The organism is Hydrogenophaga intermedia (assembly GCF_023715105.1).
Lineage (GTDB): Bacteria > Pseudomonadota > Gammaproteobacteria > Burkholderiales > Burkholderiaceae_C > Hydrogenophaga > Hydrogenophaga intermedia_A.
On sequence record NZ_JAMBNO010000013.1, the window covers coordinates 1 to 55,869 of the forward strand.

Here is a 55,869-nt window from a genome sequence, read left to right on the forward strand (position 1 = left end):
GCGGACGCCATGGCAGCTACGCTGACTTCCGCCTGGCACGATGAACGCGTTCCGAAAGATCTGGTCCCCAAGATTGAAGAAGCGTGGGAGCATGGCTTCGCCTTGGCTCGGGAGGTCGCCTCTCTGACCAAGCCGGCCGCGTGAATACGATCTCGCCACTGCCCGGGCTGGGGGCCTGCGCTCAGGAAGTTTCGCAGCGGGTTGTTCAAGGCTTCATGCATGCGCCATCTCACCTTCGACCTCAGCGACAGCACCGACGGCACGATCACCTTGGAAGCCATGGCTTCCACACGGGAGAGCGCCGGCCATGCGGCGGTGATGGCCGAAGTGGATGTTGTGCTGGCCTGGGCGAACACAGAGTTCGGTGAACGAAAGGGGCCGGTGGAAGACGGCCACGTCTGGGACCACGAACTGCTGATTCAGCACGAGGCGGACGGATGGATCACGGTGACGCTGACCTTCAGCGCCACGCCCGAATTCGCTGACGCCTTCTTGGCCGTCTTTGCGAGCTAGTAGAGCCCTGCCAATGCGGTGGGCGCGCCGGCTATGCCTGGTCGCGCTTCGAGGCGCGCATTGCTGCGGTTGGCGCAGGCAGTTGTTCGCGTTGGGCATGGATGCCTTCTTTCGGCATGGCGGAATGGGGTCTTGCCAATTTTTGCCAAAAAGCCTACGCTTTCGCCATGAGCACGATGAATATCTCTCTCCCCGACACTCTCAAGGCGTTCGTGGACGAGCAGGTGCACCAGCGCGGCTACGGCACGAGCAGCGAGTACGTGCGCGAGTTGATCCGTAAGGATCAAGACCGCCTGCAACTGCGCGGCTTGTTGCTGGCAGGTGCGGAGTCGGCCCCATCCTCACCAGCCGATGCCAGCTACTTCGAAGGCCTGCGGAGTCGGGTGCGCAAGGGCGTCAAGGCTGGCGCGCGGGGGTGAAATCCAAACCAGTCATCCCGCGTGAACAGGCCAACCGGGATGTGGACGATGCACTTGCTTACTACCTGACCGAAGCGGGGGACGCCGTGGCGCTCGGCTTCATCGATGCGCTGGAGAAGGCCTACAGCCACATCGGTCGCCAACCAGCCACAGGCTCACCGCGCTATGCCCATGAACTCAACCTGCCGGGCCTGCGTGCCTGGCCACTGACCCGCTATCCGTACCTCGTGCTTTACGTCGAGCACCTGTACCACATCGATGTCTGGCGCGTTCTACATGGTCAGCGGGACATTCCTGCGTGGATGCAGGAACCTGACGGCGTGTAACCTCAGAGGTTGCCTCGCTGACCATCCAAGCTCGAGTGGTCAGCGCTCGGGGCGGGGCGCGCATAGGGCCGCGAGGCGGGCTCGCGGCAGTGGACGTAGAGGGCGCCTGAAAGCGTCGATGGTGATGGGCTATGCTCACACCGGCCGAGGTGGCGGACCCGTGCTCTGTCGCGCTTTTGGGAGCGGACTTGTGACAACGAGAGTGTTGTGGTCGCAGTCAGGCGCTGTTGGATGTCACAAGTCAAATGCGCTAAGTCGTTGATCCGTATGAACGACGCTGACGAATGCTGATTGGCACATCGCAGAACCGATGTGTCTACACATCGCTTTTTGGCCCTCCGAAGCATCCCCGCCAGCCGCGCCAGCCCGCCCCTTCTCGACCATGGGTTTCGAAGGTTGGTTCAGAGGCGACGGCCAGCCATCATCTTTTCGATCGCCTGGCAAAGGGCCTCCACCGTGTCCGGCTTGTAGATGATCTCGTCGACACCTGCGGCGGGTGCCTCGCGGCGCAATTCCTCGCTGATATAGCCTGAAGCGATCGCCACCGGCAGGTCGGGCCGGATCGCCTTGAGGGCCCTGGCAAGACCGATGCCCGACATCTCGGGCATGTTGAAATCGCTGATGCACAGGCTGACATCGAGCCCGGATCCTTCGAGCGCTCGCAGCGCCGCCTGCGGGTCGGTGAAGGTGCTGACACGGTAGCCGTGACGCTGCAGCCAGCGCTTGACCAGCAGTGCAATGGACTCGTCGTCGTCCACGTAAAGCACATGGCCGCGAGAGCCGATCGATTCGGGCGCCACCGCCTGAACGTCAGGCTCGGGCGCAACGGCTGTGCCCGCAAAGTCGCCCGCCAGACCCGGCAGCAGGATGGACAGACGGGTTCCCCGCCCTGGCGCGCTGCGCACCCGCAGCACCGCGCCGTGGTCTTTGAGAATCCCGTGCACTACCGCGAGGCCGAGGCCTGTGCCGGTGCCAGGCGCCTTGGTGGTGAAGAACGGCTCGAAGATGCGGGGCAGCGTGGCCGCATCGATGCCGACGCCGTTGTCTTCCACGTCCAGTCGAACACTGCTCGTGGGCCAGTTGGCGTCGGGTGGCAACACCTCGGTTTCGTCGATCATGCTCGCTGGCAGCGACCCGTCGACGCGCGCCAGCGTTACCTTGACCAAGCCATTGGGTCGTCCGGTCACCGCCTGGATCGCGTTTCCGCACAGGTTGAGGATGACCTGCTCGAGTTGGGTGGCATTCGCGAGCACCCAGGGCACGGGCGCCTCGCTGTTCACCGACAACTTCACGTCCACGGGGAGGGTGGCCCTCAGCAGCGCATGGGCATCGGTCAGCACGGCCTGCGGGTTCGTGGGCTTGCGCTGGCTGTCCTCGCGACGACTGAAGGTCAGGATCTGCTGCACCAGCTCGCGCGCCCGCACGCCAGCCTTGCGGATCTCCTGCAGGCTGACCATCAGCTCGGGCTCACGTGCCCCGTCACCCAGCGCAAGGGTCACATTGCCCAGGATGGCGGCCACGATGTTGTTGAAATCGTGAGCGACACCGCCCGCCAGGGTTCCAAGCGCTTCCATCTTTTGCGACTCGCGCAGTTGCGCCTCGAGCCGCTGGCGGGTCTGCTCGGCGTGCACACGCTCGCGCAGGTCAAAGTCGATGCAGAAGAACTCGCCGCGCCTTCCCTCGCGCTGGAGCATGACGTGGCCTGAGAAGACCGCCACTGGCGAGCCATCGCGATGCTGCAGGATCAACTCGGAAGAGGGAATGGCTTCGCCGGTTGCGAGCATCTGGTCGGTGGCTTCGATCACCGCGGCGCGCATTTGCGCCGGGATGATGAGGTCCAGCAGGCTGCGCCCGATCGCCTGCTGCGATGTCCAGCCGTAGAGCTGTTCGGAGGCGCTGTTCCAGAAGCGGCAGATCAGCTGGTCGTCGTACCCCTGCACGGCAACGGAGGGGATCGTATCGATCAGGCGGCGAAAGCGCTCTTCGCTCTCGCGCAGGTTCTCCTGCGCTTGCAGGTTGTTGGTCTGGTCGAGGACATAGCAATGCCAGATCAACGTCCCGTCGGGCTCCCGCAGCGGCCGTCCCACGCCATGCAGCCACTTCACGCGGCCCGAGGGTGTCTGGATGCGCCACTGCCAATCCCAGTCGCGCATGTCACGTGCGCAGCGCTCGATCGATTCCTGCATGGCGGGCAGGTCGCGTGCATCGACCATGCCCCAGAGCGAACCCATGTCCTGCTCGACGGCTGTCGGGTCCAGTTCCCAGATGTCAAAGCAGCCCCGTGTCATGTGTTCGAGCCGGCGTGTGCCATCGGGCATGACACGGACCCGAAACATCGCACCCGGCAGGTACTCCGCCAGTTGTTCGATCGGGCTGCCGGTGCCGTCTGGGTGGCTCAAGCGAGGGTTGCTGAAGGGGTTGAGCAGCGGCAAGGCCCGTCGGCCCTGGTCGCTGCCTGATGTTTCCATGGTACGGGAGAGTGGACCGCTTGCACAGGGTGGGATTGCACCCGGCCCGGTGTGGTGGGCAACGTCACCCGCAGGGTGCGGGCGGTTCTCCCGTCTCGCGCGCTCAGGCGTTCACGACCAGATCGCCCTCGCGCCGCAAGGCGCCGCTGCGTTGCAGGTCGGACAGCAGGTCGTCAAGCACCTGGCGCATGGGCGCTGCGCTGTCTGTCTTCGCGATGCGGCAGAAGTAGTCGGACGCGAGGAACCACTCGCTCAGGGCGTCCTGGTGGCAACGTTGCCACTCCAGCAGCTTGAACTTCACCAGCACCTTGAGTGCGTGGCGTCGGTGCCGCGCGGGGTCTGCCTCGAACTGCGCCAGGCGCGAGCGGGCCAGCCGCAGGGCGGTTTGCACGGCCTGCCCACCGAACACCGCGCCGTGGCCCGGAATCACGATGTCGGCGTCCAGACCCGCGATGAGGTCCAGCGTCGCGCGCACCTCGTCGAAACCCGACTCGCCCTCGAGCTCGGGAAAAACCACGCCGAAACCGTTGGCCCACAGCGCATCGGCCGAGATGAGGATGCGGTGCTCTGGCTGATACAGGATCACGGCATGCGGGTCGTGTCCCTGCGCTGCCAGCACCTCCCAGGTCAATCCGCCCAGCTCGATCGGCGAGCCCGGCGTGAGCAGTTCGTCGGCGGCGAAGCGCGGGCACTGCTGGCCGGTGGGCGCATGGCTCAGTTCGATGGCGTCCCATTTGCGCACCGCGTGTGCGAGCCCCGGCGGAATGGCGATGCGACTTTGCGGCCAGGCCGCCTTCAACGCGGCGTTGCCTCCGCAATGGTCGCTGTGCAAGTGGGTGTTCAGGATGCGGGCCAATGGTCGGGCGCCCAGCGCCTGGCGCACCAGCTCGACCGTCAGGTCCGCGTGGGTGGCGTAGCCGGTGTCCACCAGGGCCGCCTCGGGCCCACCGGTCAACAGGATGTTGTTGGAGGACAGCCAACCACGCTCGAAGACGGTGATGCCCAGCGTGCGCAGGCGTTCGACGGGGAACGTATCGGGGCTTTCGTCGGCAACGCTCATGTCGGCATTGTGGGGTTGCCGGGGTCGGGGCTCCGGGCCGATTGCCACTCCTTGTCCAGCGCGCGACAGGCCTCTTCGAGCGGCGCGTCGAAGAGCAGGTCGATCCACTGCCGTTCGCGTTGCGCGATCGACGCCAGAAAGGCCTGCGCGTCGCCCAGCGCCGCAAAAGCATCGAAGCCCGATTCAAGAAAGTGCTGAAGCGCGTCCAGTCCGGCCGCTTGCGCGGGTTTTCGCATCATGCGCAGGCCCATCCGCAGCGATCGCATGCGCGTCAGCCGCTGGAGTTCGCGCCCCATGTGCTGCACCACGGTGAGCTGCCGATCACGGTCGCTGCGATCGCCCGCAGCCCGCCAGGCGCGAACGTAACGCTCGGACGGGCGCATGTCCGCGGCCATGCCCAGCCACGCCCGCGCCAGCGCGTGGTCCAGCACCTCGGTCAATGCATGGGTTTCGGTCAGGTCCACTGCCAGTTGCGCGACGGCGGCCGGAAACAAGCGCTCCAGCGCCCCGGCGATGCGGCCAAACTGCTCGTCCCGGCGCGAGAAGTCGTGCTCGCCGTACAGCTCTTCGAGAAAGAAGCGGACCGCGGGCCGCGACGCCGGCACCGCAGCGAAGTCGGCGTAGGTGGCCTCGAAGCGCCGGGCCTGAAGGTGCTTGATGGTCGTCACAGCCTCATGCTCGCCCGCGAGGGCGGCCTGGGCGCGCAGCGTGGCCACGCGCTCGAGGTTGGCGCGGATGGCGCTGGCGGGCGAGAGGGCAGGCACGGGATGCAGTCTAGCCGCGCTCGCGCGGCAAGACCTGGCCGGGGATGCGATAGTGGCGGCATGTCCTCCACCTCCTCCCGCGATCCCACGCCCACCCGCTCGATGCTGGCCCGACTGCAGCAAGGGGGCGTGGTGTTGGTGCTGGGCCTGCTGGCGCTTGCGGTCTACTGGGCTGTGCAGGGGCACCTCGCCGCGGCTGGCTGGTTGGCGTTTGTGGCGCTGACGGGGCATGCGTGGATCCTGGGGTTGGAGATCGTCGCTGCGGCCTGGCACAACCGGGGCGACCCGGTCGAGCCTGCCTCCTTGCGCGCTGCCCTTCACGCCTGGTGGCAGGAGTCCCGCATCGCTCCCCAGGTGTTTGCCTGGCGCCAGCCCTTTCGCTGGCGGGAGTTTCCCGACAGCACCGGGCCCGGTGCGCCCGGCGCCGCCCCGGCCGTGCTGATCCATGGCTTTGTCTGCAACCGCGGCTTCTGGTTGCCCTGGATGGAGCGCATGCGCGAGCTCGGCCTGCCCTACGTCTCGGTCAACCTCGAGCCGGTGTTCGGATCGATCGACGATTACGTCCCGCACGTCGAATGCGCGGTGCAAGCGGCGGAGGCACTCGGCGGTGGCCGGCCGGTGCTGGTGTGCCACAGCATGGGCGGCCTGGCTGCGCGCGCATGGCTGGCGGCGCAGCCAGGCAATCGCGCCCGCGTGGGCACCATCGTCACCATCGGTTCACCACACCACGGCACCGCGCTCGCAAGCTGGAGCCCTTTCGACAACGGACAGCAGATGCAGCAGGGCAGCGCCTGGCTTGCCGAACTGGCGCTGGCCGAGCACCAACAGGCCGGCGAGCACGCCTACCAAAACTTTGTTTGCTGGTACGCCAACACCGACAACATCGTGTTTCCGGCCAGCACGGCGACGCTGCCCGGGGCCGACAACCGCCACGTGGGCGGCGCCGCCCACGTGGATCTTGCGTTTCACCCCAGGGTGATGACCGAGTCGCTGGCGATGCTGGCGTCGGCTGGCAATTCCCCAAGCGAACGCACGGATTCGTAGATCGGCGTGAAGTCGGGCGCCGTCATGTCGAACAACTGCTGGAAGCTGTCGATGACGAAGTAGGTGGCCTGGTAGTCGTCGATCTTGTAGCGCGTGCGCATGCAGCGCACCAGATCCAGGCCGATGCGGCGCGCGCGCGGGCTGGTGACGCTGTGGCGCAGCTCGCCCGACGAACTCAGGATGCCGGCACCATAGGCACGCAGGCCTTGCGGCTCACGGATCAGGCCGAACTCGATCGTGTACCAGTACAGGCGCGACAGCAGTTCACCGGCGCCCAGGTGGTGCGCCTTGATGCCGCCCGCGCCGTAGCGCTGCACGTAGTCGGCAAACACCGGGTTGAACAGCAGCGGCACGTGGCCGAACAGGTCGTGGAACACGTCGGGCTCGACGATGTAGTCGAACTCGTCCGGTGTGCGGATCCAGTCGGTCACCGGGAAGCGCCGATCCGCGAGCAACTGGAAGAACGGCAGCTCGGGGATGAGCCCGGGCACGGCCACGATCTCCCAGCCGGTGGCGGGCTTGAGGCGTTCGTTGATTTCCTCGAAGCGCGGTATGCGGTCGCGAATGCCGAGGGCGGGCAGGGCGTCGATGAAGGCCTGCGATGCCAGCCCCGGCAGCAAGGCGCTCTGGCGCTCGTAGAGCCGGCGGTAGGTGTCGTGGTCCGCTGCGGTGTAGGACGACCAGTTCTGTGGGCAGGTGTAGTCGTCGCGGGCGCGCGAATAGTCGCCTCGCGGCGGGCGCTCGCTGGCGCCATAGACGACGGGCTCGACTGCCATGTCAGGCCTTCAACACGCCGCGGCGCACCTGATCGAGCTCCATGGTCTCGAACAGCGCCTTGAAGTTGCCTTCGCCGAAACCCTGGTTGCCCTTGCGCTGGATGAACTCGAAGAAGATCGGGCCGAGCTGGTTCTCGCTGAAGATCTGCAGCAGCAACTCGCCGGGCTGGCCGTCGACCAGGATGTTGCGCTGCTTCAGGCCCTCGACGTCCTCACCGTGGTTCGGGATGCGCTTGGGCAGCAACTCGTAGTAGGTCTCGCTGGTGGTCAGCAGCTTCACGCCGGCCAGCTGCAACGCGTCCACCGTGTCGTACAGGTTGGTCGAGCCCATGGCGATGTGCTGGATGCCTTCGCCGCGGTAGCGGTCCAGGTACTCCTGAATCTGGCCCGCCTTCTCATTGCCTTCTTCGTTGATCGGGATCCGGATCTTGCCGCAGGGGCTGGTCATGGCCTTGCTCTTCACGCCCGTGGCCTGGCCCTCGATATCGAAGTAGCGCACCTCGCGGAAATTGAAGAGGCGCTCATAGAAATCCGCCCACTCGGCCATGCGGCCGCGGTGCACGTTGTGCGTGAGGTGATCGATGTAGGTGAGGCCGTGGCCCACCGGATTGAGTTCGGCACCGGGCAGGGGTTCGAAGTCGACGTCGAAGAAGCCGATGTTGCCGATGTCACCGTCTTTGGCGCCGTTCTTGCCGCGCCAGCGGTCGATGAAATAGATGATCGAGTCGCCGATGCCCTTGATGGCCGGGATGTTGAGCTCGCCCGGGCCGGCCTGGCCCGCATAGCCCCAGGCACCGAGCGAAATCGCGCGTTCGTAGGCGGCCTTGGCGTCCTTCACGCGAAAGGCGATGGCGCACACGCTGGGGCCGTGCAGGCGCGCAAATCGCTGGGCAAAGCTGTCGGGCTCGGCGTTGATGATGAAGTTGATCTCGCCCTGGCGGAACAGCGTCACGGCCTTGTGGCGGTGCTTCGCGATCGCCTTGAAGCCCATGCGCTCGAACAGTGCGCCCATGGCCACCGGGTCCGGCGCCGCGTATTCGATGAACTCGAATCCATCGGTGCCCATGGGGTTGTCCCAACCGGGGATGGTGGCGGTGCTGGAAGCGGGCAAGGCGGCGTTCATGGCGGTCTCCTTCGTGCGAATGCGGGTGATCCGGGGAAAAGGCCACTGTATCGGTGCAGCGTGGCACGATTCCGGCGTTTGTGGGCGCGCCACTCGTCCATCACGCAACATTCCTGCACAATCGCCCGCATGGAAGCCTTGGACAAGCTCGATCGCGCCATCCTGCGCAGCCTGCAGGCCGATGGCCGGGCCACCTTCGACCAGCTCGCCGACGCCGTGGGCCTGTCGGCCAGCGCCGTGCTGCGGCGCGTGCGCCGGCTCGAAGAGTCGGGCGTGATCGCGCGCTACGTGGCGCTGCTGCGCCCCGAGGCACTGGGCCTGGGCCTCACCGCGCACGTGAGCGTGCGCCTGGAGAAGCACGCCGATGGCAACAAACGCAGCCCGATGGACGAGTTTCGCGCCAGCGTGATGGCCTGGCCCGAGGTGGTCGAGTGCGTAGCACTCACCGGCGAGATGGACTACCAGTTGCGGCTGGTGGTGGCCGACATGGCCGCCTACTCGCGCTTCATGATGGAAACCTTGCTCAAGCACCCGAGCGTGCAGGACTGCAAGACCAGCTTCGTGATGGACCGCGTCAAGAGCACCACGGCATTGCCCCTCTGAACCGGCTCCATACGCACCCGTGCGACGCATGCGGCTTGCGTGCAAGATGATCGCGCGCGATGCTTGCGCATCCCACCATTCGAAGAACCGAGCCCATGAGCGACCACGACCGACCCCAGGCACCCCGCGAGGAGCGCGCCGAACAGGGCACGGTCCCCATCCGTTCGCTCGACAGCGGCCACCGCGACCAGATCCTCGCGCACCTGCAGGCGCTGGAGCCGGCCGACCGCTACCTGCGTTTCGGCTACGCGGCCAACGACGAGCAGATCCGCCGCTATGTCGACCAGATTGCCTTCGAACGGGATGTGCTCTTCGGCATCTTCAACCGCCGCCTGCACCTCATCGCCATGGCGCATCTGGCGTTCTCGGTCGATCCGCAGTTGCGCACCTGCGCCGAGTTCGGCGTCTCGGTGGCCAAGGCCTCGCGCGGCAAGGGCTACGGCAGCCGTCTGTTCGAGCGCGCCGTGGTCCATGCGCGCAACGAAGGCGTCACGCAACTGTTCATCCACGCCCTCTCCGAAAACACCGCCATGCTCAAGATCGCGCGCAACGCCGGCGCGGTGCTGGAGCGCGCCGGCTCGGAGACCGAGGCGCACCTGCGGCTGCCACCGGCCGACTTCGACTCGCGCGTGAGCGAACTGCTCAGCGAGCAGGTGGCGCTCACCGACTACCACCTCAAGGCGCAGGCCAAGCAGTTCTGGGGCCTCATCGGCATGCTGCAGGAAATCCGCCAGGGCGTGCGCGAGGCGCGCGAGCGCCTGCGGGGCTGAGGCCCGCCGTGGCCGCCCGGCGCCCGCGGGACTTGCCGCGACTTGCCCTTGGGGTATCCTTCCCCGCTGTCCCAACTCCGTCTTCCCCCAGTGGCTGACCACCCCCCCAGTAGCGGGCCGCAGCGTGGCCTGCGGCTTGCCGACAAACGCGGTTTCCTGCAAAAGCTCGTCGAGTTCATCAACCCCGGCCCGGACTCGAAGGATGAGCTGATCGAGACCCTCGCCGAGGCCGAGGACAACGACATCATCAACGCCGAGTCGCGGGTGATGCTCGAAGGCGTGATCCGCATCGCCGACATGACGGCCGGCGACGTGATGGTGGCCGCTCCGCGCATGGACATGATCGCCATTGACGCGCCCTACGACGAACTGCTGCACCTGGTCATCGACACCGCGCACTCGCGCTTCCCGGTGTACGAGGGCGAGCGCGAGAACATCATCGGCATCCTGCTCGCGAAGGACCTGCTCAAGCTGCAGCGCGCACCCGAACTCAACATCCGCGCGCTGTTGCGCCCGGCCACCTTCGTGCCCGAAAGCAAGGGCCTCAACGACCTGCTGCGGGAGTTCCGCGGCAACCGCAACCACCTGGCCATCGTCATCGACGAGTTCGGCCGCGTGGCCGGGCTCATCACCATCGAGGACGTGCTCGAGGAGATCGTGGGCGAGATCGAGGACGAGTTCGACGTCGACGAGGACGAGGGCGACATCTTTGCGCTGGCCGACAGCACCTGGCGCGTCAGTGGCGACACGCCCATCGAGCGCATCAACGAGGCCTTCGGTCTGCGGCTCTCCGACGAGGATTTCGACACCATCGGCGGCCTGATCGCGCACACCATGGGACACGTGCCCAAGCGCGGCGAAGTGCACGAGTTCGAGGGCCTGCGCTTCACCGTGCTGCACACCAAGGGCGGTGCGGTGAAGTGGTTCAAGGTCACTGCGCTGCCGTCCGAGCCCTGATCTCCACCCCATCCGGCCCATGCGCAGCCTTTTCGGATCGCTCCACACCCCATCGAGCTTTCACCCGATGACCCGCCGCCCGCCAGGGCGCGGTTCGCGCCTGGCGGGTTTCCTGTTTTTCTGGGTCTGTCTGGCAGGCGGGTTGCTGCAGGCCGCCTCGCTGGCCTGGCCGCTGCGGGGCTGGGTGCCTGCGGGCTTCACGCTCGGGCAGCCCAGCGGTTGGCTGCAGATCGCCTCGCTCGCACTGCTGGTGTTCGCGCTGCAGTTCGCCACCCGGGTGGGTCAGGCCATGTGGCGCGGCTGGGTGTTCACCACCGCCTGGCTGGCCGGTACCTTCTGGTGGCTCTTCGTCTCCATGCACACCTACGGCGGCCTGCCCCCCTGGCTGGCGGCCCTCGCGGTGCTGGCACTGGCGGGCGCGCTGGCCCTGTACTACGCCATCGCGGTCGGTTTTCTCTGTGCCTGGGCACCCCTGGCGCGCAGCGCCCAGGCCCTCCTGTTCGCCGGTGCATGGACGCTGGCGGAGCTGGCGCGCGGCCAGCTCTTTACCGGTTTCCCCTGGGGCGCGGGTGGCTATGCCCAGGTGGACCTGATGGCCCCCTGGGCGCCGCTGGTGGGGGTGTACGGCATGGGCTTCCTCGCGGCGGTGCTGGCCTACGTGCTGGCTTCGCTGGTCACGGCCGCGGTGCACCGCGCGCTGGCCTGGCTGCGCCAGCCGGTGCGACCGGTGGCCACCCGCCCCACCGGGGGCGTCTACGTGGCCGCGCCCAAGACCGGGCTGCAATTGCGCGCCATCTCCTGGTGGGGTGTGGCGCGTGGCGCGCTGGGCTGGGGCGTCGTGGTCGCGTTGCTGGTCAGCCTGCTCGGTGGCGGGGAACGCTGGCGCAACCTGGGCCTGGCCGACACGGGCTCGACCGGCACGCTGCGCGTGTGGTTGCTGCAGGGCAATATCCCGCAGGACCAGAAATTCGTGCCCGGCACCGGCGTGGCACAGGCGCTGGCCTGGTACCCGCAGCAGATGCGCGAAGGCCTGGCTGCGGCGGCTTCGGCCAACGGGCCCCAGTTGGTGGTGGCGCCCGAGACCGCGCTGCCGCTGTTGCCCGAGCAACTCGGCCCCGATTTCTGGCGTGGCCTGTTCGGCCCGCTGGCCGAACAGAACGCCAGCCAGCCCGCAGCGCTGCTGACCGGCCTGCCGCTGGGCAACCTCGAGGCCGGCTACACCAACTCGGCCTGGGGCGTGTCGCCCGAGGCGGCGCGTAGCGCACTGGCCAGTGGTCAGCCCACCCAGGTGCACCGCTACGACAAACACCACCTGGTGCCCTTTGGTGAGTTCGTGCCGCCGTTCTTCCGCTGGTTCACGCAGATGATGAACATCCCCCTGGGTGACTTTGCGCGCGGCGCGCTGCCGCAGCCGTCCTGGGCCTGGGCCGGTCAGCGCATTGCGCCCAACATCTGCTACGAAGACCTGTTCGGTGAAGAGATCGCCGCGTCGTTCCGGGATGTCGACGCGGCACCCACGGTGCTCGTCAACCTCAGCAACATCGCGTGGTTCGGCGACACCGTGGCGATCGACCAGCACTTGCAGATCTCGCGCCTGCGCGCGCTCGAGTTCGGCCGCCCCATGCTGCGCGCCACCAATACCGGCGCCACCGCGGTCATCGACCACCGCGGCGTCGTCACGCACGCGCTGCCGCGGCTGGAGCGCGGGCGGCTGGAGGCCAGCGTCGAGGGCCGAAGCGGGCTCACGCCCTATGCCGACTGGACGGCGCGCTGGGGCTTGAAGCCCCTGTGGCTGTTCTGCGGTGTGCTGGTGCTGGTGATCGCTTCGCTGCGCAACCTGGGCCGCCGCGGCGGGCGTACCCGCCGGCGCTGATTGCGCGGCGTCTGGGCCGCTGGCGCAAGGCTTGCCCGGCGCCGCGGGCCACCCCCGTAAAATCGGGTCAACCGCCGTGGCGCGCGCCACGGCACTCGAACCCCCGATCCACCGAACCCGACGGCCCGCCCTCGCGCGGGCCTTTCGTGCATGTTGACCTTCCAGCAAATCATCCTGAAGCTGCAGTCCTACTGGGCCGAGCAGGGCTGCGCGCTGCTGCAGCCCTACGACATGGAAGTGGGGGCCGGCACCAGCCACACCGCCACCTTCCTGCGCGCCATCGGCCCCGAGCCGTGGAAGGCCGCGTACGTGCAGCCCAGCCGCCGCCCGAAAGACGGCCGCTACGGCGAGAACCCGAACCGCCTGCAGCACTACTACCAGTACCAGGTGGTGCTCAAGCCCGCGCCGGCCAACATCCTCGAGCTCTACCTCGGTTCGCTCGAAGCCCTGGGCTTCGACCTGAAGAAGAACGACATCCGCTTCGTCGAGGACGACTGGGAGAACCCCACGCTGGGCGCCTGGGGCCTGGGCTGGGAGGTCTGGTTGAACGGCATGGAGGTGACGCAGTTCACCTACTTCCAGCAGGTCGGCGGCATCGACTGCCGCCCCGCCACCGGCGAGATCACCTATGGCCTGGAGCGCCTGGCCATGTACCTGCAGGGCGTGGACAACGTCTACAACCTGGTGTGGACCGACGGCCTGACCTACGGCGACGTCTACAAGCAGAACGAGGTCGAGCAATCGACCTACAACTTCGAGCACAGCGATGCCGACTTCCTGTTCACCGCCTTCGCCGCGCACGAGAAGCAGGCGAAGCATCTGATGGAGCAGCAACTCGCGCTGCCGGCCTACGAGCAGGTGCTCAAGTGCGCGCACAGCTTCAACCTGCTGGATGCGCGCGGCGCCATCAGCGTGACCGAGCGCGCCGCCTACATCGGCCGCATCCGAAACCTTGCGCGCAGCGTGGCCCAGAGCTACCACGAGAGCCGCGAGCGGCTGGGCTTCCCCCTGGCCCCGCGTGAGTGGGTGGCGCAGATCGAGAAGAAAGCTGCTTGAGCAGAGAAGAACAATGACCGCACAGAACCTGCTTGTCGAACTCTTCGTTGAGGAACTGCCGCCCAAGGCGCTCAAGAAACTTGGCGAGGCTTTCGCCACCGTCCTGGCCAATAGCCTGAAGGCCCAGGGCCTTGCCCCGGCAGACGCTGCCGTGACCGCCTACGCATCGCCGCGCCGCCTGGGCGCGCATGTGGTGGGTGTGCTCGCACGCGCGGCCGACAAACCCGTCTCGCAGAAACTCATGCCCGTTGCCGTGGGCCTGGACGCCAACGGCCAGCCCACGCCGGCGCTGCTCAAGCGCCTGGCGGGTCTGGGCGCTGACGCGTCCGCCGTGGCCAGCCTGCGCCGCGCCATGGACGGCAAGGCCGAGGCGCTGTTCTTCGACAGCGTCGCGCCCGGCGCCGAACTCGCCGCTGGCCTGCAGAAGGCGCTGGACGAGGCCATCGCGCAGTTGCCGATCCCCAAGGTCATGACCTACCAGCTCGAGTCGGGCTGCGCGCTGCCTGGCTGGGACAGCGTGCAGTTCGTGCGGCCGGCGCACGGCCTGGTGGCTTTGCACGGCAGCACTGTCGTGCCGGTGAAGGCGCTCGGCCTTGCGGCCGGCAACGCCACGCACGGCCACCGCTTCGAAGCGAAGGTGGATCCGGTCGTGATCCCGAACGCAGACGCTTACGCCGAAGTGATGCAAAAGGAAGGCGCCGTCCTTGCCTCGTTTGCCGAACGCCGCGCCGCGATCGCGCGCCAGCTCCAGGCAAAGGCTGCTGAAGTGGGCGGCGGCTGCCGGCCCATCGAGGACGATGCCTTGCTCGACGAAGTGACCGCGCTGGTCGAGCGCCCCAACGTGCTCGTCTGCGAGTTCGAGAAGCAGTTCCTCGACGTGCCGCAGGAATGCCTCATCCTCACGATGAAGGCCAACCAGAAGTACTTTCCGCTGCTCGATGCGCAGGGCCGGCTCACGAACAAGTTCCTGGTGGTCAGCAACATCAGCCCCGCCGACGCCAGCGCCGTGATCGGTGGCAACGAGCGCGTGGTGCGCCCGCGCCTGGCCGACGCCAAGTTCTTCTTCGACCAGGACCGCAAGAAGACGCTCGAATCGCGTGTCGAAGGCCTGGGCAAAGTGGTCTATCACAACCAGCTGGGCACGCAGGGCGAGCGGCAGCAGCGGGTATCGGCCATTGCCCAGCAGATCGTTCAGTTGTGGGCCAAGGCTGAGCCGCAGCGCATGCAGTTGATGAACGACGTACTCACGGCGGCTCAACTGGCCAAGACCGACCTGCTCACCGACATGGTGGGCGAGTTCCCGGAACTGCAGGGCATCATGGGCGGCTACTACGCGCGCCATCAAGGCCTCTCCGAAGACATCGCCTTCGCCATCGAAGACCACTACAAGCCGCGCTTCGCCGGCGACGCGCTGCCGCGCAACGCGGTGGGCACGGTGGTCGCGCTGGCGGACAAGCTGGAGACGCTGGCCGGCATGTTCGGCATCGGCAATCTGCCCACGGGCGACAAGGACCCGTTCGCATTGCGCCGGCACGCGTTGGGCGTGGCCCGCATGCTGATCGAAGGCGGCTTGCCCCTGCAGTTTCATGAACTCACGCGCCTCGCGTTCTCGGTGTTTGCCAACGGAAAGCTGCAGGACACCGTGGTTCAGCTCGACGAGTTCCTCATCGAGCGCCTCAAGGGCTACCTCAAGGACAGTGGATACTCGGTGCCCGAGGTGGACGCTGCGCTGTATGCGCGCCAGCTCGGTTTCTGGTCCACCGTGCCGCGCCGCCTGGCCGCGGTGCGCGAATTCCAGGCCCTGCCCGAGGCACCCGCCCTCGCCGCCGCCAACAAGCGCATCGGCAACATCCTCAAGAAGTCCGAGGGCGTTGGTGACTCGGTGAATGCCGCGCTGTTGAAGGAGCCCGCCGAACAGGCCCTGTTTGCCGCCATGCAGGCCACCGTGCCCGGCGCCGACGCGAAGTTCGAGGCCGGCGACTTCACCGCCAGCCTGCAGGCCCTGGCTGCGCTGCGCGCACCGGTGGACGCCTTCTTCGACGGCGTGATGGTCAACGCCGACGACCCCGCGCTCAAGGCCAACCGTCTGGCCTTGCTGCAGCAACTGCACCGCGCGATGAACCGCGTGGCCGATCTGGCCCGCCTCGCGGCATGATCGCGGCATGAAGCTGCTCATCCTCGACCGCGACGGCACCCTCAACCGCAGCCGCGACGACAAGGTGGCGTCGCCGGACGAGTGGGAGCCCTTGCCCGGCGCGCTCGAGGCGGTGGCGCGGCTCAACCACGGTGGCTGGCGCGTGGTGCTGGCGACCAACCAGTCGGGCATTGGCCGCGGCCTGTTCGACATGGCCTCCCTCAACGCCATCCACGCCAAGATGCAGCGCCAGCTGGCGGCCGCGGGCGCACGCGTGGAAGCCATCTTCATTTGCCCCCACACCCCCGAGGACGGCTGCGATTGCCGCAAGCCCGCGCCGGGCCTGTTCCGCCAGATCGGCGCGCGCTTCGGCTTTGCGCTGGGCGAGGCGCCTGCCGTGGGCAACTCGCTGCGCCACGTGCAGGCCGGGGCCGCGGCGGGTTGCCCGCCGCACCTGCTGCTCACTGGGCTGTCGGCGGTGTACGCGGCGCTCGCACCCAGTGCCATTCCCGACTTGCCACCCGGCACCCGCGTGCACACCGACCTGGGCGCCTTCGCCGACTGGTTGCTCGCCCAACCCGCCCCCGCCCCCAAGACCAACGCATGATCGTCATCCACTTCCTGCGCTCGCTGCTGCACATCCTTGTGATGGTGGTCACCGTGATCCCTTGGGGGTTGGCGGTGGTCATCGTCTCGCCCTTCGTGAGCAGCGCCACGCTGTACTGGATGTGCGTCGGCTGGCTGCGGGTGGCGGTGCACAGCGGCACCTTCATCCTCGGCATCCGCAACCGCATCACGGGCTGGGAGAACCTGCCCGTGGGCAGCACGGCGCCGGCCATCCTGCTGCTCAAGCACCAGTCCACCTGGGAAACCTTTGCCATGCCCACGTTGATGCCGCACCCGCTGGCCTACGTGTTCAAGAAAGAGCTGCTCTATGTGCCCTTCTTCGGCTGGGCCATGGGCCGGCTCGACATGATCCACATCGACCGCAGCAAGCGCGCGCAGGCCTTCAACAAGGTGGTCGAGCAAGGGCAGCGCCTGCTCGACCAGGGCACCTGGGTCATCATGTTTCCCGAGGGCACGCGCATTCCGCGCGGCCAGCAGGGTCAGTACAAGACCGGTGGCACGCGCCTGGCCGTGGCCACCGGCGCGCCAGTGATTCCCATAGCCGTGAGCTCGGCGAAATGCTGGCCGCGCAAGGCCTTCATCAAGCGTCCGGGTGTCGTCGATTTCGTCATCGGCAAACCCATTCCCAGCCAGGGCCGCGAAGCCGACGAGTTGATGCGCGAAGTCGAGACCTGGATCGAGACCGAGATGCGCCGCATCGACCCCGAGGCCTATCGCTGAGGGTTTCATGCAGCGCTTCGTGCAGCTCGCGCTCGACCTGTTCGGTGACCCGCCACGCGAGCCGCCGCCCGAGCTACAGCGTGCCGCTGCGCCCGCTCCCCCGGCACTGCCGATGGCCGAGGTGTTTCAGCCCGGCACCTGGCACCACCCCCGCGCCAACCGCCTGGTGCGCCTGCGCGGCTGTGAGGTGGGTTACGAATTCCAGCGCGGCAAGCGCCGCACCATCGGCCTGAGCGTGGGCGCAGAGGGCCTGAGCGTGCGCGCGCCGCGCTGGAGCACTTTCGGCGAGATCGAGGCGGTGCTGCACGAGAAGGCCGCTTGGGTGATCGACAAGCTGGTGGAGGCGCGCGAACGCGCCGAGCGGCAGGCGCGCTCACGCGTGCGCTGGGCCGACGGTGCCGAGTTGCCCTTGCTGGGCGAGCCGGTGCGGCTGCAACTCGATCCGGCGCATGGCTTCTCAGGCCGCGGTGCTGCCCTCGATGCGGTCACGCGCACCCTGCGCATCGGCCTGCCGCACCACGCCAGCGAAAGCCAGATCCGCGATGCCGCGCAGGCCTGGCTGATGCGCCACGCGCGCAGCGTGTTCACCGAACGGCTCGACCACTTTGCGCCGCAACTGGGTGTGCGCTGGACGCGGCTGTCGCTCTCCAACGCCGACACGCGCTGGGGCAGCGCCAGCGCCGACGGTCGCATCCGCCTGAACTGGCGGCTGGTGCATCTCTCGATGGAGATGGTGGATTACGTCGTGGTGCACGAGCTCAGCCACCTGCGCCACATGGACCACAGCCCGCGCTTCTGGGACGTGGTGGCCAGCGTCATGCCCGATCACGCCGAGCGCCGCCGCGCGCTCAAGGAATCGGCGCTGCCGCTCGGCGAGGGCTGAAATCGCTCATCCGGCGCTGAAGCGCCACACGCCGTCGTCGCCTTTGGTTCGCGCCAGCGTGCCCGCGTGCCACAGGCGGTTCAGGTGGGCCACGGCCTCACCCATGGCAAAGGTGGTCTGGTGCAGATCCAGCGTGCGTGGAAACAGCACCGGCAGCACATCGGTGGCGCTGCAGGGCTTCTCGCGGCAGGCCTGCACCACCTCGCCCAGGCGTTCTTCGTGGTGCGCGTGCAGTTGCGCGATGCGCTCGTGCAGACCGGTGAAGGGCCGCCCGTGCGAGGGCAGCACCAGCGTGTTCGCCGGCAGCGCACGGAACCTGTCGATCGAGTCGAGGAACAGCCGCAAGGAATCGGCCTCGGGCTCCTGGTCGTACACGCTCACGTTGGTGGAGATGCGCGGCAGGATCATGTCCCCGCTGATCAGCACGCCCAGCGCCTCGCACCACAGGGCGATGTGTTCGGGCGAGTGGCCGTAGCCACTGATGCAGCGCCAGGCGTGGTCGCCGATCGTGACGTCCAGTCCGTCGATCAGGCGGCGGTACTGCGCCGGCACGGCCGGCACCAGACCCGGGTAGTAGCTGGCGCGTGCCTTGATCTTCTGCACACGCTCGGGGTCGACCAGGCCGTGGCTGGCAAAGAAGGCCGCGGCGGCCTCGCCGCCGAAGCCGGTGGTGCTCTGCGAGCCGATGCGCGCCATCGCGAAGTCGGTCGCACTGATCCACAGCCGGCAGTGCCATCGCTCGCACAGCCAGTGCGCCAGGCCGATGTGGTCGGGGTGCATGTGCGTCACGATCACGCGCAGCACCGGCAGCCCTTCGAGTTCGTTCGCAAACACCTGCTCCCACTGCGCCTTCGCCTCGTCGCGCGCGATGCAGCAGTCCACGACCGTCCAGCCCTCGCGGCCGTCCAGCGTGTCGCGCAGCAGCCAGAGGTTGATGTGGTCGAGCGCGAAGGGCAGGGTCATGCGCACCCACTTCACGCCGGGCGCCACCGCCAACGCGTGCCCTGGATCGGGCAGGGCCTGACCCCGGGGGTAGTGCAGCCGGGCCTCGAGTTGATCGCGTGTGGGGGTCATGAGGGCGGAATTCAGTAAGATGCGCGCGCGTTGACGTTGACGTAAACGTCAAGAAAAAGGCATTCTACGGAGCATCCCGGGCGATCCCTGTCTGCCACCCGACACCCCACATGGCCACCACCTTCACCATCGGCGACCTCGCGCGCGAGTTCGACCTCACCACCCGCGCCATCCGCTTCTACGAGGACATGGGCCTGCTGCAACCCCAGCGCGAAGGGCCGGGCGGTCGCAACCGGGTCTACAGCGCGCGCGACCGCACGCGCCTGAAGCTCACGTTGCGCGCCAAGCGGCTGGGCCTTTCGCTCACCGAGGCCCGGGACATCATCGACATGTACGACAGCCCGCGCGACACCGGGCCGCAACTGCGCAAGTTCCTCGCCGTGCTGGCCGACCACCGGCGCCAGCTGGAGGAGCAGATGGCCGATCTGCAGGCCAACCTCGACGAGGTGAAGGTGCACGAAAAGGAAGCCCGCGCGCTGCTCAACAAGGTCGAGCGCAAGGCGGGTTGAGCGGTCGTCTCGAATTGACGTTTACGTAAACGTCAACATAAAATCCCTGTTTCGCGCTCGCCCCGCCCCGCCCCGCCCGCCCCCCATGACCGCCCCCTTGCAGCCCCCGGACCCGGATTACGCCGAGCGCGTGCGCGCCAGCTTCGCGCGCCAGGCCGCCATGACCACCATCGGCGCCACGCTGGCCGAGGTGCAGCCGGGCCGCGTGGTGATCACCATGCCCTGGGCGGCGCACCTCACGCAGCAGCACGGCTTCCTGCACGCGGGCATGGTGTCCACCGCGCTCGATTCGGCCTGCGGCTATGCGGGCTTCACGCTCATGCCGGCCGATGCGGCGGTGCTGACGATCGAATTCAAGATCAACCTGCTGGCGCCCGCACAGGGCGACAGCTTCCGCATGGTCGGCACGGTCATCAAGGCCGGGCGCACCGTGACGGTGGCCGAAGGCCATGCCTACGCCGTGCACAACGGCCAGGAAAAACTCGTTGCCACCATGGGCTGCACGCTCATGGCAGTGCTGGGCCGCAATAACGTGCGCGGCTGAACCCACACCCCTTCGGAGACTTCCCATGACCCAGCTTCCCGGCCTGAACTTCCAGCTCGGCGACGACATCGATGCCCTGCGCGACGCCGTGCGCGACTTCGCGCAGGCCGAGATCGCACCGCGCGCGGCCGAGATCGACCGCAGCGACCAGTTTCCGATGGATCTGTGGCGCAAGATGGGCGAGCTCGGCGTGCTCGGCATCACCGTGCCCGAAACCTATGGCGGCGCCAACATGGGCTACCTCGCGCACATGGTGGCCATGGAAGAGATCAGCCGCGCCAGCGCCAGCGTGGGCCTCTCCTACGGCGCGCACTCCAACCTGTGCGTCAACCAGATCAAGCGCAATGGCAACGACGCGCAGCGCCAGAAGTACCTGCCCAAACTCATCAGCGGCGAGCACGTGGGAGCGCTCGCCATGAGCGAGCCCGGCGCGGGCTCCGACGTCATCAGCATGAAGCTGAAGGCCGAGGACAAGGGTGGCTACTACCTGCTCAACGGCAGCAAGATGTGGATCACCAACGGCCCCGATGCCGACACCCTGGTGGTCTATGCCAAGACCGAACCCGAACTGGGTGCGCGCGGCGTCACGGCCTTCCTCATCGAAAAGGGCATGAAGGGCTTTTCCATCGCGCAGAAGCTCGACAAGCTCGGTATGCGCGGCAGCCACACCGGCGAGCTGGTGTTCCAGAACGTGGAGGTGCCGGCCGAGAACATCCTGGGTGGCCTCAACAACGGCGCCAGGGTGCTGATGAGCGGCCTCGACTACGAGCGCGCCGTGCTCTCCGGCGGTCCGCTGGGCATCATGCAGGCGGTCATGGACAACGTGATCCCCTACATCCACGACCGCAAGCAGTTCGGCCAGAGCATCGGCGAGTTCCAGCTCATCCAGGGCAAGGTGGCCGACATGTACACCGTGCTGCAGGCCGCACGCAGCTTCGCCTACACGGTGGCCAAGAACCTGGACATGCTGGGCAGCGAGCACGTGCGCCAGGTGCGCAAGGACTGCGCCTCCGTCATCCTGTGGACGGCCGAGAAGGCCACCTGGATGGCGGGCGAGGGCGTGCAGATCTTCGGTGGCAACGGCTACATCAACGAATACCCGCTGGGCCGCCTGTGGCGCGACGCCAAGCTCTACGAGATCGGCGCCGGCACGAGCGAGATCCGCCGCATGCTGATCGGGCGTGAGCTGTTCGCCGAGACCATGTGATCGCCATCGACGAGCGCTGCGCGGACAATGCCTGCCCATGAGTGACAACCTTCAAAATCTGCTGGACCACAACCGGCGCTGGGCGGCGCAGGTCGAAGCCGAGCGGCCTGGCTTCTTCACGAAACTCTCGCAGCAGCAAAGCCCGCGCTACATGTGGATCGGCTGCTCGGACAGCCGCGTGCCCGCGAACCAGATCACCGGCCTCGACCCCGGCGAGGTCTTCGTGCACCGCAACGTGGCCAACGTGGTCGTGCCCACCGACCTCAACTGCCTGTCCACCGTGCAGTACGCGGTCGACGTGCTCAAGGTCGAGCACCTGATGGTGGTGGGGCACTACGGCTGCGGCGGCGTCGCGGCCGCGCTGCGGGACACCCGCGTCGGCCTGGCGGACAACTGGTTGCGCCACATCAAGGACGTGCGCGACAAGCACGCGGCGCTGCTGGGCTCGCTGCCCGAGATGCACCGGCTCGACGCCCTGTGCGAACTCAATGTGATCGAGCAGGTGATGAACACGGTGCAGACCACCGTGCTGCGCGACGCCTGGGAGCGCGGCCAGGCCCTCACCCTGCATGGCTGGGTCTATGGCCTCAAGGACGGCCTGCTGCAGGATTTGCACATGACCCTGCGCGGCCTGGCCGAGGCCGATCAAGCCTACCGCAAGGCGGTGGCCGAGGTCGGCATGCGCCTGCGCTGAACCCCGCACGGGGCCTGCCATGTTCCCCCAGCGCCTCGACTCCACGGTGGCCTACGGCATTGCCAAGGCGATGATGGACGGCTTCAACCGCCACTACCGCCTGTTCCGCCAGGAGTCGGCGCGCGCCAAACACCGCTACGAGACACGCGACTGGCGTGGCCAGCAACGCGCGCAACGCGAGCGCATCGAGTTCTACGACCTGCGCGTCAAGGAATGTCTGACGCGGCTGGTGAAGGAGTTCAAGGCCGACGAGCAGCCGATGGCGGTGTGGGAACAGGTCAAGCTTCACTACATCGGGCTGCTGGTGAACCACCACCAGCCCGAACTGGCCGAGACCTTTTTCAATTCGGTCACCACCAAGATCCTCAAGCGCGCCTACTTCCAGAACGATTTCATCTTCGTGCGGCCCGCGGTGTCCACCGAGTACATCGAGAACGAGGAACCCACGGCCAGCCCGACCTACCGCTGCTACTACCCCACGGCCGAGTCCCTGCCGGCCGAGGTGCTGCGCCTGCTGCACGACTTCGACCTGCGCGTGCCGTTCGACGACATCGATCGTGACGCCGCGCTGGTGCTGGAGGCGATGAAGCGCCGCTTCGACCACAGCCGCCTGCGGGCCAACTTCCAGCTGCAGGTGCTCTCGGGCCTGTTCTTTCGCAACAAGGGCGCCTACGTGGTGGGCAAGATCATCAACGGCTTCCAGGAGGTGCCGTTCGCGCTGGCCATCCTGCACAACCGCGAAGGCCGGCTGGTGGTGGACGCGGCCCTGTTCGGCGAGGACGACCTGCTGCTGCTGTTCAGCTTTGCGCGCGCCTACTTCATGGTCGACATGGAGGTGCCGAGCGCCTACGTGCAGTTCCTGCGCAGCCTCATGCCGCGCAAGCCGCGCGCCGAGTTCTACAACGCGCTCGGTCTGGCCAAGCAGGGCAAGACGCTGTTCTACCGCGATTTCCTGTTCCACATGCGGCACAGCTCGGACCGGTTCCGCATCGCACCCGGCATCAAGGGCATGGTGATGCTGGTGTTCGACCTGCCGAGCTTTCCCTTCGTGTTCAAGGTGATCCGCGACTTCTACCCGCCGCAGAAGGACACCTCGCGCGAACAGATCCGCGGCAAGTACCAGCTCGTCAAGCAGCACGACCGCGTGGGCCGCATGGCCGACACGCTGGAGTTCTCCGAGGTGGGTTTCCCGCGCGCGCGCTTCACCGACGAACTCATCGCCGAGATCCAGAAGTACGCGCCCAGCCAGCTCGAGATCAGCGACCGCGACGGCGACGGCACCACCGAGGTGGTCTTGCGGCACGTCTACATCGAGCGCCGCATGATCCCGCTCAACCTGTACCTGCAGGAGCTGTTCGACACGCTGCAGGCCAGGCCCGACGATGCCACCGCACGCGCCCAGCTGCGCCATGCCGTCATCGAGTACGGCAACGCGATCAAGGACCTCGTGGCCGCCAACATCTTCCCCGGCGACATGCTCTGGAAGAACTTTGGCATCACGCGCCACGGCAAGGTGGTGTTTTACGACTACGACGAGATCGAGTACCTCACCGACTGCAACTTCCGCCACGTGCCCACCGCGCGCAACGAAGAGGACGAGCTCTCGGGCGAGGTGTGGTACCCGGTGGCGAAGAACGACGTCTTCCCCGAGACCTTCGGGCCCTTCCTGCTGGGCAACCCGATGGTGCGCGACGTCTTTCTCGAACACCACGCCGACCTGCTCGACCCTGAATTCTGGCAATCGCACAAGGAACGCATCCTTGCGGGCCACGTGCACGACGTTTTCCCTTACGAACGCGAGCGCCGCCTGCGCGCGCTCGCTTCGGCCTGATCCCATCCACACAAGGAGCACACCATGTCCGATCCCATCGTCATCCTCGGCGCCGCGCGCACGCCCATGGGCGCCTTTCAGGGCGACTTTTCTGCACTCGCCGCCCACGATCTGGGTGGCGCCGCCATCAAGGCCGCGGTCGAGCGCAGCGGTGTCGACCCCAAGGCCGTCGATGAGGTGCTGTTCGGCAACTGCCTGATGGCCGGCCAGGGCCAGGCGCCCGCGCGCCAGGCCGCGCTCAAGGGCGGGCTGCCGCTGTCCACCGGCGCGGTCACGCTCTCCAAGATGTGCGGCTCGGGCATGAAGGCCACCATGCTGGCGCACGACATGCTCATGGCCGGCAGCGCCAAGGTGATGGTCTCGGGCGGCATGGAGAGCATGACCAACGCGCCCTACCTGCTGCAAAAGGGCCGCGGCGGCTACCGCATGGGCCACGACCGCATCTTCGACCACATGATGCTCGACGGTCTGGAAGACGCCTACGAACCCGGCCGCAGCATGGGCACCTTCGGCGAGGACTGCGCCGCGAAGTACGCCTTCACGCGTGAGCAGCAGGACGCCTTCGCCACCGCCTCCGTCTCGCGCGCCAAGGCCGCCACCGACAACGGCGCGTTCGCCAAAGAAATCACCCCCGTCACCGTGAAGGACCGCAGCGGCGAGCGCGTGGTCTCCATCGACGAGGGCCCGGGCAAGATCAAGCTCGACAAGATCCCGGCGCTCAAGCCCGCCTTCAAGAAGGACGGCACCATCACCGCGGCTTCCAGCTCCTCCATCAACGACGGCGCCGCCGCGCTGGTGCTGGCCAAGTCCTCCACCGCGCAGGCACTCAGCGCCAAAGCCATCGCGCGCATCGTCGGTCACACCACGCACGCGCAGGAACCCAACTGGTTCACCACCGCGCCGGTGTACGCCACGCAAAAGCTGCTGGCCAACATCGGCTGGAGCGTGGCCGATGTGGACCTGTGGGAAGTCAACGAGGCCTTTGCCGTGGTGCCGATGGCGCTGATGGCCGAGCTCAAGGTCTCGCACGACAAGCTCAACGTCAACGGCGGCGCCTGTGCGCTGGGCCACCCCATCGGCGCCAGCGGTGCGCGCATCCTGGTCACGCTCATCCACGCGCTGCAGGCGCGCGGCGGCAAGCGCGGCGTGGCCACGCTGTGCATCGGCGGCGGCGAAGCCACTGCGATGGCGATCGAGCTGATCTGATCGGACGCCGATGGCCACGGTCCTCATCCTCGGCGCCTCGCGCGGCATCGGCTTCGAGTTCGCGGGCCAGTACCGCGAGGCCGGTGACCGCGTGATCGCCACCGCGCGCGACGACGCCGGTCTGGCGCGCCTGCGCGACATCGGTGCCGAGGCGCTGCGTGTCGACGTGGCCGACCCGGCCAGCGTGAGCGGCCTGGCCTGGCAGCTCGACGGGGTGGAGATCGATGTCGCGCTCTACGTCGCCGGCGTGATGGACCGCGCCGGCGCGCACACCCCGCCCACGCGCGAGGCCTTCGACCGCGTGATGCATGCCAACGTGCTTGGCGCCATGCAGGCCATGCCGCAAGTGATGCCCGGCGTGCAGGCCGCGGGCGGCGTGTTCGGCGTGCTCTCCAGTGCCATGAGCCAGATCGGTGCCGTGGCGGCCGACAACGCGTGGCTCTATCGCGTGAGCAAGGCCGCGCTCAACATGATGGTGGCCAGCGCACGCCACGCCTGGCCCGGGGCGCGTTGCGTCGCGCTCGATCCCGGCTGGGTGCAGACCGACATGGGCGGCGCCAGCGCGCCGCTCACCATCGAAGCCAGCGTGGCCGGCCTGCGCCACGTCATCGCCACCCTCACCGATGAGGACAACGGCCACCTCATCCACCACGACGGTCGACGCGCCGCGACCTGGTGAACCCACGAGAAGAAGACATCTCATGCTGCTCACGCAAGACCAACTCATGATTCGCGACGCCGTGCGCGCTTTCGCACAGGAACAACTCTGGCCCCACGCCGCGAAGTGGGACAAGGAGCATCACTTCCCCAAGGAAGCCCACCGCGGCCTGGCCGAACTCGGCGCCTACGGCATCTGCGTGCCCGAAGCCCTGGGCGGCGCCGGGCTCGACTACGTGACGCTGGCCATCGTGCTCGAAGAGATCGCCGCGGGCGATGGCGGCACCAGCACCGCCATCAGCGTCACCAACTGCCCGGTCAACGCCATCCTCATGCGCTATGGCAACGCACAACAGCAGGAGCGCTGGTTGCGCCCGCTGGCGGCCGGGCAGATGCTCGGCGCGTTCTGCCTCACCGAGCCGCACGTGGGCTCGGACGCCTCTGCGCTTCGCACCACAGCGGTCAAGCAGGGCAGTGAGTACGTGCTCAATGGGGTCAAGCAGTTCATTACCAGCGGTCAGCACGGCCATGTGGCCATCGTCATCGCGGTCACCGACAAGGCGGCGGGCAAGCGCGGCATGAGCGCGTTCATCGTGCCCACCGACTCCCCGGGCTACGTGGTGGCCCGGCTGGAAGACAAGGTGGGCCAGCACAGCAGCGACACCGCGCAGATCAACTTCGAGAACTGCCGCATCCCGGCGGAAAACCTGATCGGCGCCGAGGGCGAGGGCTACAAGATCGCGCTGTCGGCGCTGGAGGGCGGGCGCATCGGCATCGCCGCGCAGAGCATCGGCATGGCGCGCAGCGCGCTGGAGTGTGCGCTGACCTACGCCAAACAGCGCGAAAGTTTCGGCCAACCCATCTTCAACCACCAGGCGGTGGGCTTCAAGCTGGCCGAGATGGCGACGCAGATCGAAGCGGCGCGAGCGCTCACCCACCACGCGGCCGCGCTGCGCGACGCGGGCCAGCCGTGCCTGAAGGAAGCCGCCATGGCCAAGCTGTTTGCCAGCGAAATGGCCGAGCGCGTCTGCAGCGACGCGATCCAGGTGCACGGCGGCTACGGCTACGTGAGCGATTTCCCGGTGGAGCGCATCTGGCGCGACGTGCGCGTGTGCCAGATCTACGAAGGCACGTCGGACGTGCAAAAGATCTTGATCCAGCGCGCGCTGGCCTGATCTCCCTGGTTTGCCGGTCAAGCCGGCTGGCGGTGGCCGGCGCGTGAAACGTATGATGGCGCCGCTATGAACATCATCATCCTCGGCGCCGGCCGGGTCGGCGAAAGCGTCGCCGAGAGTCTGGTCTCCGAGCAGAACGACATCACCGTCGTCGACATGGACCCGGCCCGCCTGCGCGCGCTGGAAGACAAGCTCGACCTGCGCGGTGTGGTGGGCAACGGCATCCAGCCCTCGGTGCTGCGCAACGCCGGCGCCAAGGACGCGGACATGGTGATCGCCTGCGCCGCGCAGGACGAAACCAACCTCGTGGTCTGCAAGGTGGCGCACGACGTCTTCAACGTGCCCACCACCATCGCGCGGCTGCGCTCGCCCGAGTTCACCGAGGGCGAAGACGACGAACTGCTCTCGCGCAGCAGCTTCTCGGTCAGCCAGGTGATCTGCCCGGAAGAATCTGTCACGCGCTACATCCACCAGCTCATCAGCTACCCCGAGGCGCTGCAGGTGCTGGAATTCGCCGACGGCCGCGCCAGCCTGATCGCGGTGCGCGCCAGCCACGGCGGCGCGCTGGTCGGCCACACCATCGGCGAGTTCCGCGAGCGCTTCACGCGCTGCGAGATGCGCGTGGTCGCGCTCTACCGGCTCGACACCGAGATGGAGGCCAAGCCATCGACCCGCATCCTTGCCGGCGACGAGGTCTTCGTGCTCGCCGACACCGACAAGATCCGCGACGTGCTGGCCGCCATCCACAACATCGACCAGCCGGTGCAGCGCGTCATGATCGCCGGCGGCGGCAAGGTGGGGCTGCGGCTGGCGCGCAGCCTTGCGGGGCAGTGCGAGGTGAAGGTCCTCGAACGCGACAAGAAGCGCTGCGAGTACCTCGCGAGCCAGTTGCCCTCGAGCATGCTGATCCTGCAGGGCGACGGTGCCGACGAGGACCTGCTCGAAGAGGAGAACGTGGGCCAGATGGACATGTTCCTCGCGCTCACCAGCGACGACGAGGACAACATCATGTCGGCCATGCTGGCCAAGCGGCTCGGCGCCAAGCGCGTGATGTCGCTCATCAACCGCCGCGCCTACGCCGACATGATGCAGGGCAGCACGATCGACATCGCGATCTCGCCCTCGCAGGCCGTCATCGGCGAGCTGCTCGCGCACATCCGCCGCGGCGACGTGGCGGCCGTGCACAGCCTGCGCCGCGGTGCGGCCGAGGCGCTGGAAGGCATTGCGCGCGGTGACGTGAAGACCAGCAAGCTGGTGGGCCGGCGCATCGAGGAGGTGAAGCTGCCCAAGGGCACGCGCTTCGGCGCCATCGTGCGCGGCGAAGGCAGGAACTCCGTGGTCCTCATGCCGCACCACGACCTGCTGATCGAGGACGGCGACCACATCATCATCTTCATCCCGAACAAGCGCCTGGTGCGCGAGGTCGAGCGCCTGTTCCAGGTGAGCGCCACCTTCTTCGGCTGAAGGCCTCTCCGGCATGCAATCGCTCTGGCTGCCCGTTCTTTCGGTGTTCTCGCGCGTGCTGCTCGCGTTCGCGCCGGCCTTCCTGGTGCCCATGGCCTGGGCCTGGTTCCTCGACAAGGACCACCACGTGCTGGTCTGGGCCTACGGCTTTGCGGCCACCGTGGTCAGCGGCTGGGTGCTGTGGCTGCTCACACGCCAACACCGCCGCGAGCTGTTGCCGCGCGACGGCTTCCTGCTGGTGAACCTGGTCTGGCTGGTGTTGCCGGCCTACGCGGCGGCGCCGCTGTACTTCACCGTGCCCGACCTGAGCCTGAGCAAGGCCTATTTCGAGGCCATGAGCGCGCTCACCGCCACCGGCTCGACCGCCATCTCCGGGCTGGATCACCTGCCGGTATCGATCAACGTGTGGCGCTGCTTCCTGCAATTGCTCGGCGGCCTGGGCATCATGCTGCTGGTGGTAGCCATCCTGCCGCTGCTGGGCCTGGGTGGCATGCAGCTCTACAAGGCCGAGACGCCCGGCCCCATGAAGGACACCAAGTTCACCCCGCGCATCAGCGAGACAGCGCGTGGCCTGTGGGGTGTGTATGCCTTGTTCTCGGTCGCCTGCATGCTGGCCTACCGCTGGGCCGGCATGGACTGGGCCGACGCCTTCATGCACATGTGCACCACCATGGGCCTGGGCGGCTTCTCACCCTACGACGCCAGCATCGGTCACTTCGATTCAGCGCGCGTGGAATGGGTGTCCGTGGTCTTCATGACCATGGCTGGCATCAGCTTCCTGCGCTACTTCGTGGTGTTGCGCTCACTGTCGCTGCGCCCGATCACCGGGGACCGCGAGATCCGCACCTACCTCGCGGTGCTGGCGGTGTCGGTGGCGGTGGTGATGGTGCTGTTGCTGGTTCACGGCGTGACGAGCGAGCCGCTGGAGGCCCTGCGCGCCAGCGCCTTTCACGTCGTGTCACTGGCCACCACCACCGGCTACGCCTCGGGCGACTACGCGCAATGGCCGGTGTTCATTCCGGTGCTGCTGATGTTTCTGGGGTGCTTCGCCTCGTGTGCGGGTTCCACCGGGGGCGGCATCAAGATGGTTCGCATGGTGTTGCTGGTCAAGCAGGCGCGGCGCGAACTGGTGCGCATCATCCACCCGCGCGTGGTCAACCCGGTCACGCTGGGCGGCAACGTGGTACCGCCGCAGGTGATGAACGCGGTGCTGGGCTACATGCTGATCTACGGCGCGGCCACCATGGGCCTGACCATGCTGCTGCTGCTCACCGGGTTGGACATCGTCACTGCGTTCTCGGCCGTGGTCGCCACGGTCAACAACATCGGCCCCGGCCTGGGTCTGGTGGGGCCGGCCAGCAACTACAGCGTGCTCAACGACTTCCAGATCGTGGTGCTGAGCTTTGCGATGCTGCTCGGGCGCCTGGAGCTGTTGACCGTGCTGGTTCTCTTCACCGGCCACTTCTGGCGAAAGTAGCGCTCAGTTCCTGGCGGGGATGTTCAGGCCACGTTGCACCGCGGGCCTCGCCACGAAGGCATCGAGCACGCGCTGCACCTCGGGGAAGTCGCCGAACCCCACCAGCTCGCCCGCGCCGTAGAAGCCCACGAGGTTGCGCACCCAGGGGAACACGGCGATGTCGGCGATGCTGTAGTCCTTGCCCATGATCCAGCCGCGGCCCTGCAGGCGCTCGTTCAGCACGCCGAGCAGGCGCTTCGTCTCGGCCACGTAGCGGTCGCGCGGTCGCTTGTCCTCGTAGTCCTTGCCGGCGAACTTGTGGAAGAAGCCGAGCTGGCCGAACATGGGCCCGACGCCGCCCATCTGGAACATCAGCCACTGCAAGGTCTCGTAGCGCGCGGCGTCGTCCGTGGGCATCAGCTTGCCGGTCTTGCCTGCGAGGTAGACCAGGATCGCGCCCGATTCCCACAGCGCCAGCGGTTTCCCGCCCGGGCCGTGCGGGTCGAGGATGGCGGGGATCTTGTTGTTCGGGTTGAGCGACAGGAATTCGGGCGAGAACTGGTCGTTGGTGTCGAAGCGCACCAGGTGTGCTTCGTAGGGGAGACCGGTCTCCTCCAGCATGATGGAGGCCTTCACGCCGTTGGGTGTGGGCAGCGAATACAGCTGCAGACGATCGGGGTGCCGCGCGGGCCACTTCTTCGTGATGGGGAAGGCATCAAGGGTGCTCATGGTTGCTCCGGGGGTCTGGCGTGCGGGCGGCCATTGTGTCGCCCGTCCCGCCATGCCCCCGGGCTTGCAGGGGCTTCGATAATGCGTTCTCACCCCATGACCCAGCCGACCCCTTCCCGCGACGCCTGCCCCTGCGGCCGTGGCCCCGATTACCCCGCCTGCTGCGGCCGCTTCAGCGGCACTGCCACGCCAGCGCCCGACGCCGAATCCCTGATGCGATCGCGCTACAGCGCTTTTGTGCGCGGCGACGCGGCGCACCTGCTGGCCACCTGGCACGCCAGCACGCGGCCAGCCACGCTCGAGCTGGAGTCGGGCGTGAAATGGCTGGGACTTGAGGTGCGCGCCCACCGCGCCATCGACGCCGACCACGCCGAGGTCGAATTCGTCGCGCGCTCCCGCCTGGCGGGGCGCGCCAGCCGCCTGCACGAACGCAGCCGCTTCGTGCGCGAGGGCGGGCAGTGGTACTACGTGGACGGCGATCTCTTCACGAAAGACAGGGCATGAACTTCGAGGCGGTTCTGTTCGACTGCGACGGCGTGCTCGTCGACAGCGAACCCATCACCAACGGCGTGCTGCGCCAGGTGCTCAACGAATCGGGCTGGGCCATCACGCGCGAGGAGTGCGAGGCGCTGTTCCTCGGCCACGCGGTGCGCGACCGGCGCGAGCGCATCGAGGCCGAGACCGGCCGCCCGCTCACGGACGAATGGATGCAGGCCTTCTACGAGCGCCGCAACGCGCGCCTGCGCGCCGAACTCAAGGCCATCGAAGGCGTGCACGAAGCGGTGGCGCACTTGCACGGCGCGGTCGGTGGGCGCATCGCCTGCGCCTCGGGGGCCGATCGGCCCAAGGTGGTGATGCAGCTCGAACAGGTGGGTCTGGCGCGCTGGTTCGGCGACGCCATCTTCAGCGGACACGACCTGCCGCGCTCCAAGCCGCATCCCGACGTCTACCTGGCCGCGGCCGCGCACCTGGGGGTCGACCCGAAGCGCTGCCTCGTCATCGAGGACACCGCACCGGGCGCGAAGGCCGGGTTGGCCGCGGGCGCCACGGTGTGGGGCTTCTGCACCCAGGGCCACGGCCGTGCGTTCGACGGCTTGCCGGTGGCTCGCGTGTTTCACCACATGCGCGAACTGCGGCTGTGAGCGCGTGAGCACGCGCTGAGGCTCAGGCACCCCGGAACTCGCCCGGCGACTGGCCGGTCCACGCGCGAAACGCGCGGATGAAGCTTTTCTCGTTGCGAAAACCGGCGGCTTCGGCCACCTGCTTGATCGGCCGCCTGGTGCGCAGCAGCAGCTGCATGGCCCGCTCGCGGCGCACCGCGTCCTTCAGCGCCTGCAGCGTCGCGCCTTCTTCCTTCAATTGCCGGTGCAGCGTGCGCGCCGAGGTGTTGAGCAGTGCGGCCAGATCGTGCGCGTTGTGCGTGGCCAGTGGCTGGCTGGCCAGCAACTGCCGCACGCGCTGCACCAGCAGGCGGTCGCGCCGGTAGGAGCGCACGGTGAGCGGCAGTGCGCGCTGCAGCAACTGGTGCATGGCCGCCTCGTCGCGGCGGATCGGCAGCGCCAGGTAGCGCGCGTCGAAGGCGATGGCGGCCTCCGTGGCGTCGAAGCGCGTGGGCGCGTCGAACAACACCGCGTAGGCCGCCACGTGCGGCGGCGCGGCGTAGGGAAAGCGCGCCTCCAGCAGCGGGATGCGCGAATCCACGAACCAGGCCGCCAGGCCGTGGATGTTGCGCAGCACCGAGACCACGCTGAGTTCGGCCATGGGGCCCGGGTCGGTGCGCAGATGCAGCACGATCTCGGCGCGCTCGCCCAGCACCTGCACCGACAACGCGATGGCCTGCGCCAGCAGGCCGTGGTGGCGGCACCAGCGCTTGAGCGCCACACCCAGCGACGGCGCCGACAGCGAGGCGCGCGCGAGCAGGCCGTAGCTGCCCCAGGGCAGCGCGCGCTCGAAGCAGCCCAGTGCCTCGTCATCGAGCTCGCGCATCGCCGCGTAGGACACGGCCTCCATTTGCTCGGCCGTGATGCGTGCCCGCGGGTCGTTGAGTTTGTGTGGCGGAATTTGTGCCTGCGCCAGCGCCGCGGAAGGATCCATGCCGCGCGCCCGGTAGGCGAGCGTCATGGCCTTCACCAGGGCGACGGGCGTGAGCGCCGGGCCGTGCAGCAGATCGGGGGTGTCGGTGGCCATGGCCAGAGTCTGCCAGCAACGGTCTGTCGTGGCGCGATTTGCAACCCGCCTGGCGACCGGAGGCATGCCCGTCGGGTGTACCCTCGGGCCCCGGTTCGCTCACGAGACACAGGCCACGCCATGCCCATCCTGGAGACCAAGCTCAACCCCCGATCGGCCGAATTCCAGGCCAACGCCGAGGCCATGCGCGCCCAGGTGGAGGACCTGAAGGTCCAGCTCGCCAAGTCCGCGCAGGGCGGTGGCGAGGCCGCCCGCGCCAAGCACACCGCGCGCGGCAAGCTGCTGCCGCGCGAGCGCGTGCAGATGCTTCTCGACCCCGGCACACCCTTCCTCGAGCTTGCACCGCTGGCCGCGCACGGCATGTACCACGGCGACGCGCCCTGCGCGGGCCTGATCGCCGGCATCGGCCGCGTGAGCGGGGTCGACTGCCTGATCGTCTGCAACGACGCCACCGTCAAGGGCGGCACTTACTACCCGATGACGGTGAAGAAGCACCTGCGGGCGCAGGAAGTGGCGATGCAGAACAACCTGCCCTGCATCTACCTGGTGGACTCGGGCGGCGCCAACCTGCCCAACCAGGACGACGTGTTCCCCGACCGCGAGCACTTCGGCCGCATCTTCTACAACCAGGCCAACATGTCGGCCAACGGCATCGCGCAGATCGCGGTGGTGATGGGCTCGTGCACCGCCGGCGGCGCCTACGTGCCCGCCATGAGCGACGAGACCATCATCGTCAAGAACCAGGGAACGATCTTTCTGGGCGGCCCGCCGCTGGTGAAGGCCGCCATCGGCGAGATCGTGAGCGCCGAAGACCTGGGCGGCGGTGACGTGCACACCCGCCTCTCGGGCGTGGCCGACCACCTGGCCCAGAACGACGCGCACGCCATCGCGCTGGCGCGCCAGGCGGTGGCCACGCTCAACCACCGCAAAGTGGTTGCACAGGCACTGATCGAGCCGCGCGCGCCGAAGTACGCGGCCGAAGAGATATACGGCGTCATTCCCACCGACGTGCGCAAGCCCTACGACGTGCGCGAGATCATCGCGCGCATCGTCGACGGCTCCGAGTTCCACGAGTTCAAGGCCCGTTTCGGCAGCACGCTGGTGTGCGGCTTCGCGCACATCGAGGGCATGCCCATCGGCATCGTGGCCAACAACGGTGTGCTGTTCTCCGAAAGCGCACAGAAGGGCGCGCACTTCATCGAACTGTGCGGCCAGCGCAAGGTGCCGCTCTTGTTCCTGCAGAACATCACCGGTTTCATGGTCGGGCGCAAGTACGAGAGCGAAGGCATTGCGCGCCACGGCGCCAAGATGGTCACGGCCGTGGCCACCGTCAACGTGCCCAAGTTCACCATCATCATCGGCGGCAGCTACGGCGCGGGCAACTACGGCATGTGCGGCCGCGCCTACAGCCCGCGCTTCCTCTGGATGTGGCCCAACGCGCGCATCAGCGTCATGGGTGGCGAGCAGGCCGCGAGCGTGCTCGCCACCGTCAAGCGCGACGGCATCGAGGCCAAGGGCGGCAGCTGGAGCGCGGAGGAGGAAGCGAAGTTCAAGCAACCGTTGCTCGATCAGTTCGCCCACCAGTCGCACCCCTACTACGCCAGCGCCCGCCTGTGGGACGACGGCGTGATCGACCCTGCCGACACACGCCGCATCCTGGCGCTGGCGATGTCGGCCACGCTCAACGCTCCCATTCCCGAACCGAAGTTCGGTGTGTTCCGTATGTGAGAGCGGCATGGACGCACGTGCCCACTACCTCACGCTCGCGCGCTACCACGCATGGGCCACGCAACGCCTGCTCGACGCGGTGGCGCCACTGGGCGACGAGGCCTACCGGCGCGATGTCGGGCTGTTCTTCAAGAGCGTGCACGGCACCTTGAACCACCTGCTGGTGGGTGAATGTCTGCTGTGGCAGCAGCGGTTCGCTCGCGGTGAATCGCCGCGCGTGGCGCTGGACACGGAGGCCGAGCCTGATCGCGCGCGCCTGGCGCAGGCCGTGCTGGGTGGCGCGCGCGTGTGGGAGCGGCTGGTGGCCGAATGGCCGGCCGACCGCTTCGAGGGCACGCTGTCGTACACGAACATGCGTGGCCAGGCCATGATGCTGCCCTTTGCGCTCACGCTGGCCCACGTGTTCAACCACGCCACGCACCATCGCGGCCAGATCACGGCGGCGCTCACCCTGCTGGGCCAGCCTGGGCCCGAGCTCGATCTCGTGTATTTCCTGCAAGCGCAACAAGCACCCATGTCGATCGGCTGAAGCCGGCGCCCGCACCCCTCACCGAGGAGACAAGCCTTTGGAACCGACGATCTACGACACGCCCGAGCACGCCACGCTGCGCGAGCAGGTGGCACGCTTTCTGGCGCGCGAAGTGGAGCCGCACGCCGATGCCTGGGAGCAGCAGGGCTTCGTGCCGCGCGACGTGCTGCGCCGCATGGGCCAGGCCGGGTTGCTGGGCATCGCGTTCGAGAGCGAACACGGGGGTGCCGACGCCGATGCGCTGACCAACCTGGTGTTTGCCGAGGCGCTGTCGCAAAGCACGTTTGCCGGCTTCATCATCACCGTGCTCGTGCACACCGACATGGCCGGCCCGCACCTGCACCACGCGGGCAATGCGGCGCAGAAGGCAAAGCACCTGCCGAAGGTGTGCGCGGGTGAATCGATCTGCGCGGTCGCCATCACCGAGCCCGGCGCGGGCTCCGACGTCGCTGGCATCCGCACCAACGCCAGGCGCGACGGTGACCATTGGGTGATCAACGGCACCAAGATGTTCATCACCAACGGCGTGCACGCCGACCTGTACTTCGTCGCGGCCAAGACCGGCCCTGGCAAGCGCGAGGTCTCGATGTTCATCGTCGAGAAAGGCACGCCAGGCTTCAGCGTCGGTCGCGCGCTCAAGAAGACCGGCTGGCTCAGCTCCGACACCGCCGAACTCGTGTTCGACAACGTGCGCGTGCCCGCGGCCAACCTGCTGGGGGAGGAGGGCAAGGGCTTCTATGCCGTGATGCAGAACTTCCAGACCGAGCGCATCGCGCTGGGCGCCATGGCGGTGGGCCACTGCCAGCGCGCGCTGGAACTCACCCTCGATCACGTGCGCCAGCGCCAGGCCTTCGGTGGCCCGCTGTGGGAGCAGCAAACCATCCGCCAGCGCCTGTCCATGCTCGACGCCAAGGTGCGCGCGGCGCGCCAGTTCATGTACCACTGCGCGTGGTCGGTCACGCAGGGTAAGGACATCGTGCAGCAGGTGTCGATGCTGAAGGCCTTGACGGGCGAGTTGGTCAACGAGGTGGTGCAGACCTGCCAGCAGTTTCACGGCGGCATGGGCTTCATCCGCGAAACGGCCATTGAACGCCTGTGGCGCGATGCGCGCGTGCTGGCCATCGGTGGCGGCGCCACCGAGGTGATGCTGGAAGAAGTGGCCAAACGGTATTGAGGGTATTGAAGATGAGTGATGTGCTTGACGTCTCCCGCCCCAGCGCCCACGTGGCGCGCGTGTGGCTCAACCGACCGGACGTGCGCAACGCCTTCAATGACGAGGTGATCGCCGCGCTCACGCGTACCTTCGAAAGCCTCTCGAAAGACACGGACCTTCGTGTCGTGGTGCTCGGCGCGCACGGCAAGGCCTTCTGCGCTGGCGCCGACCTGAACTGGATGAAGGCCATGGCCGGCTACAGCTGGGAAGAGAACCGCGCCGACGCCCAGCGCCTGGCCGACATGCTCTGGACCCTGGACCAATGCCCGGTGCCCGTCGTCGGCCGCGTGCAGGGCGACTGCTACGCCGGTGGCATGGGACTGGCGGCCATCTGCGACGTGCTGGTGGCGGTGGAGGGCGCGACCTTCTGCCTCTCCGAGGCGCGCCTGGGCCTGCTGCCGGCCACCATCAGCCCCTACGTGGTGCGCGCCATGGGCACGCAGGCGGCGCGCCGCTACATGGCAACGGCCGAGCGCTTCAGCGCCGTGCAGGCGCATGCCCTGGGCACGGTGCACGAGCTCGCCACGCCCGAGACGCTGGACGCGAAGGTCGACGAGATCGTGGCTACCTTGGTCAACAACGGCCCGGCCGCCACGCGCGCCTGCAAGGCGCTGGTGCGCGATGTCGCCGGCCAGCCCATCACGGCCGACCTGCGCGCCGAGACCGCGCGCCGCATCGCCGACATCCGCGCCAGCGACGAAGGTCGCGAAGGCCTGGCGTCGTTCCTGAACAAGCGCACGCCGGCCTGGCTGCCGCCGCAAGGCTGACCCGCCATGACCGAGGCGCTGCAATCCCTGGGCACCCCCGAGCTGCTGGCGCTGGCCGCCGCGCTGGGTTGGGCCAGCGGGTTGCGCCTGTACCTTGCGGTCTTCGCCACCGGCCTGGCGGGCTGGCTCGGCTGGTTCGAACTCCCGCCCGGCCTGCAGATGCTGCAGCACCCCGCGGTGCTCGGCGTGAGCGGCTTTCTGCTGTTTGTGGAGTTCTTCGCCGACAAGATTCCCTATGTCGATTCGCTGTGGGATCTCGCCAACAGCGTGCTGCGCGTTCCCGCGGGCGCAGCGCTGGCGGCCGGTGCGCTGGGCGCCGACAGCGCCACCATGGCGGTGCTGGCCGCGCTGCTTGGCGGCACGCTGGCCGCCACCAGTCAGGCCGCCAAGACCAGCACGCGCGCGGCCGTCAACGCCTCGCCGGAGCCCTTCAGCAACGTGGGCGTGAGCCTGCTCGAAGACGGCTTGGTGGTGGGCGCGCTGTGGCTCGCCACGCAGCATCCGCTGGTGTTCGCCGTGCTGCTGGTCATTGCGGTGCTGGCCATGTGGGCCCTCACCTGGTTCCTGTTCCGTTTCCTGCGCGCGGCCTGGCGCCGCGTGTTCGTCGCCCTTCCGAAGGAAAGCTGAGATGTTCACCAAGATCCTCATCGCCAACCGCGGCGAGATCGCCTGCCGCGTGGCTGCCACCGCGCGCCGCCTGGGCGTCAAGACCGTGGCCGTGTACTCCGACGCCGACGCGCGCGCCAAGCACGTGGCGGCGTGTGACGAGGCGGTGCACATTGGCGGCTCCGCGCCGCGCGAGAGCTACCTGCAGTGGGAGCGCATCATCGCGGCCGCACAGGCCACGGGGGCGCAGGCCATCCACCCCGGCTACGGTTTCCTGAGTGAGAACGAGGCGTTTGCCGACGCCTGCGCGAAAGCAGGTCTCGTGTTCATCGGGCCACCCTCGTCGGCCATCGAGGCCATGGGTCTGAAGGCCGAATCGAAACGCCTGATGGAGAAGGCGGGCGTGCCGCTGGTGCCCGGTTACCACGGGGCCGACCAGGACCCGACGCTGCTGCAGCGCGAGGCCGATCGCATCGGTTACCCGGCCCTCATCAAGGCCAGCGCCGGTGGTGGTGGCAAAGGCATGCGGGTGGTCGAGAAGAGCGAGGACTTCGCCGCCGCGCTGGCCAGCTGCCAGCGCGAAGCGCGCAACAGCTTCGGCAGCGATGCGGTGCTGATCGAGAAGTACGTGCAGCGCCCGCGCCACATCGAGATCCAGGTGTTCGGCGACACGAAAGGCAACTGCGTCTACTTGTTTGAGCGCGACTGCTCGGTGCAGCGCCGCCACCAGAAGGTGCTGGAGGAAGCCCCCGCGCCCGGCATGACGCCCGCGCTGCGTCAGCAGATGGGCGAGGCCGCGGTCGCTGCGGCGAAGGCCGTGAACTACGTGGGCGCGGGCACGGTGGAGTTCATCGTCGAGCAGCCGCAGGGTTACGACCACCCCGAGGCGATGCGCTTCTATTTCATGGAGATGAACACCCGGCTGCAGGTGGAGCACCCGGTGACCGAAGCCATCACCGGCCTGGACCTGGTGGAGTGGCAGCTGCGCGTGGCCGCTGGCGAACCGTTGCCGCTGCAGCAGCACGAGCTGCGCATGCAGGGCCACGCGATCGAGGCGCGCATCTGCGCCGAGAACCCCGACAACCAGTTCCTGCCCGCCACCGGCACGCTGCAGGTCTATCGCAAGCCGGCGCACGCGGCGTTTGCCCGCGGTGACGTCCGCTTCGACGACGGCGTGCGCGAAGGCGATGCCATCAGCCCGTTTTATGACTCGATGGTCGCCAAGCTCATCGTGCACGCCGACACGCGCGAGCAGGCGCTGGCAAGGCTGGATGCGGCACTGGCCGAGACGCGCATCGTCGGCCTGGCCACCAACGTGCAGTTCCTGCGTCACGTCGTCGCCAGCGAGTCGTTCGCGAAGGCGCGTCTGGACACCGCGCTCATCCCGCGAGAGGCCAGTGTGTTGTTCAACCAGGATCGCGTGGGTACCCCCACGGCCGTGGCCGCCGCGGTGGCGCAGACGCTGCTGGCCGAGCGCGCGCTCGAAGGCGGCGATCCCTTTTCGCGTCGCGATGGCTTCCGCTCGCATGGGCTCACCACCCGCCGGTTCGATGTCGACGTGGCGGGCGATCGTCTGCAGGCCACGCTGACCTATGGCCGGGACGAACTCACGCTGGCGCTTGGCGACGTGCAGGGGCCGCTGGCGTTCGAGGCCTTGCCCGACGGCCGCTTCGACCTGCGGTTCGCTGGCCGCCGCGACACCGTGCAGACCTGGACCACCGGCGAGACCGTGCACGTGTTCTGCGCGCGCGGCGCCACCAGCCTCGTCGAGATCGACCTGCTGGCCCACGCGGGCGAAGGCGAGGGCGAGGGCGGCCGCCTCACCGCGCCGATGCCGGGCAAGGTCGTGTCCTTCGCGGTGAAGGCCGGCGATGCCGTGAAGAAAGGCCAGCCGCTGGCGGTGATGGAGGCGATGAAGATGGAGCACACCATCGCCGCGCCGGTCGACGGCACGGTGGCCGAGTTGCTCTATGCGCCCGGCGACCAGGTGGCCGAGGGCGCGGAGCTGCTCAAGCTCGCGGTTGCGTGATGCAATCGGTTCGATGGGGCGGCTCGACGCAACGGCTTGATGGCCCCGGCGTGACAGGAGCGCCGAATTCGTCCGCGTAAGCTTGGGCCATGCACATCACCGTCTGCGTCAGCCAACAGAAGCCCGAGCCCTGGCAACAGGGCTTGCAAGCCGCTCTGCCCGAAGCCACCGTGAGCGTGTGGCAGCCCGGCGCGCCCGCCGCAGACTTCGCCGTGGTCTGGGCGCCGCCCCAGACTTTCTTCGACGAGCAAGCCGGCTTGAAGGCCGCGTTCAACACCGGTGCTGGCGTGGATGCGCTGCTCAAGCTGCGCATCGCGCCCACCACCCGCATCGTGCGCCTCGACGACGCCGGCATGTCAGTGCAGATGGCCGAGTTCGCCTGCCACGCCGTCATCCGCCATTTCCGCGAGCTCGACGGCTACGAGGCCGATGTGCGCGCGGGCCGCTGGAGCTACCGCAAGCCGCGCGCGCGCGCCGACTACCCGGTGGGTGTGATGGGCCTGGGCGTCCTGGGCGAGCGCGTGGCGCGCGCGCTCACGGTGTTCGAGTTCCCGGTGCACGGCTGGAGCCGCTCGCCCAAGGCGATCGACGGCGTGCGGTGCCACGCGGGCGAGGCGCAGTTCGACGCCTTCCTGTCGAGCTGCCGGGTGCTCATCAACCTGCTGCCGCTCACGCCCGAGACCGAGAACATCCTGAACCGGCGCACGCTCGGGCTGCTCAAGCCCGGCGGCTACGTGGTCAACCTGGCCCGCGGCGGGCACGTGGTCGACGATGACCTGATTGCGCTGCTCGACGAAGGTCACCTGGCCGGCGCCACGCTCGATGTTTTCCGCACCGAGCCGCTGCCCCCCGAGCATGGTTTCTGGAAGCACCCGAAAATCACGGTCACGCCACACACCTCGGCGCGCACCCTGCGCGAGGAAAGCATCGCGCAGATCGCCGGCAAGATCGCCGCGCTGCAACGCGGTGAGGCCGTGGTGGGCGAGGTGGACCGCCTGCGCGGTTATTGAACAAGGACACGCCATGAACAAGCTCCCCACTCGCGTGAAGATCATCGACGTCGGCCCGCGCGACGGCCTGCAGAACGAGAAGCAGCCCGTGCCCGCGGCGGTCAAGATCGAACTCGTGCACCGTCTGCAGGCCGCCGGCCTGAAGGAGATCGAGGTCACCAGCTATGTGAGCCCCAAGTGGGTGCCGCAGATGGCCGACAACCACGACGTGATGCAGGGCGTGAAGCGCCAGCCCGGTGTGCGCTACTCGGTGCTCACGCCCAACCTGAAGGGCTTCGAGGCCGCGCTGGCCGATGCGCCCGACGAGATCGTGGTGTTCGGCGCGGCCAGCGAGGCCTTCAGCCAGAAGAACATCAACTGCAGCATCGCCGAGAGCATCGAGCGCTTTGCGCCGGTGGTCGCGGCCGCCAAGGCCAAGGGCATAGCGGTGCGTGGCGCCATGAGCTGCACCGTGGGTTGCCCGTACGAAGGCGAGGTGCCGCCATCGCGCGTGGATTACCTGGCCGGGCTCATGAAGGGCATCGGCGTGGAGCATGTGGGCGTGGCCGACACCATTGGCGTCGGCACGCCGAAGAAGGTGCAGGCCGCCATCGAGGCCACGCTCAAGCACTTCGACATCGACCACGTCTCGGGCCACTTCCACGACACCTACGGCCAGGCCGTAGCCAACACGCTGGCCGCGCTGGAGATGGGCGTATGGCACCACGACACGTCCGTGGCCGGCCTGGGCGGATGCCCTTATGCCAAGGGCGCCACCGGCAACGTGGCCACCGAGGACGTGGTCTACCTGCTGCACGGCATGGGCATCGACACCGGCATCGACCTCGACGCGTTGGTGGACACCGGCGCCTGGATCAGCGAGCAGCTCGGCCGCTCCACCAACTCGCGCGTGGCGCGCGCGCTGATCGCCAAACGCAAGGGCTGATCAACCGGCGCGCGCGAAAAGCTGCTGCAGCAACGCGCGCATCCACTGCTGCGCCGGGTCGCGTTCGGTGCTGGCGTGCCAGACCAGCCGCACCTCGTAGAAGGGCGCGTTCGGCAGGCGCCAGACGCGCAACGGGTTTCGCTTGCGCAGGTTCTCCGCATACATCGTGGGCACGATGGCCAGCAGGTCGGTGTTGAGCGCGAGGTCGGGCAGGGCGCCGAAGTGCCGCGCACGCAGCACGATGCGCTCCACCAGTTTCATGCGCGCGAGCATCTGCTCCACGCTGCTGTGGAAGGTGGCGGTGGGCGATGCCACCACCAGCGCGGCCTGCGACAGTTGCTCGGTGCTGAGGACGTTGCCGCTGCGCCCGCTGGCTGGCCGCCATTGTGGTGACGAGATCGCCACGTACTGCTCGCGAAACAGCAGTTCGGCGCGGATGCTGCGGTGGCGCGGCTGCAGGATGCCGATGGCGCAGTCGATCTCGCGCGATTCGAGGGCGCTCGCCACGTCCGCTGCCGCCACCGAGATGTTCGAGAGGTGCGTGTGCGGCGCCTGTTCGCGCAGTGCGCCGGCCAGCGGCGGCAGGAACATCATCTCGCCCAGGTCGGACAGCGAGAGCTTCCAGTGCATGTCGCTGGTGGCGGGGTCGAATTCCTCCTGACCCATTACCGCGGTTTCCAGCTCACGCAGTTGCGCCACCACCGCGGGGGCCACGCTTTCGCACAGGCGCGTGGGCTGCAGGCCGGTGGGTGACCGCACGAACAGCTCGTCGTTGAAGAAGTGGCGCAGCCGCGCCAGCGCGTTGCTGGTGGCCGACTGCGAGAGCGACAGCGCGCGACCGGCGGCGGTGACGGAGCGTGTGCGGTGAATGGCCGCGAGCACGCGCAACAGGTTGAGGTCGAGCTGGCGGAAGTTCATGGATCGTTTGAATCAGGGTTGACCCTGATTATTCACGCGATCGATGGGGTGCATGCGAACAATCCATTCGCCAGAAGGGTGGCGGCTGCGTACATTGCGGCGGCTCTGCACTCCACGACACCATGGCCGAACGATCCTTTGCCACCGAAGTCACCAAGCTGCGCCTGGGCGAGGGCGAGGAGTTCCGCGGCGAGGGCATCCTCGCCGTCACCAAGGCGCTGCTGCAGTCGGGCGTCTCCTACGTGGCGGGCTACCAGGGCGCACCCATCTCGCACCTCATGGATGTGCTCACCGATGCCAACGACATCCTGCGCGAACTCGGGGTGCACTTCGAGCACAGCGCGAGCGAGGCCACGGCCGCCGCCACGCTGGCCGCCTCGGTGAACTACCCGCTGCGCGGCGCGGTCACCTTCAAGTCAACGGTCGGCACCAACGTCGCGTCCGACGCGCTGGCCAACCTGGCCTCGGGCGGCGTCACCGGCGGCGCGCTCATCATCGTGGGCGAGGACTACGGCGAAGGCTCCAGCATCATGCAGGAGCGATCGCACGCCTTCGCCATGAAGTCGCAGATCTGGCTGCTCGATCCGCGGCCCAACCTGCCGAGCATCGTGCAGGCGGTGGAGCAAGGCTTCGAGTTGTCGGAAGCCAGCCACACGCCGGTGATGCTGGAGCTGCGCATCCGCGCTTGCCACGTGCACGGCGCCTTCACCACCAAGGCCAACCGCCGGCCTGCCTTCACGCTCAAGGACGCCATCGAGCGCCCGGTGCGCGACGTCAACCGTATCGTGCTGCCGCCCGCGAGCTACCTGCACGAACAGGAAAAGCTGGCGCAGCGCTGGCCGGCCGCGGTGCGCTTCATCGAGGAACGCGGCCTCAACGAGTTCTTCGGCGACGGCACGGCCGACGTCGGCATTGCGCTGCAAGGCGGCATGTACAACGCCGTGCTGCGCGCGCTCGAACTGCTGGGCCTGGCTGACGCCTTCGGCAACACGCAGGTGCCGCTGTACGTGCTCAACGTCACCTACCCGCTGGTGGACGCGCAGTTCACGCGTTTCTGTGCTGGCAAGCGTGCGGTGCTGATCGTCGAAGAGGGTCAGCCCGATTTCATCGAGCAGGCGGTGAACGCCATCCTGCGCCGCGCGGGCGTGGACACCGCGCTGCACGGCAAGGATCTGTTGCCGCCCGGTGGCGAATACACCGGCGGCGCGGTGCTCAAGGGGCTGGCGCGGTTCGTGGAACGCTACCTGCCCGAGCGCCTGGCCGAACACTTCGCTGGGCGCGACCTGCCGCTGGCCGCGCGCGCCCAGGCTGCGCCCTTGCTGCCGGCGGTGGCCGCCGCCGCCGCGCAGGTGCAGCCGCGCCCGCCTTCGTTCTGCACCGGCTGCCCCGAGCGGCCCATCTTCACCGCGATGAAGTTGCTCGAGCGCGAGATCGGCCCGAGCCACGTGAGCTGCGACATCGGCTGCCACCTGTTTTCCATCCTGCCGCCCTTCAACATCGGCGCGACCACCATGGGCTACGGCCTGGGCTGGGCCGGCGCCTCGGCCTTCAACACCGAAGAGACCAGCAAGCGCACGATCTCCATGATGGGCGACGGCGGCTTCTGGCACAACGGTCTCACCAGCGGCGTCGGTAACGCGGTCTTCAACCAGAGCGACAACGTGCTGCTGGTGATCGACAACGGCTACTCCGCCGCCACCGGTGGGCAGGACGTGCTCTCGTCGCAGGCGCCGAACCCGATCCGCAGCACCAACAACCCGATCGAGACCGCGGTGCGCGGCGTGGGCGTGCAGTGGGTGCGCAGCGTCAACCACACCTACAGCCTGCAGCAGATGAAGGCGGCGCTGCGCGAGGCCATGACCACGCGCGAAAAGGGCCCCAAGGTCATCGTGGCGCAGAGCGAGTGCATGCTCAACAAGCAGCGCCGCGTGAAGCCGAAGATGCGCCAGGCCATCGCCGACGGCCAGCGCGTGGTGCGCGAGCGCTTCGGCGTTGACCCCGACACCTGCACCGGCGACCACTCGTGCATCCGCCTCTCGGGTTGCCCTTCGCTCACCATCGCACCCAACCCCGACCCGTTGCGCCGCGACCCGGTGGCCGCGGTCATCGACAGTTGCGTGGGTTGCGGTCTGTGTGGCGAGGTCTCGCACGCCGCGGTGTTGTGCCCGTCGTTCTACCGCGCCGGCATCGTCAACAACCCCACCCGCTGGGACCGCATCCGCCAGCGCGTGCGCGGTGCGGTCATCGGCTGGCTGCAGAACCGCATCGAACGCCGCCTGCACGGCCTTGCCGCATGAACCCGTCGACTTCACCCCGTGCCTTGACCATCGCCATCCTCGCCATGGGCGGCGAGGGCGGCGGCGTGCTGGCCGACTGGCTGGTGGACCTGGCCGAGCAGAACGGCTTCGTCGCGCAGACCACCTCGGTGCCCGGCGTGGCGCAGCGCACCGGCGCCACCATCTACTACCTCGAACTGTTCCCCGCCGATGCGGCCGGCCGGCAACCCGTGCTCGCGCTCAGCCCGGTGCCGGGCGAGGTGGACGTGGTGATCGCGTCCGAACTGATGGAAGCCGGGCGTGCGGTACAGCGCGGCCTGGTCACGCCCGATCGCACCACGCTGGTGGCCTCCACCCACCGCGTGTACTCGATGACCGAGCGCACAGCGATGGGTGATGGCCGCGTCGATGCACAGGCCCTCATCGAGGGCGCACGCGCCGCCGCGCGGCGCCTGGTGAGCGCCGATTTCGGTGCGCTTGCCGAGCGCACCGGCAGCCTGATCTCGCCCGTGCTGTGTGGCGCACTGGCTGCGTCGGGCGCGCTGCCCTTCAGCCGGGCGCAGTTCGAGGCCACCATCGAACGCGGGGGTGTGGGCGTCGCGTCCAGCCTGAAGGCGTTCGCTGCGGGTTTCGACGCGGCCAGCAAGGCGCAAGCAGCCGACGCGCGAGAGTCGCGCCCCGCCGCTCCCACCGTGGGCCCCCGCCTGGCGCCGCTGGCGCAGCGCGCGGCTGCGGAGTTTCCCGTGGCGGTGCAGCCCACCTTGCAGGCGGCGCTGCTGCGCCTGGCCGACTACCAGGATCTGGCCTACGCCAGCGAGTACCTTGATCTGTTGCTGCCCCTGCGCGCCGCTCGCAATGACGTGCTCGAGGAGACCGCGCGCCACCTGGCGCTGTGGATGAGCTACGAGGACACCGTGCGCGTGGCCGACCTCAAGACCCGCCGCAGCCGCTTCGAACGTGTGGCGCGCGAGGTCCGCCTGAGCGATGCTCAACAACTGGACATCCATGAGTTCCTGCACCCCCGCGTGGAGGAGATCGCCGACACCCTGCCCGCCGCGCTGGGCCGCTGGCTGCTGCGCACCGGCTGGGCGCGCGCGCTGGTCGGGCGCTTCACACAGCAGGGTCGCAAGGTGCAGACCAGTTCCCTGCGCGGTTACCTGCTGCTCTATGGCATCGCTGCGCTGCGTGGCCTGCGCCGCCGTTCGCTGCGTTATCAAGTCGAGCACCAGCGCATCCGCGCCTGGCTGGGCACGGTGGTCGAGCTTGCGCCCGATGCGCCGGCCCTGGCGCTTGAAGTGGCGCGCACACAGCGCCTCGTCAAGGGCTACGGCGACACCCATGCGCGCGGCTGGCGCAACCATCAACGCGTGATGGCCGTGCTGCCCCAGCTGCGCGACGCGCCCGACGGGCCACAACGATTGAAGCATCTGAGCCAGGCGGCGCTGGCCGATGACACGGGGGCGGCGCTGGACGCGTTGCTGCCGCGTGCTGCAACATGACGCCGCATCCACCCACCACCACGACGAGGAGAGAGACAATGAACAAGCGGGCATTCATGAAGACGGCCACCGCGTTGGCGCTGGGCCTGGGCCTGGCCTCGCAGGCCACGGCGCAGGAGGTCACGCTGCGGCTGGTGAGCGCGTTCGCCGAGAACGGCATCTATGTGCAGCGCCTGCTGCCCTGGGTGCAGAAGGTCAATGCCGAGGGCAAGGGCGTGCTGCAGATCAACTTCATTGGTGGCCCGAAAGCGATTCCGACCTTCGAGGTCGGCAACGCGGTCAAGACCGGTGTGGTCGACATGGCGCTGTCCACCGGCGCCTTCTACACCAACGTCATGCCCGAGGCGGACTTCCTCAAGCTCACGCAGATCTCCGTGGCCGAGCAGCGCAAGAACGGCGCCTTCGACGCCATCAACAAGGTCTGGAACGAGAAGGGCAACATGCAGTACCTCGCCCGCATGGTCGAGAACCAGCCCTTCCACATCTACACCAACAAGCCGGTCGACAAGCCCGACTTCACCGGCCAGAAGATCCGCATCACGCCGGTGTACCGGGAGTTCTTCCAGGCGCTCAACGCCAACGTCATCACCACGCCGCCGGGCGAGGTCTACACGGCGCTGGAGCGCGGGGTGGTGGACGGCTACGGTTGGCCTATCGGCGGCATCTTCGACCTCAACTGGCACGAGAAGACCAAGTTCCGCGTCGACCCCGGCTTCTACGACGCCGAGGTCTCGCTGATCATGAACCTGCCCGCGTACAAGAAGCTCACCGACGCCCAGCGCAACTACCTGCAGAAGCAACTGCTGGCGCTGGAAGCCGAGAACACCTTCTGGACCAAGTACGCGGCCGATGAGACCGCGCGCCAGGCCCAGGCCGGCATCAAGACCATCGCCTTCGACGCGGCCACCGCCAAGGCCTTCCGCGACAAGGCCTACGAGATCGGCTGGGCCGCGGCCACCAAGCAGAGCCCGGAGATCGCCGGTCGCTTCAAGCCGCTGTTCGCCAAGTGATCGCCGCGCTGTCCGCCGCCTACGGGCGGCTGCTTGCGGCACTGGCGTGGCTGGGGTGTGTGCTGCTGCTGGTCATGATGCTGGTCATCGTGGCCGATGTGGCCCTGCGCAACCTGGCCATTGCCGGGCTGCCGCGCGGTCTGGCCTGGAGCAACGAGGTCTCGGAGTTCCTGCTCTACCTCATCACCATGTGCGTGGCGCCCTGGCTGTTGCGCCAGGGCCAGCACATCCGCGTCGACATCGTGCTGCAAGGCCTGCCCAGGCCCGTGGCCTACGCACTGGAGTGGGTGGGCGACGCCATCGGCCTGGTCTGCTGCCTGTTCATCGCCTGGTACAGCGCGCGCGCCGCGCTCGACAGCCATGCCGCGGGCTCGCTCAACATCAAGACACTGGTGACGCCCGAGTGGTGGAGCCTGGCGCCGCTGCCGGTGGTGTTCGTGCTGCTGTCCATCGAGATGCTGTTTCGCATGCACCGGTTGGCGCACGCCGAACGCGGCCCGCGCCACGATGCGGTGAGCGCGGCATGACGAACCCGACGAACCCCGGAGACCCCGCGTGACCGACTGGACCACCGCTGCCTGGCTCATGCTGGGCGGCTCCACCGTGCTGCTGTTCATCGGCATGCCGGTGGCGCTTACCTTCATCACCGTCAACCTCATCGGTGCCTGGCTCTACATGGGCGGCGAGCCCGGTCTCATGCAGCTCGCGCGCAGCAGCGTGAGCTCGGTCACCGCGTTCTCGCTCACGCCCATCCCGCTGTTCGTGCTGATGGGCGAGGTGCTGTTTCACACCGGCCTGGCGCACAAGGTCATCGAGGGCGTGGAGCGTCTCATCCACCGCGTGCCGGGCCGCCTGGCGGTGGTGGCGGTGGTGGCCGGCACGGTGTTCTCGGCCATCTCGGGCTCCACCATCGCCACCACGGCCATGCTGGGTTCGCTCATGCTGCCGGTCATGCTCTCGCGCGGCTACCACCCCAAGATGGCCACCGGCCCCATCATGGCCATCGGCGCGGTCGACATGCTGATCCCGCCCTCGGCGCTCACCGTGTTGCTGGGTTCGCTCTCGGGCATTTCCATCAGCAAGCTGCTGGTGGGCGGTGTGCTGCCGGGCGTCATCCTGTCGGTCGCCTTCGTGCTGTGGATCGTGGTGCGCGTGCGCATCAGCCCGCACCTGGCGCCGCCCGACGATGACGACGCGCCGCAGCACCGGGGCTGGGCGCGCTGGCAACCGTTCTTCGCTTATGTGCTGCCCACGCTGTCGATCTTCGGCGTGGTGGTGGGCGCGCTGGCCTACGGCTGGGCCACGCCCACCGAGTGCGCGGCACTCGGTGCCTTCGCCACCCTGGTGCTGGCCGCGCTGTACCGCTCGCTGTCGGTGGACGCGGTGATGAAGTCGCTCAAGGGCACGGCCGCCATCTCGGGAATGATCCTCTTCATCATCCTCGGCGCCACCACCTTCGCGCAGATCCTGTCTTTCTCGGGTGCGAGCAACGGCCTGGTGCAGACCATCACCGGCCACGGCCTGTCCACCGAGATGATCGTGGTCGGCATGATGCTGATGCTGATCTTCCTCGGCATCTTCGTCGACCAGATCAGCATGATGATGATCACGCTGCCGATCTTCATGCCCATCGTGCAGGCGCTGGGCATCGACCCGGTGTGGTTCGGCGTCATGTTCCTGATCTGCATGCAGCTTGGCCTGCTGCTGCCGCCGCACGGCCTGCTGCTCATGACGATGCGCGGCGTGGCCCCGCCCAGCGTGACCATGGGCGACATCTTCAAGGCCGTGGTGCCTTACGTGGTGATGAGCCTGTTGCTGCTCACGGCCGTGTTCTTCCTGCCGGGCATCGCCACCTGGCTGCCGGGGCGCATCGGCTGATGGGCAGCGGGGTCATGGGCGCGGGGCTAACATCCGGGTCCATGAGTTCGTTTCCCGCTTACCCATCGCCCGCCATCCAGCGCGTGGCCGATCGCCTGGCCGCCCTCGGCCACGCGCACGCGCCCGTGATGCTCGACGACGCCGCGCGCACCGCGCAGCAGGCGGCGGACGCGCTGGGCGTGGCACTGGGCCAGATTGCGAAGAGCATCATCTTTCGCCGCAAGAGCGACGAGCGCGCCGTGCTGGTCATCACCTCGGGCGATCGCCGCGTGGACGAGAAGCGCGTGCAGGCGCTGGTCTGTGGTGCGGGTGAAAAGCTCGGTCGCGCCGATGCCGAGTTCGTGAAGGCGCAGACCGGCTTCTCCATCGGCGGCGTGGCACCGCTCGCCCACGCGAACGAGCCCGTCACGCTGATCGACCGCGAGCTGTTCCGCTTCGACGTGGTCTGGGCGGCGGCGGGGCATCCGCACGCGGTGTTCCCCCTGACGCCGCAAGAGCTGGAGCGCTACACCGGTGCACCGGTGCACGACGTTGTGCAGGCCACCGACGCATGAGCACGCCCGAACGCTCCGACCTCAAGCGCGCGCGCCTGCGCCAGCCCGGCGTCAGCGTGCCTTCGCCTTGCATCAACGTCTGCCGGCTCGACGAGCGCAGTGGCCGCTGCGTGGGCTGCCTGCGCACGCTGGCCGAAATCGGCGCCTGGAGCCGCCTGAGCGACGCCGACAAGCTTGCGGTGTGGGCGCAGCTCGAAACGCGCGAGACGATTGCCGAATGAAAGACGTCCAGTTCTTCTACGACCCGATCTCGCCCTACGCCCACCTCGCCTTCGCGGCGTTGCCGCAGGCGCTGATGGGCCACAGCGTGATGGTCCGTTACCGCCCGGTGCTGTTCGCCGCGCTGCTCAAGGCGAATGGCCAGCTCGGCCCGGCCGAGATCGCCGCCAAGCGCGACTGGACCTACCGCCAGGTGCAGTGGCTCGCGCACACGCACGGCATCCGGCTCGACCTGCCGGCCGCACACCCCTTCAACCCCTTGCCGCTGCTGCGCCTGGGCCTGGCCACCGCGGTCGACGAGGCGTCCGGCGAGACCAGCCGCTACGTCACCGAGCGTTTGTTCGAACACGTGTGGCACGGCGGCGCCGATGCGGCCGACCCCGCGCGAATCGCCGCGCTGCAGGCGCACCTGCAGGACCACATGGCCCAACGCGGCCGGCCCTGGCTGGCACCCGACAGCGACACCGTGAAGCAGCGCCTGCGGGCCAACACCGACGAGGCGCTCGCGCTCGGCCTCTTCGGCGTGCCCGCCATGGTGGTGGACGGGCGCGTGTTCTGGGGCTTCGATGCCTTGCCCATGCTCAAGGCCTGGCTGGCCGGCGACGCGTGGTTCGAGGGGGGCGCCTGGGAACGCGCGGCCAGCACCGCGGTGGGCGTGCAGCGCCGCTGACGTCACCTCACGTGCCGAAAGCCTCGGCCAGCGTGAGCACCTGCCCGGTCTGCGCCGCCTCGTAGCCCTTGAGGGCCGCCACGCGCGCGCGAAACGCCGGTGAGCGCAGCACCGAGAGCACCGGGCGCAGCGTGTCGCTATGCAGCGCGCCGGCCGGCGCCGCGAAGAAGTAGCGCTCGCGCAGCAAGGGAATGAAGTGCAGCCCGAAGCGTTGCGCCGCGGTCTGCACGCCGATGCCGACATCGGCCATGCCGCTGGCCACGTAGGCGGCCACCGCGGCGTGGGTGAGTTCGGTGTTGTCCCACCCGTTCACCGCGCGCGCGGCGATCCCCTCGCGCTGCAGCAGCAGTTCGGTGAGCACGCGCGTGCCTGAGCCTTCGGGCCGGTTCACGAAGCGCAGCCCGTTGCGCGGGAGGTCGCGCAGGCCGGCAATGCGCAGCGGGTTGCCCGGTGCCACGAACAGCCCCTGCGTGCGCACCGCCAGGTGCACCAGGCGGTGCTGGTCGGGCCGCAGCCAGGCCAGGTAGCGTTGCGCGGCCGCGGCCTCGAACGCGCCCAGCGGCACGTGAAAGCCCGCCAGCTCGCACTCGCCGTGCGCGAGCGCGGCCACCGCTTCCAGGCTGTTGCGGTAACGCACCTCGGCCACCACCTGGCGCGCGGCCAGTTGTTCGCGCAGCGCCGCCACCGCAAAGCCATGGCTCGCGTGCAGGCGCGGCACGCTGCGCGCGCGCGGCTGCGTGCGTCCGAGCTCTCCCTCGAGCTCCGAGGCCAGCGATTCCAGCAGCGGCTGCAAGCGCGCGCCGATCCGTGCGTCGGCCCACACGAGTTTCTCGCCCAGCGCGGTGAGTGCCGAGCCACGCCCGCGGCCGCGCAGCAGCAGTGGCTGGCCGAACAGCGCTTCGGCTTGCCGCAACAGGCCCCACGCGTGGCGGTAGGACAGGCCCAGCTCGCGCCCGGCCTGCGCGATGCTGCCTGTGCCCTGCACCGTGGCCAGCAGGTCGAGCAGGGCGGTCGCGTCCAGCGCGTCGTCACCACCGCGGCCCAGCCGCCAGTGGGGCCGAAGGCTCACGCGCAGGTGGTCGAGCGGTGGACGATGGGGCATGGCCCGGCCATTATGTGCAAACGGGAACATATTGAGACGGCCGCCCGGTGCTACCGTTCTGCGCAGCATGAAGCCACCATCCGATTCCGCCGTGATCATTCCCATTCACCCGCTCGAACCGCATGCCAGGGGCACGGCGCGTTCCACCCCCAAGGGCCGCCAGGTGGCGCCCGAGGCGCGCGAGCGCGTGGCGGTGTTGTGCGAAGGTCTGGCGCCGCGCGCCGACCTGCTGATCGAACACCTGCACCGCCTCAACGACGCCGAGGGCGCGCTGCGCCGTGGTCACCTCGCTGCGCTCGCCGAACGGCTGCGCCTGAGCCAGGTCGAGGTCTACGAAGTCGCGAGCTTCTATCACCACTTCCAGGTCGTCGAAGACGACGCTGCCGTGCCCGCGACCACCGTGCGCGTGTGCACCAGCCTCGCGTGCGCCATGGCCGGCGGCGAAGAGCTGTTGGCATACACACGCCAGGCGCTCGCCGGGCGCAGCGACGTGGCCGTGGCGTCGGCGTCCTGCATCGGCCTGTGCCACCAGGCGCCGGCTGCCTGTGTCGGGCAGCGTCAGTTGCCACACGCCTCGCCCGGTGACATCGCGACGCGGGTGGTCCGCGGCGAGACCACGCCGCGCGCGCTGCCTGCACCCGCGCCCAACGGGCTTGCGCAATTGCAGCGCCTGCTGGCCGGCGAACTCACGGCCGAGGCGGTGATCGACGAACTCAAGGCCGCCGACCTGCGTGGCCTCGGCGGTGCGGGCTTCCCTGCCTGGCGCAAGTGGCAGACCGTGCGCGCACAGCCCGGTGAGCGGTATGGCATCGTCAACATCGACGAGGGCGAGGTCGGTACCTTCAAGGACTGGCAGGTGCTCACCAGCGGTGCGCCTCAGGTGCTGGAGGGCGTGCTGATCGCGGCGCACGTGGTGGGCCTGCAGCAGGTGTGGCTGTACTTGCGCGACGAGTACCACGACGCGCGCGTTCTGCTCGAAGCCGAACTGACCGCGCTGCTGCCACGGCTGGACGCCCTGCGCGCGCGCTACCCGCATTACGCGCCACCCGTGCTCGAACTGCGCCGCGGTGCCGGCGCCTACATCTGCGGCGAGGAGTCGGCGCTGATCGAATCGATCGAAGGCCGGCGGGGCCTGCCGCGCCTGAAGCCACCCATCGTGGCACTGCATGGTGTGTTCGGGCGCCCCACGCTGGCCCACAACCTCGAGACCCTGTGGTGGGTGCCCGCGTTGCTGGAACAGGGTGGCGCCGCATGGGCCGCCCTGGGGCGGCGCGGCCGTCACGGCCTGCGGCGCTTCTCGGTGTCGGGCCGCGTGCAAAAGCCCGGCGTGCACCTGGCTCCCGCCGGCATCACCCTGCGCGAGCTCATCGACGAGTTTGCGGGCGGTATGGCCGAGGGCCACACGCTGCACGCCTTCCTGCCAGGCGGCGCGTCTGGCGGCATCCTGCCCGCGTCGCTGGCCGATGTGCCGCTGGACTTCGACACCCTCGCCGAACACGGGGCCTTCGTGGGCTCGATGGCGGTCGTGGTGCTGGGCCAGCACGACGCGGCGCGCGACGCCGCGCTCAACCTCATGCGTTTCTTTGAACACGAGTCGTGCGGCCAATGCACGCCTTGCCGTGCCGGCACCGGGCAACTGGTGCGGCTGATGCAGGCGCCGCAATGGGACGCCGACCGCATGGGCGAACTCTCGGCCGTGATGCGCGAGGCCAGCATCTGCGGCCTGGGCCAGGCCGCGCCCAACCCGGTGGACAGCGTGTTGCGCTTCTTCCCGCAGGACGTGGGCCGATGAAGAGCGACGACCTGCCGCGAGACGCCGCCCCCATTGCCTTCATGCTGAACGGTCTTGCGGTGGAGGCTGCCCCGGGCGAGACGCTGCTGAGTGCCGCCGAACGTGCGGGGGTGGTATTGCCTCGCTTGTGCGCGAGCGACGGCCTGCGCCCCGCGGGCAACTGCCGCGCCTGCGTGGTGGAGATCGAGGGCGAGCGCGTGCTCGCGCCCTCGTGCTGCCGCGCACCGACGTCGGGCATGGTGGTCAAGACCGACACGCCGCGCGCCGTGAACGCACGCCGCACCGTGGTGGAATTGCTGATGGCCGACGCGCCCGACACCGCGGCGCTCAAGCACGACAGCGAACTCGCGCGCTGGGCGCGCGAGGCCGGTGCGCGCGAAGGCCGCTTCGCGCCTCGCACCGGCGTGGGCTGCGACACATCGCATCCTGCGATGGCAGTGAACCGCGACGCCTGCATCCAGTGCACGCGCTGCATCCGCGCCTGCCGCGAGACGCAGGGCAACGACGTGCTGGGTCTGGCGTTTCGCGGAGGTCACGCCCAGATCGTGTTCGATCAGAACGACCTCATGGGTGCGAGCACCTGCGTGGCCTGTGGCGAGTGCGTGCAGGCCTGCCCCACGGGCGCCATCGCGCCGGCCAACGGCGCCTTTGCCAAGCCGTCGTTCAAGCAGGTCGATTCGGTCTGCCCGTTTTGCGGTGTGGGCTGCCAGCTGCGCTACCACGTCGATGAAGGCGACCGCATCGTGCACGTCGAAGGCATTGCCGGCCCGGCCAACGAAGGGCGGCTGTGTGTCAAGGGCCGCTTCGGCTTCGACTACGCGCACAGCCCCGAGCGCCTCACGCGCCCGCTGATCCGCCGCGACGGCGTGGCGAAGGACCCGCTTGCGGTCGGCCAGCGCCTCACACCCGACGAGATCCGTGCGATGTACCGCGAAGCCAGTTGGGACGAGGCGCTTGACGTGGCGGCCGCCGGCTTCCAGCGCACGTTGCAGGCCAAGGCTGCGCGCGGCCGGGCGAGCTCGGTGGCGGGCTTTGGTTCGGCCAAGGGCACCAACGAAGAGGCCTACCTGTTCCAGAAGCTGGTGCGCAGCGCCTTCGGCACCCACAACGTGGACCATTGCACCCGCCTGTGCCACGCCTCCAGCGTGGCCGCGCTGATGGAAGGCCTGGGCTCGGCCGTGGTCACCAACCCGCTGCGCGACGTGGCCCACGCCGACGTCGTGCTGCTGATCGGCGCCAACCCGGCGCAGAACCACCCGGTGGGCGCCACCTGGATCAAGAACGCGATCAAACAGGGCACACGCCTGGTGCTGGCCGACCCGCGCCGCACCGAGCTCGCACGCCATGCGTGGAAGCATCTGGGCTTCACGCCCGGCAGCGACGTGGCCTTGCTCAACGCCATGCTGCACGTCATCGTGCACGAAGGCCTCACCGATGCAACCTACATCGCCGAACACACGCGCGACTTCGAGTTGATCCGCGCGCACGTGGCCGGCTTCACGCCCGAGGCCATGGCGCCGGTCTGCGGCATCGACGCAACGACCATTCGAGAGGTCGCGCGTGCCTACGCCACGGCGAAGAACGCCATGATCCTCTGGGGCATGGGCATCAGCCAGCACACACACGGCACCGACAACGCGCGCTGCCTCATTGCGCTCGCGCTGGTCACGGGGCAGATCGGTCGCCCCGGCACCGGTCTGCATCCGCTGCGTGGCCAGAACAACGTGCAGGGCGCGAGCGACGCGGGGCTCATCCCGATGGTGCTGCCCGACTACGCCCGCGTGGGCGATGCCGGTGCGCGCCACAAGGCCGAGGCCTTGTGGGGCCTGCCGCCCGGCGCGCTGGGCACCGAACCCGGCCTCACGGTGGTCGAAATCATCGACGCCGCGCACCGCGGCGAGATCACCGCCATGCTGATCCAGGGCGAGAACCCGGCGATGAGCGACCCCGACGCGAACCACGCGCGCGAAGCACTCGCGGGGTTGCAGCACCTGGTGGTGATCGACATCTTCCTGACCGAGACCGCCACGCTGGCCGACGTGGTGCTGCCCGCCACCGCCTGGCCCGAGAAGACCGGCAGCGTCACCAACACCGACCGCTGCGTGCAGCTTGGCCGCAAGGCCGTGACGTCGCCCGGCGATGCACGCGCCGATGCGTGGATCACCGAGCAACTGGCGAGGCGCCTCGGCCTGGGCTGGCGCTACGGCGTGGCGAGCGACGGCAGCGGCAGCGCCGACACCACGCAGGGCATCGGTGCGGTGTACGAGGAGATGCGCGCGCTCATGCCCAGCATTG

Annotated in this window: 53 protein-coding genes (1 of these 53 only partly in view); 43 read left to right on the plus strand and 10 right to left on the minus strand. The window is 68.3% G+C overall.

Annotated elements, in window-relative coordinates; translation table 11 throughout:
- Window positions 1-219: 219 nt before the first annotated feature.
- From M3149_RS13225 to M3149_RS13235, 3 genes are all read left to right on the plus strand, one after another.
- Window positions 220-513, plus strand: a complete 294-nt coding sequence (locus M3149_RS13225; RefSeq protein ID WP_251710015.1) for a hypothetical protein — start codon at window positions 220-222, stop codon at window positions 511-513.
- A gap of 167 nt (window positions 514-680) precedes the next feature.
- Window positions 681-932: a type II toxin-antitoxin system ParD family antitoxin gene (locus M3149_RS13230; RefSeq protein ID WP_251710016.1), complete on the plus strand. Its 252-nt coding sequence runs from the start codon at window positions 681-683 to the stop codon at window positions 930-932.
- On the plus strand, window positions 929-1,258 hold the full coding sequence (locus tag M3149_RS13235; protein WP_251710017.1) for a type II toxin-antitoxin system RelE/ParE family toxin: 330 nt from the start codon (window positions 929-931) through the stop codon (window positions 1,256-1,258). Before M3149_RS13230 ends, M3149_RS13235 begins: the two co-directional genes overlap by 4 nt.
- Before the next feature lie 401 nt (window positions 1,259-1,659).
- On the opposite strand, the gene M3149_RS13240 is transcribed toward M3149_RS13235, so the two are convergent.
- From M3149_RS13240 to M3149_RS13250, 3 genes are all read right to left on the minus strand, one after another.
- On the minus strand, window positions 1,660-3,726 hold the full coding sequence (locus M3149_RS13240) for a hybrid sensor histidine kinase/response regulator (RefSeq protein WP_251710018.1): 2,067 nt from the start codon (window positions 3,724-3,726) through the stop codon (window positions 1,660-1,662).
- A 103-nt stretch (window positions 3,727-3,829) separates the two neighbouring features.
- On the minus strand, window positions 3,830-4,786 hold the full coding sequence (locus tag M3149_RS13245; RefSeq protein WP_251710019.1) for an MBL fold metallo-hydrolase: 957 nt from the start codon (window positions 4,784-4,786) through the stop codon (window positions 3,830-3,832).
- Entirely contained in the window at window positions 4,783-5,550 is a 768-nt protein-coding gene (locus M3149_RS13250; protein WP_251710020.1) for an FFLEELY motif protein, read from the minus strand. Before M3149_RS13250 ends, M3149_RS13245 begins: the two co-directional genes overlap by 4 nt.
- 60 nt (window positions 5,551-5,610) lie before the next feature.
- Here M3149_RS13250 and M3149_RS13255 point away from each other — a divergent pair, with 60 nt between their 5' ends.
- A complete protein-coding gene (locus M3149_RS13255) occupies window positions 5,611-6,594 on the plus strand; it encodes an esterase/lipase family protein (RefSeq protein WP_251710021.1) in 984 nt (327 codons plus the stop codon).
- On the opposite strand, the gene phhA is transcribed toward M3149_RS13255, so the two are convergent.
- Both phhA and hppD read right to left on the minus strand, forming a co-directional pair.
- Window positions 6,516-7,370 carry a phenylalanine 4-monooxygenase gene (gene phhA, locus M3149_RS13260; RefSeq protein WP_251710022.1) on the minus strand — a complete coding sequence of 285 codons (855 nt, stop codon included), beginning with the start codon at window positions 7,368-7,370 and terminating at the stop codon, window positions 6,516-6,518. The two genes, M3149_RS13255 and phhA, sit on opposite strands and share 79 nt — an antisense overlap.
- Before the next feature lies 1 nt (window position 7,371).
- Window positions 7,372-8,493 (minus strand): 4-hydroxyphenylpyruvate dioxygenase, encoded by a 1,122-nt coding sequence (gene hppD, locus M3149_RS13265; RefSeq protein ID WP_251710023.1) that lies wholly within the window; start codon window positions 8,491-8,493, stop codon window positions 7,372-7,374.
- A 129-nt stretch (window positions 8,494-8,622) separates the two neighbouring features.
- Between hppD and M3149_RS13270 the strand changes: the two genes are divergently transcribed.
- The 9 genes from M3149_RS13270 (at window position 8,623) to M3149_RS13310 (ending at window position 18,116) form a co-directional block, all read left to right on the plus strand.
- On the plus strand, window positions 8,623-9,096 hold the full coding sequence (locus M3149_RS13270) for an Lrp/AsnC family transcriptional regulator (protein ID WP_251710024.1): 474 nt from the start codon (window positions 8,623-8,625) through the stop codon (window positions 9,094-9,096).
- 95 nt (window positions 9,097-9,191) lie between these two features.
- Window positions 9,192-9,866, plus strand: a complete 675-nt coding sequence (locus tag M3149_RS13275; RefSeq protein ID WP_251710025.1) for a GNAT family N-acetyltransferase — start codon at window positions 9,192-9,194, stop codon at window positions 9,864-9,866.
- A 90-nt stretch (window positions 9,867-9,956) separates the two neighbouring features.
- Window positions 9,957-10,823: an HlyC/CorC family transporter gene (locus M3149_RS13280; protein WP_251710026.1), complete on the plus strand. Its 867-nt coding sequence runs from the start codon at window positions 9,957-9,959 to the stop codon at window positions 10,821-10,823.
- A 67-nt stretch (window positions 10,824-10,890) separates the two neighbouring features.
- Window positions 10,891-12,696 (plus strand): apolipoprotein N-acyltransferase, encoded by a 1,806-nt coding sequence (gene lnt / locus M3149_RS13285; protein ID WP_435370745.1) that lies wholly within the window; start codon window positions 10,891-10,893, stop codon window positions 12,694-12,696.
- 150 nt (window positions 12,697-12,846) lie between these two features.
- Window positions 12,847-13,752, plus strand: a complete 906-nt coding sequence (gene glyQ / locus M3149_RS13290; RefSeq protein WP_251710028.1) for a glycine--tRNA ligase subunit alpha — start codon at window positions 12,847-12,849, stop codon at window positions 13,750-13,752.
- Between the two features lie 13 nt (window positions 13,753-13,765).
- Window positions 13,766-15,907 (plus strand): glycine--tRNA ligase subunit beta, encoded by a 2,142-nt coding sequence (gene glyS, locus M3149_RS13295; RefSeq protein WP_251710029.1) that lies wholly within the window; start codon window positions 13,766-13,768, stop codon window positions 15,905-15,907.
- 7 nt (window positions 15,908-15,914) lie between these two features.
- Window positions 15,915-16,493 (plus strand): D-glycero-beta-D-manno-heptose 1,7-bisphosphate 7-phosphatase, encoded by a 579-nt coding sequence (gene gmhB, locus M3149_RS13300; protein ID WP_251710030.1) that lies wholly within the window; start codon window positions 15,915-15,917, stop codon window positions 16,491-16,493.
- Entirely contained in the window at window positions 16,490-17,233 is a 744-nt protein-coding gene (locus M3149_RS13305) for a lysophospholipid acyltransferase family protein (RefSeq protein WP_285887083.1), read from the plus strand. Before gmhB ends, M3149_RS13305 begins: the two co-directional genes overlap by 4 nt.
- A gap of 7 nt (window positions 17,234-17,240) precedes the next feature.
- Window positions 17,241-18,116: a M48 family metallopeptidase gene (locus M3149_RS13310; RefSeq protein ID WP_251710031.1), complete on the plus strand. Its 876-nt coding sequence runs from the start codon at window positions 17,241-17,243 to the stop codon at window positions 18,114-18,116.
- 6 nt (window positions 18,117-18,122) lie between these two features.
- Here the strand turns inward: M3149_RS13310 and M3149_RS13315 are convergent, their stop codons facing one another.
- Complete coding sequence (locus tag M3149_RS13315; RefSeq protein WP_251710032.1) at window positions 18,123-19,190, minus strand: MBL fold metallo-hydrolase; 1,068 nt, start codon at window positions 19,188-19,190, stop codon at window positions 18,123-18,125.
- Window positions 19,191-19,300: 110 nt separating this feature from the next.
- Between M3149_RS13315 and M3149_RS13320 the strand changes: the two genes are divergently transcribed.
- The 10 genes from M3149_RS13320 to M3149_RS13365 all read left to right on the plus strand — a co-directional run bounded on the left by M3149_RS13320 (window position 19,301) and on the right by M3149_RS13365 (window position 29,954).
- Window positions 19,301-19,699 (plus strand): MerR family transcriptional regulator, encoded by a 399-nt coding sequence (locus tag M3149_RS13320; protein WP_251710033.1) that lies wholly within the window; start codon window positions 19,301-19,303, stop codon window positions 19,697-19,699.
- Between the two features lie 85 nt (window positions 19,700-19,784).
- Entirely contained in the window at window positions 19,785-20,243 is a 459-nt protein-coding gene (locus M3149_RS13325; RefSeq protein WP_251710034.1) for a PaaI family thioesterase, read from the plus strand.
- Window positions 20,244-20,268: 25 nt separating this feature from the next.
- Window positions 20,269-21,450, plus strand: a complete 1,182-nt coding sequence (locus M3149_RS13330; RefSeq protein ID WP_251710035.1) for an isovaleryl-CoA dehydrogenase — start codon at window positions 20,269-20,271, stop codon at window positions 21,448-21,450.
- Between the two features lie 37 nt (window positions 21,451-21,487).
- Window positions 21,488-22,144, plus strand: coding sequence for a carbonate dehydratase (gene can / locus M3149_RS13335; protein ID WP_251710036.1), 657 nt, complete (start codon window positions 21,488-21,490; stop codon window positions 22,142-22,144).
- Window positions 22,145-22,163: 19 nt separating this feature from the next.
- Window positions 22,164-23,975, plus strand: coding sequence for a bifunctional isocitrate dehydrogenase kinase/phosphatase (aceK, locus tag M3149_RS13340; protein WP_251710037.1), 1,812 nt, complete (start codon window positions 22,164-22,166; stop codon window positions 23,973-23,975).
- A 24-nt stretch (window positions 23,976-23,999) separates the two neighbouring features.
- Window positions 24,000-25,181 carry an acetyl-CoA C-acyltransferase gene (locus tag M3149_RS13345; protein ID WP_251710038.1) on the plus strand — a complete coding sequence of 394 codons (1,182 nt, stop codon included), beginning with the start codon at window positions 24,000-24,002 and terminating at the stop codon, window positions 25,179-25,181.
- A 10-nt stretch (window positions 25,182-25,191) separates the two neighbouring features.
- Entirely contained in the window at window positions 25,192-25,860 is a 669-nt protein-coding gene (locus tag M3149_RS13350) for an SDR family oxidoreductase (protein ID WP_251710039.1), read from the plus strand.
- Window positions 25,861-25,882: 22 nt separating this feature from the next.
- Complete coding sequence (locus tag M3149_RS13355; RefSeq protein WP_251710040.1) at window positions 25,883-27,013, plus strand: acyl-CoA dehydrogenase family protein; 1,131 nt, start codon at window positions 25,883-25,885, stop codon at window positions 27,011-27,013.
- Between the two features lie 66 nt (window positions 27,014-27,079).
- On the plus strand, window positions 27,080-28,477 hold the full coding sequence (trkA, locus tag M3149_RS13360; protein ID WP_251710041.1) for a Trk system potassium transporter TrkA: 1,398 nt from the start codon (window positions 27,080-27,082) through the stop codon (window positions 28,475-28,477).
- Between the two features lie 13 nt (window positions 28,478-28,490).
- Complete coding sequence (locus M3149_RS13365; RefSeq protein WP_251710042.1) at window positions 28,491-29,954, plus strand: TrkH family potassium uptake protein; 1,464 nt, start codon at window positions 28,491-28,493, stop codon at window positions 29,952-29,954.
- A gap of 3 nt (window positions 29,955-29,957) precedes the next feature.
- Here the strand turns inward: M3149_RS13365 and M3149_RS13370 are convergent, their stop codons facing one another.
- Window positions 29,958-30,662, minus strand: a complete 705-nt coding sequence (locus tag M3149_RS13370) for a glutathione binding-like protein (protein ID WP_251710043.1) — start codon at window positions 30,660-30,662, stop codon at window positions 29,958-29,960.
- Between the two features lie 96 nt (window positions 30,663-30,758).
- Between M3149_RS13370 and M3149_RS13375 the strand changes: the two genes are divergently transcribed.
- Together M3149_RS13375 and M3149_RS13380 are read left to right on the plus strand one after the other, a co-directional pair.
- Complete coding sequence (locus M3149_RS13375; RefSeq protein WP_251710044.1) at window positions 30,759-31,166, plus strand: YchJ family protein; 408 nt, start codon at window positions 30,759-30,761, stop codon at window positions 31,164-31,166.
- A complete protein-coding gene (locus tag M3149_RS13380) occupies window positions 31,163-31,804 on the plus strand; it encodes an HAD family hydrolase (protein WP_251710045.1) in 642 nt (213 codons plus the stop codon). The genes M3149_RS13375 and M3149_RS13380 overlap by 4 nt, the downstream gene beginning before the upstream one ends.
- Before the next feature lie 22 nt (window positions 31,805-31,826).
- Here the strand turns inward: M3149_RS13380 and M3149_RS13385 are convergent, their stop codons facing one another.
- Window positions 31,827-32,849: an AraC family transcriptional regulator gene (locus tag M3149_RS13385; RefSeq protein WP_251710046.1), complete on the minus strand. Its 1,023-nt coding sequence runs from the start codon at window positions 32,847-32,849 to the stop codon at window positions 31,827-31,829.
- Between the two features lie 120 nt (window positions 32,850-32,969).
- Here M3149_RS13385 and M3149_RS13390 point away from each other — a divergent pair, with 120 nt between their 5' ends.
- From M3149_RS13390 to M3149_RS13425, 8 genes are all read left to right on the plus strand, one after another.
- Window positions 32,970-34,577 carry a carboxyl transferase domain-containing protein gene (locus M3149_RS13390; RefSeq protein ID WP_251710047.1) on the plus strand — a complete coding sequence of 536 codons (1,608 nt, stop codon included), beginning with the start codon at window positions 32,970-32,972 and terminating at the stop codon, window positions 34,575-34,577.
- Between the two features lie 7 nt (window positions 34,578-34,584).
- The gene (locus M3149_RS13395) at window positions 34,585-35,106 is read left to right on the plus strand and encodes a DinB family protein (protein ID WP_251710048.1); all 522 of its coding nucleotides are present in this window, start codon (window positions 34,585-34,587) and stop codon (window positions 35,104-35,106) included.
- 37 nt (window positions 35,107-35,143) lie between these two features.
- Window positions 35,144-36,280, plus strand: coding sequence for an acyl-CoA dehydrogenase family protein (locus tag M3149_RS13400; protein WP_251710049.1), 1,137 nt, complete (start codon window positions 35,144-35,146; stop codon window positions 36,278-36,280).
- 11 nt (window positions 36,281-36,291) lie between these two features.
- Entirely contained in the window at window positions 36,292-37,086 is a 795-nt protein-coding gene (locus M3149_RS13405) for an enoyl-CoA hydratase/isomerase family protein (RefSeq protein WP_251710050.1), read from the plus strand.
- Window positions 37,087-37,092: 6 nt separating this feature from the next.
- Entirely contained in the window at window positions 37,093-37,713 is a 621-nt protein-coding gene (locus M3149_RS13410; RefSeq protein ID WP_251710051.1) for a DUF4126 domain-containing protein, read from the plus strand.
- A gap of 1 nt (window position 37,714) precedes the next feature.
- Window positions 37,715-39,721, plus strand: coding sequence for an acetyl/propionyl/methylcrotonyl-CoA carboxylase subunit alpha (locus M3149_RS13415; RefSeq protein ID WP_251710052.1), 2,007 nt, complete (start codon window positions 37,715-37,717; stop codon window positions 39,719-39,721).
- An 89-nt stretch (window positions 39,722-39,810) separates the two neighbouring features.
- Window positions 39,811-40,731 carry a 2-hydroxyacid dehydrogenase gene (locus tag M3149_RS13420; protein WP_251710053.1) on the plus strand — a complete coding sequence of 307 codons (921 nt, stop codon included), beginning with the start codon at window positions 39,811-39,813 and terminating at the stop codon, window positions 40,729-40,731.
- Window positions 40,732-40,744: 13 nt separating this feature from the next.
- Entirely contained in the window at window positions 40,745-41,656 is a 912-nt protein-coding gene (locus M3149_RS13425) for a hydroxymethylglutaryl-CoA lyase (protein WP_251710054.1), read from the plus strand.
- On the opposite strand, the gene M3149_RS13430 is transcribed toward M3149_RS13425, so the two are convergent.
- Window positions 41,657-42,574 (minus strand): LysR family transcriptional regulator, encoded by a 918-nt coding sequence (locus M3149_RS13430; protein WP_251710055.1) that lies wholly within the window; start codon window positions 42,572-42,574, stop codon window positions 41,657-41,659. It abuts the gene before it with no gap.
- Window positions 42,575-42,696: 122 nt separating this feature from the next.
- On the opposite strand from M3149_RS13430, the gene M3149_RS13435 reads away from it, so the two are divergent.
- From M3149_RS13435 to M3149_RS13470, 8 genes are read left to right on the plus strand one after another with little or no spacing between them, the layout of a single operon-like run.
- Complete coding sequence (locus M3149_RS13435; RefSeq protein WP_251710056.1) at window positions 42,697-44,871, plus strand: indolepyruvate ferredoxin oxidoreductase subunit alpha; 2,175 nt, start codon at window positions 42,697-42,699, stop codon at window positions 44,869-44,871.
- A complete protein-coding gene (locus tag M3149_RS13440) occupies window positions 44,868-46,349 on the plus strand; it encodes an indolepyruvate oxidoreductase subunit beta family protein (protein ID WP_251710057.1) in 1,482 nt (493 codons plus the stop codon). The genes M3149_RS13435 and M3149_RS13440 overlap by 4 nt, the downstream gene beginning before the upstream one ends.
- A 38-nt stretch (window positions 46,350-46,387) precedes the next feature.
- Entirely contained in the window at window positions 46,388-47,359 is a 972-nt protein-coding gene (gene dctP / locus M3149_RS13445; RefSeq protein ID WP_251710058.1) for a TRAP transporter substrate-binding protein DctP, read from the plus strand.
- Entirely contained in the window at window positions 47,356-47,886 is a 531-nt protein-coding gene (locus M3149_RS13450; RefSeq protein WP_251710059.1) for a TRAP transporter small permease, read from the plus strand. Before dctP ends, M3149_RS13450 begins: the two co-directional genes overlap by 4 nt.
- A gap of 28 nt (window positions 47,887-47,914) precedes the next feature.
- Window positions 47,915-49,237, plus strand: a complete 1,323-nt coding sequence (locus tag M3149_RS13455) for a TRAP transporter large permease (protein ID WP_251710060.1) — start codon at window positions 47,915-47,917, stop codon at window positions 49,235-49,237.
- Between the two features lie 41 nt (window positions 49,238-49,278).
- Window positions 49,279-49,791 (plus strand): YbaK/EbsC family protein, encoded by a 513-nt coding sequence (locus M3149_RS13460; protein WP_251710061.1) that lies wholly within the window; start codon window positions 49,279-49,281, stop codon window positions 49,789-49,791.
- Window positions 49,788-50,012 (plus strand): DUF1289 domain-containing protein, encoded by a 225-nt coding sequence (locus M3149_RS13465; protein ID WP_251710062.1) that lies wholly within the window; start codon window positions 49,788-49,790, stop codon window positions 50,010-50,012. The genes M3149_RS13460 and M3149_RS13465 overlap by 4 nt, the downstream gene beginning before the upstream one ends.
- A complete protein-coding gene (locus tag M3149_RS13470; RefSeq protein ID WP_251710063.1) occupies window positions 50,009-50,680 on the plus strand; it encodes a 2-hydroxychromene-2-carboxylate isomerase in 672 nt (223 codons plus the stop codon). The genes M3149_RS13465 and M3149_RS13470 overlap by 4 nt, the downstream gene beginning before the upstream one ends.
- 7 nt (window positions 50,681-50,687) lie before the next feature.
- Here the strand turns inward: M3149_RS13470 and M3149_RS13475 are convergent, their stop codons facing one another.
- Window positions 50,688-51,782 carry a substrate-binding domain-containing protein gene (locus M3149_RS13475; protein ID WP_251710064.1) on the minus strand — a complete coding sequence of 365 codons (1,095 nt, stop codon included), beginning with the start codon at window positions 51,780-51,782 and terminating at the stop codon, window positions 50,688-50,690.
- Window positions 51,783-51,849: 67 nt separating this feature from the next.
- On the opposite strand from M3149_RS13475, the gene M3149_RS13480 reads away from it, so the two are divergent.
- Together M3149_RS13480 and M3149_RS13485 are read left to right on the plus strand one after the other, a co-directional pair.
- Entirely contained in the window at window positions 51,850-53,574 is a 1,725-nt protein-coding gene (locus tag M3149_RS13480) for an NADH-ubiquinone oxidoreductase-F iron-sulfur binding region domain-containing protein (protein WP_251710065.1), read from the plus strand.
- Window positions 53,571-55,869, plus strand: the 5' portion of a protein-coding gene (locus M3149_RS13485; RefSeq protein ID WP_251710066.1) for a molybdopterin-dependent oxidoreductase. Its footprint extends 524 nt past the window's final position; 2,299 of the gene's 2,823 nt are visible here — the first part of the coding sequence; the start codon lies at window positions 53,571-53,573; its stop codon lies off the right edge, out of view. Before M3149_RS13480 ends, M3149_RS13485 begins: the two co-directional genes overlap by 4 nt.

What these genes read in the sequence shown, in the direction of transcription:
- M3149_RS13225 (WP_251710015.1), top strand. Translation starts at nt 220, where the DNA reads ATGCGCCATCTCACCTTCGACCTCAGCGACAGCACCGACGGCACGATC.
- M3149_RS13230 (WP_251710016.1), top strand. Translation starts at nt 681, where the DNA reads ATGAGCACGATGAATATCTCTCTCCCCGACACTCTCAAGGCGTTCGTG.
- M3149_RS13240 (WP_251710018.1), bottom strand. Translation starts at nt 3,726, where the DNA reads ATGGAAACATCAGGCAGCGACCAGGGCCGACGGGCCTTGCCGCTGCTC.
- M3149_RS13245 (WP_251710019.1), bottom strand. Translation starts at nt 4,786, where the DNA reads ATGAGCGTTGCCGACGAAAGCCCCGATACGTTCCCCGTCGAACGCCTG.
- M3149_RS13255 (WP_251710021.1), top strand. Translation starts at nt 5,611, where the DNA reads ATGTCCTCCACCTCCTCCCGCGATCCCACGCCCACCCGCTCGATGCTG.
- phhA (WP_251710022.1), bottom strand. Translation starts at nt 7,370, where the DNA reads ATGGCAGTCGAGCCCGTCGTCTATGGCGCCAGCGAGCGCCCGCCGCGA.
- hppD (WP_251710023.1), bottom strand. Translation starts at nt 8,493, where the DNA reads ATGAACGCCGCCTTGCCCGCTTCCAGCACCGCCACCATCCCCGGTTGG.
- M3149_RS13270 (WP_251710024.1), top strand. Translation starts at nt 8,623, where the DNA reads ATGGAAGCCTTGGACAAGCTCGATCGCGCCATCCTGCGCAGCCTGCAG.
- M3149_RS13275 (WP_251710025.1), top strand. Translation starts at nt 9,192, where the DNA reads ATGAGCGACCACGACCGACCCCAGGCACCCCGCGAGGAGCGCGCCGAA.
- lnt (WP_435370745.1), top strand. Translation starts at nt 10,891, where the DNA reads ATGACCCGCCGCCCGCCAGGGCGCGGTTCGCGCCTGGCGGGTTTCCTG.
- glyQ (WP_251710028.1), top strand. Translation starts at nt 12,847, where the DNA reads ATGTTGACCTTCCAGCAAATCATCCTGAAGCTGCAGTCCTACTGGGCC.
- glyS (WP_251710029.1), top strand. Translation starts at nt 13,766, where the DNA reads ATGACCGCACAGAACCTGCTTGTCGAACTCTTCGTTGAGGAACTGCCG.
- gmhB (WP_251710030.1), top strand. Translation starts at nt 15,915, where the DNA reads ATGAAGCTGCTCATCCTCGACCGCGACGGCACCCTCAACCGCAGCCGC.
- M3149_RS13305 (WP_285887083.1), top strand. Translation starts at nt 16,490, where the DNA reads ATGATCGTCATCCACTTCCTGCGCTCGCTGCTGCACATCCTTGTGATG.
- M3149_RS13310 (WP_251710031.1), top strand. Translation starts at nt 17,241, where the DNA reads ATGCAGCGCTTCGTGCAGCTCGCGCTCGACCTGTTCGGTGACCCGCCA.
- M3149_RS13315 (WP_251710032.1), bottom strand. Translation starts at nt 19,190, where the DNA reads ATGACCCCCACACGCGATCAACTCGAGGCCCGGCTGCACTACCCCCGG.
- M3149_RS13320 (WP_251710033.1), top strand. Translation starts at nt 19,301, where the DNA reads ATGGCCACCACCTTCACCATCGGCGACCTCGCGCGCGAGTTCGACCTC.
- M3149_RS13325 (WP_251710034.1), top strand. Translation starts at nt 19,785, where the DNA reads ATGACCGCCCCCTTGCAGCCCCCGGACCCGGATTACGCCGAGCGCGTG.
- M3149_RS13330 (WP_251710035.1), top strand. Translation starts at nt 20,269, where the DNA reads ATGACCCAGCTTCCCGGCCTGAACTTCCAGCTCGGCGACGACATCGAT.
- can (WP_251710036.1), top strand. Translation starts at nt 21,488, where the DNA reads ATGAGTGACAACCTTCAAAATCTGCTGGACCACAACCGGCGCTGGGCG.
- aceK (WP_251710037.1), top strand. Translation starts at nt 22,164, where the DNA reads ATGTTCCCCCAGCGCCTCGACTCCACGGTGGCCTACGGCATTGCCAAG.
- M3149_RS13345 (WP_251710038.1), top strand. Translation starts at nt 24,000, where the DNA reads ATGTCCGATCCCATCGTCATCCTCGGCGCCGCGCGCACGCCCATGGGC.
- M3149_RS13350 (WP_251710039.1), top strand. Translation starts at nt 25,192, where the DNA reads ATGGCCACGGTCCTCATCCTCGGCGCCTCGCGCGGCATCGGCTTCGAG.
- M3149_RS13355 (WP_251710040.1), top strand. Translation starts at nt 25,883, where the DNA reads ATGCTGCTCACGCAAGACCAACTCATGATTCGCGACGCCGTGCGCGCT.
- trkA (WP_251710041.1), top strand. Translation starts at nt 27,080, where the DNA reads ATGAACATCATCATCCTCGGCGCCGGCCGGGTCGGCGAAAGCGTCGCC.
- M3149_RS13365 (WP_251710042.1), top strand. Translation starts at nt 28,491, where the DNA reads ATGCAATCGCTCTGGCTGCCCGTTCTTTCGGTGTTCTCGCGCGTGCTG.
- M3149_RS13370 (WP_251710043.1), bottom strand. Translation starts at nt 30,662, where the DNA reads ATGAGCACCCTTGATGCCTTCCCCATCACGAAGAAGTGGCCCGCGCGG.
- M3149_RS13375 (WP_251710044.1), top strand. Translation starts at nt 30,759, where the DNA reads ATGACCCAGCCGACCCCTTCCCGCGACGCCTGCCCCTGCGGCCGTGGC.
- M3149_RS13380 (WP_251710045.1), top strand. Translation starts at nt 31,163, where the DNA reads ATGAACTTCGAGGCGGTTCTGTTCGACTGCGACGGCGTGCTCGTCGAC.
- M3149_RS13385 (WP_251710046.1), bottom strand. Translation starts at nt 32,849, where the DNA reads ATGGCCACCGACACCCCCGATCTGCTGCACGGCCCGGCGCTCACGCCC.
- M3149_RS13390 (WP_251710047.1), top strand. Translation starts at nt 32,970, where the DNA reads ATGCCCATCCTGGAGACCAAGCTCAACCCCCGATCGGCCGAATTCCAG.
- M3149_RS13395 (WP_251710048.1), top strand. Translation starts at nt 34,585, where the DNA reads ATGGACGCACGTGCCCACTACCTCACGCTCGCGCGCTACCACGCATGG.
- M3149_RS13405 (WP_251710050.1), top strand. Translation starts at nt 36,292, where the DNA reads ATGAGTGATGTGCTTGACGTCTCCCGCCCCAGCGCCCACGTGGCGCGC.
- M3149_RS13410 (WP_251710051.1), top strand. Translation starts at nt 37,093, where the DNA reads ATGACCGAGGCGCTGCAATCCCTGGGCACCCCCGAGCTGCTGGCGCTG.
- M3149_RS13415 (WP_251710052.1), top strand. Translation starts at nt 37,715, where the DNA reads ATGTTCACCAAGATCCTCATCGCCAACCGCGGCGAGATCGCCTGCCGC.
- M3149_RS13420 (WP_251710053.1), top strand. Translation starts at nt 39,811, where the DNA reads ATGCACATCACCGTCTGCGTCAGCCAACAGAAGCCCGAGCCCTGGCAA.
- M3149_RS13425 (WP_251710054.1), top strand. Translation starts at nt 40,745, where the DNA reads ATGAACAAGCTCCCCACTCGCGTGAAGATCATCGACGTCGGCCCGCGC.
- M3149_RS13430 (WP_251710055.1), bottom strand. Translation starts at nt 42,574, where the DNA reads ATGAACTTCCGCCAGCTCGACCTCAACCTGTTGCGCGTGCTCGCGGCC.
- M3149_RS13435 (WP_251710056.1), top strand. Translation starts at nt 42,697, where the DNA reads ATGGCCGAACGATCCTTTGCCACCGAAGTCACCAAGCTGCGCCTGGGC.
- M3149_RS13440 (WP_251710057.1), top strand. Translation starts at nt 44,868, where the DNA reads ATGAACCCGTCGACTTCACCCCGTGCCTTGACCATCGCCATCCTCGCC.
- dctP (WP_251710058.1), top strand. Translation starts at nt 46,388, where the DNA reads ATGAACAAGCGGGCATTCATGAAGACGGCCACCGCGTTGGCGCTGGGC.
- M3149_RS13460 (WP_251710061.1), top strand. Translation starts at nt 49,279, where the DNA reads ATGAGTTCGTTTCCCGCTTACCCATCGCCCGCCATCCAGCGCGTGGCC.
- M3149_RS13465 (WP_251710062.1), top strand. Translation starts at nt 49,788, where the DNA reads ATGAGCACGCCCGAACGCTCCGACCTCAAGCGCGCGCGCCTGCGCCAG.
- M3149_RS13470 (WP_251710063.1), top strand. Translation starts at nt 50,009, where the DNA reads ATGAAAGACGTCCAGTTCTTCTACGACCCGATCTCGCCCTACGCCCAC.
- M3149_RS13475 (WP_251710064.1), bottom strand. Translation starts at nt 51,782, where the DNA reads ATGCCCCATCGTCCACCGCTCGACCACCTGCGCGTGAGCCTTCGGCCC.
- M3149_RS13480 (WP_251710065.1), top strand. Translation starts at nt 51,850, where the DNA reads ATGAAGCCACCATCCGATTCCGCCGTGATCATTCCCATTCACCCGCTC.